At 40.8% G+C, this 57,671-nt stretch carries 56 protein-coding genes (1 of these 56 running past the window's edge); 30 read left to right on the top strand and 26 right to left on the bottom strand.

The window, feature by feature from the left end; all coding sequences use genetic code 11:
* Nucleotides 1–398 precede the first annotated feature (398 nt).
* Nucleotides 399–935, top strand: coding sequence for a gamma carbonic anhydrase family protein (locus tag AN393_RS15055; RefSeq protein ID WP_055018531.1), 537 nt, complete (start codon nt 399–401; stop codon nt 933–935).
* Here the strand turns inward: AN393_RS15055 and AN393_RS15060 are convergent.
* On the bottom strand, nt 918–1,178 hold the full coding sequence (locus AN393_RS15060) for a DUF1488 domain-containing protein (RefSeq protein ID WP_055018532.1): 261 nt from the start codon (nt 1,176–1,178) through the stop codon (nt 918–920). The genes AN393_RS15055 and AN393_RS15060 overlap by 18 nt on opposite strands.
* Nucleotides 1,175–1,999, bottom strand: coding sequence for a shikimate dehydrogenase (aroE, locus tag AN393_RS15065; protein WP_055018533.1), 825 nt, complete (start codon nt 1,997–1,999; stop codon nt 1,175–1,177). The genes AN393_RS15060 and aroE overlap by 4 nt, the downstream gene beginning before the upstream one ends.
* Before the next feature lie 53 nt (nt 2,000–2,052).
* Here aroE and AN393_RS15070 point away from each other — a divergent pair, with 53 nt between their 5' ends.
* On the top strand, nt 2,053–2,490 hold the full coding sequence (locus AN393_RS15070) for a group II truncated hemoglobin (RefSeq protein WP_055016181.1): 438 nt from the start codon (nt 2,053–2,055) through the stop codon (nt 2,488–2,490).
* Nucleotides 2,491–2,548: 58 nt separating this feature from the next.
* On the opposite strand, the gene hemF is transcribed toward AN393_RS15070, so the two are convergent.
* The 6 genes from hemF to AN393_RS15100 form a co-directional block, all read right to left on the bottom strand.
* Nucleotides 2,549–3,499, bottom strand: coding sequence for an oxygen-dependent coproporphyrinogen oxidase (gene hemF / locus AN393_RS15075; protein WP_055016182.1), 951 nt, complete (start codon nt 3,497–3,499; stop codon nt 2,549–2,551).
* A gap of 1 nt (nt 3,500) precedes the next feature.
* Nucleotides 3,501–4,064: an L-threonylcarbamoyladenylate synthase gene (locus tag AN393_RS15080; RefSeq protein WP_055016183.1), complete on the bottom strand. Its 564-nt coding sequence runs from the start codon at nt 4,062–4,064 to the stop codon at nt 3,501–3,503.
* A gap of 21 nt (nt 4,065–4,085) precedes the next feature.
* Complete coding sequence (locus AN393_RS15085; RefSeq protein ID WP_055016184.1) at nt 4,086–4,661, bottom strand: type I DNA topoisomerase; 576 nt, start codon at nt 4,659–4,661, stop codon at nt 4,086–4,088.
* A gap of 97 nt (nt 4,662–4,758) precedes the next feature.
* Entirely contained in the window at nt 4,759–5,232 is a 474-nt protein-coding gene (locus tag AN393_RS15090) for a DUF494 family protein (RefSeq protein WP_055016185.1), read from the bottom strand.
* Between the two features lies 1 nt (nt 5,233).
* Nucleotides 5,234–6,325 (bottom strand): DNA-processing protein DprA, encoded by a 1,092-nt coding sequence (gene dprA / locus AN393_RS15095; protein ID WP_055016186.1) that lies wholly within the window; start codon nt 6,323–6,325, stop codon nt 5,234–5,236.
* 31 nt (nt 6,326–6,356) lie between these two features.
* On the bottom strand, nt 6,357–7,478 hold the full coding sequence (locus tag AN393_RS15100) for a LysM peptidoglycan-binding domain-containing protein (protein WP_055018534.1): 1,122 nt from the start codon (nt 7,476–7,478) through the stop codon (nt 6,357–6,359).
* A gap of 119 nt (nt 7,479–7,597) precedes the next feature.
* Between AN393_RS15100 and def the strand changes: the two genes are divergently transcribed.
* The 4 genes from def (at nt 7,598) to trkA (ending at nt 11,818) form a co-directional block, all read left to right on the top strand.
* Nucleotides 7,598–8,104, top strand: coding sequence for a peptide deformylase (gene def, locus AN393_RS15105; protein WP_055016188.1), 507 nt, complete (start codon nt 7,598–7,600; stop codon nt 8,102–8,104).
* Nucleotides 8,105–8,125: 21 nt separating this feature from the next.
* Nucleotides 8,126–9,079, top strand: coding sequence for a methionyl-tRNA formyltransferase (gene fmt, locus AN393_RS15110; RefSeq protein ID WP_055018535.1), 954 nt, complete (start codon nt 8,126–8,128; stop codon nt 9,077–9,079).
* Nucleotides 9,072–10,367, top strand: coding sequence for a 16S rRNA (cytosine(967)-C(5))-methyltransferase RsmB (rsmB, locus tag AN393_RS15115; RefSeq protein WP_055016190.1), 1,296 nt, complete (start codon nt 9,072–9,074; stop codon nt 10,365–10,367). The genes fmt and rsmB overlap by 8 nt, the downstream gene beginning before the upstream one ends.
* A gap of 74 nt (nt 10,368–10,441) precedes the next feature.
* Entirely contained in the window at nt 10,442–11,818 is a 1,377-nt protein-coding gene (gene trkA, locus AN393_RS15120) for a Trk system potassium transporter TrkA (protein WP_055016191.1), read from the top strand.
* 86 nt (nt 11,819–11,904) lie between these two features.
* Here trkA and AN393_RS15125 read toward each other — a convergent pair whose 3' ends face one another.
* The 8 genes from AN393_RS15125 to AN393_RS15160 all read right to left on the bottom strand — a co-directional run bounded on the left by AN393_RS15125 (nt 11,905) and on the right by AN393_RS15160 (nt 19,712).
* Nucleotides 11,905–12,120 carry an EF-hand domain-containing protein gene (locus tag AN393_RS15125; RefSeq protein ID WP_055016192.1) on the bottom strand — a complete coding sequence of 72 codons (216 nt, stop codon included), beginning with the start codon at nt 12,118–12,120 and terminating at the stop codon, nt 11,905–11,907.
* 110 nt (nt 12,121–12,230) lie between these two features.
* Nucleotides 12,231–12,443, bottom strand: a complete 213-nt coding sequence (locus tag AN393_RS15130; RefSeq protein ID WP_055016193.1) for a calmodulin — start codon at nt 12,441–12,443, stop codon at nt 12,231–12,233.
* 143 nt (nt 12,444–12,586) lie between these two features.
* Nucleotides 12,587–12,799, bottom strand: coding sequence for an EF-hand domain-containing protein (locus AN393_RS15135; RefSeq protein ID WP_055016194.1), 213 nt, complete (start codon nt 12,797–12,799; stop codon nt 12,587–12,589).
* A gap of 461 nt (nt 12,800–13,260) precedes the next feature.
* Complete coding sequence (locus tag AN393_RS15140; RefSeq protein WP_055018536.1) at nt 13,261–13,923, bottom strand: flagellar brake protein; 663 nt, start codon at nt 13,921–13,923, stop codon at nt 13,261–13,263.
* A gap of 29 nt (nt 13,924–13,952) precedes the next feature.
* The gene (locus AN393_RS15145; protein WP_055018537.1) at nt 13,953–15,404 is read right to left on the bottom strand and encodes a TrkH family potassium uptake protein; all 1,452 of its coding nucleotides are present in this window, start codon (nt 15,402–15,404) and stop codon (nt 13,953–13,955) included.
* A 213-nt stretch (nt 15,405–15,617) separates the two neighbouring features.
* Nucleotides 15,618–16,232: a YigZ family protein gene (locus tag AN393_RS15150; protein WP_055016197.1), complete on the bottom strand. Its 615-nt coding sequence runs from the start codon at nt 16,230–16,232 to the stop codon at nt 15,618–15,620.
* A gap of 86 nt (nt 16,233–16,318) precedes the next feature.
* Entirely contained in the window at nt 16,319–17,641 is a 1,323-nt protein-coding gene (pepQ, locus tag AN393_RS15155; RefSeq protein ID WP_055016198.1) for a Xaa-Pro dipeptidase, read from the bottom strand.
* Nucleotides 17,642–17,825: 184 nt separating this feature from the next.
* Nucleotides 17,826–19,712, bottom strand: a complete 1,887-nt coding sequence (locus AN393_RS15160; protein WP_055018538.1) for a transglycosylase SLT domain-containing protein — start codon at nt 19,710–19,712, stop codon at nt 17,826–17,828.
* 295 nt (nt 19,713–20,007) lie between these two features.
* Here AN393_RS15160 and fadB point away from each other — a divergent pair, with 295 nt between their 5' ends.
* The 3 genes from fadB to tusA all read left to right on the top strand — a co-directional run bounded on the left by fadB (nt 20,008) and on the right by tusA (nt 23,825).
* A complete protein-coding gene (gene fadB, locus AN393_RS15165) occupies nt 20,008–22,167 on the top strand; it encodes a fatty acid oxidation complex subunit alpha FadB (protein WP_055016200.1) in 2,160 nt (719 codons plus the stop codon).
* A 4-nt stretch (nt 22,168–22,171) separates the two neighbouring features.
* Nucleotides 22,172–23,341, top strand: coding sequence for an acetyl-CoA C-acyltransferase FadA (fadA, locus tag AN393_RS15170; RefSeq protein ID WP_055016201.1), 1,170 nt, complete (start codon nt 22,172–22,174; stop codon nt 23,339–23,341).
* A 244-nt stretch (nt 23,342–23,585) separates the two neighbouring features.
* A complete protein-coding gene (gene tusA / locus AN393_RS15175) occupies nt 23,586–23,825 on the top strand; it encodes a sulfurtransferase TusA (RefSeq protein ID WP_055018539.1) in 240 nt (79 codons plus the stop codon).
* Between the two features lie 120 nt (nt 23,826–23,945).
* Here the strand turns inward: tusA and AN393_RS15180 are convergent, their stop codons facing one another.
* From AN393_RS15180 to dnaA, 8 genes are all read right to left on the bottom strand, one after another.
* Nucleotides 23,946–24,470: an REP-associated tyrosine transposase gene (locus AN393_RS15180; protein ID WP_055018540.1), complete on the bottom strand. Its 525-nt coding sequence runs from the start codon at nt 24,468–24,470 to the stop codon at nt 23,946–23,948.
* Nucleotides 24,471–25,101: 631 nt separating this feature from the next.
* The gene (locus tag AN393_RS15185; protein WP_055016204.1) at nt 25,102–25,551 is read right to left on the bottom strand and encodes a hypothetical protein; all 450 of its coding nucleotides are present in this window, start codon (nt 25,549–25,551) and stop codon (nt 25,102–25,104) included.
* Nucleotides 25,552–25,623: 72 nt separating this feature from the next.
* Entirely contained in the window at nt 25,624–27,693 is a 2,070-nt protein-coding gene (gene glyS, locus AN393_RS15190) for a glycine--tRNA ligase subunit beta (protein WP_055016205.1), read from the bottom strand.
* A 2-nt stretch (nt 27,694–27,695) separates the two neighbouring features.
* Nucleotides 27,696–28,598 (bottom strand): glycine--tRNA ligase subunit alpha, encoded by a 903-nt coding sequence (gene glyQ, locus AN393_RS15195; RefSeq protein ID WP_055018541.1) that lies wholly within the window; start codon nt 28,596–28,598, stop codon nt 27,696–27,698.
* A gap of 140 nt (nt 28,599–28,738) precedes the next feature.
* A complete protein-coding gene (gene gyrB / locus AN393_RS15200; RefSeq protein ID WP_055018542.1) occupies nt 28,739–31,165 on the bottom strand; it encodes a DNA topoisomerase (ATP-hydrolyzing) subunit B in 2,427 nt (808 codons plus the stop codon).
* A gap of 12 nt (nt 31,166–31,177) precedes the next feature.
* Nucleotides 31,178–32,272 (bottom strand): DNA replication/repair protein RecF, encoded by a 1,095-nt coding sequence (gene recF / locus AN393_RS15205; protein WP_024032132.1) that lies wholly within the window; start codon nt 32,270–32,272, stop codon nt 31,178–31,180.
* A 14-nt stretch (nt 32,273–32,286) separates the two neighbouring features.
* Entirely contained in the window at nt 32,287–33,390 is a 1,104-nt protein-coding gene (gene dnaN, locus AN393_RS15210; protein ID WP_004588058.1) for a DNA polymerase III subunit beta, read from the bottom strand.
* Between the two features lie 13 nt (nt 33,391–33,403).
* A complete protein-coding gene (gene dnaA / locus AN393_RS15215; protein ID WP_055016225.1) occupies nt 33,404–34,795 on the bottom strand; it encodes a chromosomal replication initiator protein DnaA in 1,392 nt (463 codons plus the stop codon).
* A 616-nt stretch (nt 34,796–35,411) separates the two neighbouring features.
* Between dnaA and rpmH the strand changes: the two genes are divergently transcribed.
* The 5 genes from rpmH to mnmE all read left to right on the top strand — a co-directional run bounded on the left by rpmH (nt 35,412) and on the right by mnmE (nt 39,554).
* Entirely contained in the window at nt 35,412–35,546 is a 135-nt protein-coding gene (gene rpmH / locus AN393_RS15220) for a 50S ribosomal protein L34 (protein WP_004335215.1), read from the top strand.
* Between the two features lie 7 nt (nt 35,547–35,553).
* Entirely contained in the window at nt 35,554–35,979 is a 426-nt protein-coding gene (gene rnpA, locus AN393_RS15225) for a ribonuclease P protein component (RefSeq protein ID WP_082422755.1), read from the top strand.
* Between the two features lie 125 nt (nt 35,980–36,104).
* Nucleotides 36,105–36,380, top strand: a complete 276-nt coding sequence (yidD, locus tag AN393_RS15230) for a membrane protein insertion efficiency factor YidD (protein WP_004588061.1) — start codon at nt 36,105–36,107, stop codon at nt 36,378–36,380.
* An 8-nt stretch (nt 36,381–36,388) separates the two neighbouring features.
* Complete coding sequence (gene yidC, locus AN393_RS15235; protein ID WP_055016207.1) at nt 36,389–38,023, top strand: membrane protein insertase YidC; 1,635 nt, start codon at nt 36,389–36,391, stop codon at nt 38,021–38,023.
* 166 nt (nt 38,024–38,189) lie between these two features.
* On the top strand, nt 38,190–39,554 hold the full coding sequence (mnmE, locus tag AN393_RS15240) for a tRNA uridine-5-carboxymethylaminomethyl(34) synthesis GTPase MnmE (RefSeq protein ID WP_055018543.1): 1,365 nt from the start codon (nt 38,190–38,192) through the stop codon (nt 39,552–39,554).
* 31 nt (nt 39,555–39,585) lie between these two features.
* Here the strand turns inward: mnmE and AN393_RS15245 are convergent, their stop codons facing one another.
* Together AN393_RS15245 and AN393_RS15250 are read right to left on the bottom strand one after the other, a co-directional pair.
* Nucleotides 39,586–40,182, bottom strand: coding sequence for a DUF1240 domain-containing protein (locus AN393_RS15245; RefSeq protein ID WP_055016209.1), 597 nt, complete (start codon nt 40,180–40,182; stop codon nt 39,586–39,588).
* The gene (locus AN393_RS15250) at nt 40,179–40,994 is read right to left on the bottom strand and encodes a hypothetical protein (protein ID WP_055018544.1); all 816 of its coding nucleotides are present in this window, start codon (nt 40,992–40,994) and stop codon (nt 40,179–40,181) included. Before AN393_RS15250 ends, AN393_RS15245 begins: the two co-directional genes overlap by 4 nt.
* 1,385 nt (nt 40,995–42,379) lie before the next feature.
* Between AN393_RS15250 and mioC the strand changes: the two genes are divergently transcribed.
* The 16 genes from mioC to AN393_RS15330 form a co-directional block, all read left to right on the top strand.
* Nucleotides 42,380–42,829 (top strand): FMN-binding protein MioC, encoded by a 450-nt coding sequence (gene mioC / locus AN393_RS15255; RefSeq protein ID WP_055016211.1) that lies wholly within the window; start codon nt 42,380–42,382, stop codon nt 42,827–42,829.
* Between the two features lie 426 nt (nt 42,830–43,255).
* The gene (gene mnmG, locus AN393_RS15260; RefSeq protein ID WP_055016212.1) at nt 43,256–45,145 is read left to right on the top strand and encodes a tRNA uridine-5-carboxymethylaminomethyl(34) synthesis enzyme MnmG; all 1,890 of its coding nucleotides are present in this window, start codon (nt 43,256–43,258) and stop codon (nt 45,143–45,145) included.
* 15 nt (nt 45,146–45,160) lie between these two features.
* Nucleotides 45,161–45,781: a 16S rRNA (guanine(527)-N(7))-methyltransferase RsmG gene (gene rsmG, locus AN393_RS15265; protein WP_055018545.1), complete on the top strand. Its 621-nt coding sequence runs from the start codon at nt 45,161–45,163 to the stop codon at nt 45,779–45,781.
* A gap of 14 nt (nt 45,782–45,795) precedes the next feature.
* Entirely contained in the window at nt 45,796–46,581 is a 786-nt protein-coding gene (locus AN393_RS15270; protein ID WP_004588067.1) for a ParA family protein, read from the top strand.
* A 20-nt stretch (nt 46,582–46,601) separates the two neighbouring features.
* Nucleotides 46,602–47,528: a ParB/RepB/Spo0J family partition protein gene (locus AN393_RS15275; RefSeq protein WP_055016214.1), complete on the top strand. Its 927-nt coding sequence runs from the start codon at nt 46,602–46,604 to the stop codon at nt 47,526–47,528.
* A 142-nt stretch (nt 47,529–47,670) separates the two neighbouring features.
* Complete coding sequence (locus tag AN393_RS15280; RefSeq protein WP_055016215.1) at nt 47,671–48,051, top strand: ATP synthase subunit I; 381 nt, start codon at nt 47,671–47,673, stop codon at nt 48,049–48,051.
* 14 nt (nt 48,052–48,065) lie between these two features.
* A complete protein-coding gene (atpB, locus tag AN393_RS15285; protein WP_055016216.1) occupies nt 48,066–48,923 on the top strand; it encodes a F0F1 ATP synthase subunit A in 858 nt (285 codons plus the stop codon).
* 51 nt (nt 48,924–48,974) lie between these two features.
* Nucleotides 48,975–49,208, top strand: a complete 234-nt coding sequence (atpE, locus tag AN393_RS15290) for a F0F1 ATP synthase subunit C (RefSeq protein ID WP_004588071.1) — start codon at nt 48,975–48,977, stop codon at nt 49,206–49,208.
* A 42-nt stretch (nt 49,209–49,250) separates the two neighbouring features.
* Nucleotides 49,251–49,721, top strand: a complete 471-nt coding sequence (gene atpF, locus AN393_RS15295) for a F0F1 ATP synthase subunit B (protein ID WP_004588072.1) — start codon at nt 49,251–49,253, stop codon at nt 49,719–49,721.
* 16 nt (nt 49,722–49,737) lie between these two features.
* Nucleotides 49,738–50,271: a F0F1 ATP synthase subunit delta gene (gene atpH / locus AN393_RS15300; protein ID WP_055018546.1), complete on the top strand. Its 534-nt coding sequence runs from the start codon at nt 49,738–49,740 to the stop codon at nt 50,269–50,271.
* 14 nt (nt 50,272–50,285) lie between these two features.
* Nucleotides 50,286–51,827 carry a F0F1 ATP synthase subunit alpha gene (gene atpA / locus AN393_RS15305; RefSeq protein ID WP_055016218.1) on the top strand — a complete coding sequence of 514 codons (1,542 nt, stop codon included), beginning with the start codon at nt 50,286–50,288 and terminating at the stop codon, nt 51,825–51,827.
* Between the two features lie 60 nt (nt 51,828–51,887).
* Nucleotides 51,888–52,748, top strand: a complete 861-nt coding sequence (gene atpG / locus AN393_RS15310) for a F0F1 ATP synthase subunit gamma (RefSeq protein ID WP_055016219.1) — start codon at nt 51,888–51,890, stop codon at nt 52,746–52,748.
* 33 nt (nt 52,749–52,781) lie between these two features.
* Nucleotides 52,782–54,167 (top strand): F0F1 ATP synthase subunit beta, encoded by a 1,386-nt coding sequence (gene atpD, locus AN393_RS15315; protein WP_055016220.1) that lies wholly within the window; start codon nt 52,782–52,784, stop codon nt 54,165–54,167.
* A gap of 13 nt (nt 54,168–54,180) precedes the next feature.
* On the top strand, nt 54,181–54,603 hold the full coding sequence (locus tag AN393_RS15320) for a F0F1 ATP synthase subunit epsilon (RefSeq protein ID WP_055016221.1): 423 nt from the start codon (nt 54,181–54,183) through the stop codon (nt 54,601–54,603).
* 248 nt (nt 54,604–54,851) lie between these two features.
* Nucleotides 54,852–56,210, top strand: a complete 1,359-nt coding sequence (gene glmU / locus AN393_RS15325) for a bifunctional UDP-N-acetylglucosamine diphosphorylase/glucosamine-1-phosphate N-acetyltransferase GlmU (protein ID WP_055018547.1) — start codon at nt 54,852–54,854, stop codon at nt 56,208–56,210.
* 142 nt (nt 56,211–56,352) lie between these two features.
* Nucleotides 56,353–57,671, top strand: partial view of a choice-of-anchor I family protein gene (locus tag AN393_RS15330; protein ID WP_055018548.1) — the 5' portion only. 475 nt of this gene lie beyond the right edge of the window; 1,319 of the gene's 1,794 nt are visible here — the first part of the coding sequence; the start codon lies at nt 56,353–56,355; its stop codon lies off the right edge, out of view.

Consider the following 57,671-nt stretch of genomic DNA (forward strand, 5'->3'; position numbering starts at 1 on the left):
CAGATGATTGCTTTATATTGTTAAAGAACGTTGCGACGTTGTCGCTAGGGATGCGTATAATACATCCTTTATTTTTCGAGTCAACACTTTGTTTTAAATTTTCTTGCGATGATTTAAAACCTAAGTTTTACTTAACTCTCTGAGCCGTTGTGCCTCGCCATGCGTTGTCCGCTGCGCGTCGCCGTACCCCGTCTCAGTGGGGTCGCATTATAGGGAGAACAGATTTTTACGCAAGCACTTTTTTAAAGAAAAACTAAAAAAAAGCACTGTTCGGTCAATATATAAACTAAACCTTCTATAACAGGTAGTTTTATAACCAAAACAGGCCTTTTCTGGCCACTATTTAAGTGTTGCTGTTACACTCAAACAACTATAACTGGTATTTAAAAGGTATATATATGGCTATCCGTTCTTATAAAGGTATAACTCCCTCTTTCAATTCATCTGTTTATGTTGATGAATCGTCTGTTTTGGTAGGCGATATTACTATTGGTGACAACTCTAGTGTGTGGCCTCTAGTAGCAGCACGAGGTGATGTTAACTATATACGTATTGGTGAACGTACCAATATACAAGATGGTAGTGTTCTTCATTTATCGCGCGCCACTAAAAACAACCCAGATGGTTACCCACTTATTATTGGTGATGATGTGACAGTAGGGCACAAGGTTATGCTGCACGGATGTACACTTGGAAACCGTATACTTGTCGGTATGGGTGCTATTGTAATGGATAATGTAATAGTAGAGGACGACGTTATCATTGGTGGGGGTTCATTAGTACCGCCAAATAAACGATTGGAGTCTGGTTATTTATATGTTGGTAGTCCAGTTAAACAAGCTCGCCCATTAACAGAGCAAGAGCTTGCTTTTTTAAAAGTATCGGCAGATAACTATGTGCAATTAAAAGACGAGTATCTAGCTGAGATCGGCTAGATTCACTTCTATTTGCCCTGCCGAGTTATAACTTTCATCTTCTATAAGTTGCTCGGCACATTCTTCATAATCAAATCGGTACTTATCAAAATGCTGCGTTGCGTGGCTTTCATCTTTTAAATCTAAGTTACGTAGATCAATAACACACTCCACCAGCATCCCTGTTACTTGTGCATAAAAGACTAATTGGTGGTAAGGTTCTCTAAACTCGAGTCTATCTATAAACTGTATGGCTTGATTCATTTAAGCATGCCTTGTTTAAGTGCTTTAACAACAGGAAGTATGGCTGGCATTTTATTACGCCATACAAAAAATGCCTGTGCGGCTTGACCTACCAACATACCACTACCATCTAACAGCTTAGCGTGGTTATTATGCTCTGCAACCCAGTTCATAAACACGGTATTTTGCTGGGAGTAAAACATATCGTAAGCTACATCACAGCGAGTTAAGTGTTTTTTATCAAGCGCCGGAAGTTCGTTATTCATACTGCTTGATGTAGAGTTTACGATTAGTGAGTAATCGCTTACTGGCAAATCATCAAATCCATAGCCTGAAACTTTTCCATATTCAGCAAATAGCAAAGCTAAGTCTTGCGCTTTTTTTGCCGTACGATTAACAATAATGATTTCTGAAGGGTTGTGTTCAAGTAAAGGTAATATTACCCCTCTTGCTGCGCCACCCGCACCAATAATCAAAATACGCTTATTAGTAATTATCGCTTCATTGGCAAGTAAATCGTTTACAAAGCCTACGCCATCGGTGTTATCGCCTAATAACGTGCCATCTTTGCGTTTTTTAAGTGTATTAACGGCACCAACAATTTTAGCAAGCGGGGTGAGTTCATCAGCCATGGCATACGCTTGCTCTTTAAATGGCATAGTTACATTTGCGCCTACCCCGCCTTGCTCAAAAAAGGCAGTTACTGTTTTTTCAAAATCATCGATAGGTGCTAATATTGCGCGGTAGTCGATTTGCTCACCCAAAGATACAGCAAATTGTTTATGTATCGCGGGGGATTTTGAATGTTTGATTGGATTTCCAAAAACCGCATATTTGTCCATTTTAAAACAACCTCTTTGCAGCTATATACTGCCTATTAACGATGATAAGTAATATGATTAAACGACTTTTTTCAAAATCTAAACCAGCCCCTGAGCAACCAGCGCCCACTCCTGAGAAAACACCGTATGAAATAATTGGTGGAGAAGCAGGTACCCGTGCTATTGCTAATAGATTCTACGACATAATGGCCAGCGATGAATACGCCAAACCATTATATGATATGCATCCTCTGCCATTAGATAGAATTCGCCAAGTGTTTTTTGAATTTTTATCAGGCTGGTTAGGCGGGCCTAACCTATTTACTGAAAAGCATGGCCAACCTATGCTACGCAAGCGCCATATGCCGTTTAATATAAATAAAGACCTGCGCGATCAGTGGATGTATTGTATGAATAAAACCCTCGATATAGAAGTAGACAACCCCCTACTGCGTGAAGGGTTAAAGCAATCTTTTGGACAACTTGCCACGCATATGATTAATGAGCACTAATTATTAACTACTTAGCAAAAAGGCGCTGATATGCGCCTTTTTTAACTCATTTTATTATTTACAATTGCCACTCTCTGGCTATTAAATCAGCCTGTTTAGTACTTAGCCACTCTTGTGGACGTAAATAGTATTGATACAAATTAGCCTCTGCGCTGTCGGGCGCGGGCTTATAGTTGTATTCCCAGCGCGCCAGTGGCGGCATCGACATCAATATAGACTCTGTGCGCCCACCGCTTTGCAAGCCAAATAAAGTGCCTCTATCCCACACAAGGTTAAACTCTACGTAACGACCGCGGCGATACAATTGAAAGTCACGTTGTTGCTGTGTAAATTCATCATTTTTACGGCGCTCAATAATAGGTAAGTAAGCATCTAAAAAGCCATTACCAACCGACTGCATAAATGCAAAGCTCTGCTCAAATCCTAACTCGTTTAAGTCATCAAAAAATAAGCCACCCACACCGCGTGTTTCGTCGCGGTGTTTTAGATAAAAATATTCATCGCACCAGGTTTTGTACTTTGGATACACTTGTTCACCAAAAGGTGCACAAATGTCGTGTGCGACTTGGTGCCAGTGTTGTACATCTTCAAAAACGGGGTAAAACGGCGTTAAGTCAAACCCGCCGCCAAACCACCAAATAGGCTCTTCGCCTTCTTTTTCGGCTATAAAAAAGCGTACATTGGCATGACTTGTAGGAACATGTGGGTTTTTTGGATGAATAACTAATGAAACACCACATGCATGAAAGCTTCGCCCTGCAAGCTCTGGCCTATGAGCGGTCGCAGAGCCCGGCATAGATGCACCAAACACATGCGAGTAGTTTACGCCGCCTTGCTCTATTACATTGCCGTTAGTGGTCACTCGGGTACGACCACCGCCACCTTCAGCGCGCTGCCAACTGTCTTCTACAAACTTTGCACTGCCATCAGCCTTCTCTAAGCCTTGGCAAATAGTGTCTTGCAAAGCCATAAAGTAGGCTTTTACTTGTTCTAATAATTCGCTTTGCATATTAACCTCTAAACACTTTGCCGGTCATGGCATCTTTTATTGTACTGGGTTGCGTGTTCCCGCCTAACGGCTCGTCAACATAAAAGCCAACTTGCTCTGCAAATTGCTGCTTCGCCTGTTCAATACTAGTTACCGTGGGCTGACCAGTTAAATTAGCACTAGTAGAAACCAGCGGCTTACCTAATTTCTGGCATAAGCGCTTAACACTTGGATGATTTGTTACTCGTACAGCAATAGTATCAAACTGGCCTGTTAACCATTTAGGCGTATTTTTAGCAGCAGGCATGACCCAAGTAATAGCACCAGGCCAACTAGAAAAAATATCAGCACGCTTATCCATTGGTAGCTTTACATCGTCAACATACTTTAATAACTGACCGTAGTTATCAGCGATTAGAATAAGGCCCTTTTCAACGGGACGCTGTTTTATTTCTAGCAATTTCTCAACAGCTTGCTGATTATCTGGATCACACCCTAAGCCATAAACGGCTTCAGTAGGATATAAAATAACGTCGCCTTGCTCTAAGCAAGATATAGCCGTAGGCAATGTAGAAAGGTCTGACAAAATATGCTCCAGAAATTTGTATTAATCAGTAGTGGTAAGTTTTTGCAGGCAACTTTTTTGTGGGCACTGTAGCACAATACCATTGGCCATTTTTTTCTCAATAACAAGCGGCCAATCGCACTTAGGGCATGGCTTGGCTATGGGTTTGTTATTTAGAGTGTATTTACAACTCGGGTAACAGTCGCATGAGTAAAACGTTTTACCAAATTTATTGCTGCGTGCAACAAGCTGCCCTTTTTTGCATTTAGGGCAGCTAGGTAATACTTCATCGTTATTATTCGGCTCATCATCGTGGGCGATGTAATGACACTCAGGGTACCCTGTACAACCAATAAACATGCCATAACGGCCGTTTTTAACCACCAGCGGTTTTGTGCACTGTGGGCAGGCTGAATCTTCAAGAACTTTAATTTCGTTGCTGTCGTGATGCGCTAATGGACGAATAAAATCGCATTTAGGGTAACTAGCACAACCCAAAAACGGGCCTGTTTTAGAGTTACGGATAACTAATTCAGAACCACATTGTGGGCAGACTTCGTATTCTTTTTCTAAGGCGTGTTTATCCGCCGAGAAAAGCGAATGGTCGATTTTACTCATGAGGTTCCTAATGGGTTGATGAATTTTCGCCTAATATACCCAAACCACTTAAAGATACAAGCTGTGCATATATGTTTAAGTGGTTTGGCATACAATTTTAATGTAGGAGTTCGGTGGGTTCGTCAAATATGAGGTCTTCCATTTGCTCGTAGGCCTCTTCTGAGCCTGGTACGTTAAATAACACCATAAGCACCACCCACTTTAAGTCGTCGAGCGAAATATAAAGTTTATCTAATGCGGCAAGCCGGTCCATGACCATTTCACGGGTTACACTGTTAACCACCCTTATTTGTTCTAAAAACATTAAAAAACCACGGCATTCAACGTTTAACATTTTGCATTCGCTATCGGTAAATATGCGCATTGCTTGGTGTGGCTTTGTAATTAGGTAAGGCGACTCATCGCTGCGTTGCAAATCAGCCAATTGCTCAAGCCAATTTAACGCTTTATAAATTTCGGTCTTATTAAAACCCGCGCGAAGTAATTCATCGGTAAGCTCGTTTTCTTCAATATAAATATCAGCTTCACTGTGAATGTAGTTTTCAAAAAGATACATGAGAATATCAAACATATTACCTTCCTGTGCTTAGCTTTATATACCCGTCTAATACTCGCTCTATTTCATCGTCTAATTCTAAATCGAGTAACCTTGCCAACACTTTATCGATTGGCCACTTAGTGCGATTTACAATTTCATCAACACTCGTCACCTCATACCCTATACTATTTAACACCTCACATTGCGGCTGTTTACTTACAGGTTCCTCTTTATTATATAGACCGCTTTGGTAAGAAAAGCTCACCTCATCTAAAATATCTGTTACATTTTCGACTAACTTAGCGCCCTGCTTTATTAAAAAATGACTCGCTTGCGATAAAGGGTTTTTAATAGAGCCCGGCACAGCAAAGACCTCTTTATTTTGCTCAATAGCGTAACGCACCGTAATTAATGAACCGCTTTTGATTTCAGCCTCTACAATAACCACGCCTAAAGACAACCCCGATATAATACGGTTTCTGCGCGGAAAGTTATGCGCATTAGCAGCGGTCCCCGGTAAAAACTCACTGATTAATAAGCCATGCTCTAATACTTGGTCTGTTAATAATTTATGGCGTTTGGGGTAGTAAATATCAACCCCAGTCCCTAATACACCAATTGTATTGCCATTATTGGCTAATGCCCCTTTGTGCGCGGCACCATCAATTCCCCGCGCCATGCCCGAGGTAACAGTAATACCGGCTAAAGTAAGCTGATATGCAAGCTCCGAAGCTATTTCAAGCCCCGTAGGTGTTGCGTTTCTACTACCAACTATGGCCACTTGAGGACTAGATAATAGCGCTATATCGCCTTTGCAAAATAGTAATAAAGGGGCACTGGCTATGTGTTTTAATTCAGCGGGGTAAAGCGCATCAAAAATACATACTACCGTAATGTTCAGCTGCTGAATTTGTTGCTCGTAATGGTTTACTTGCTGCCAGTTTGTATTGAGTAAGTTGCAGGCTTGGTTTTGGGTTAGGCCAAGCTGTTGTAATTCACTTTGGTTTAAATCAAATAATGATTCGAGGGGGTGAGTATGTGATAAGGCTAGCAGTGTTTTAATACCTAAGCCTTTACACATATAAAAGGCAAGCCAATGGGCTAGCTTGCCAGATGACTGATCCATGCTCTCTCCTAGAGCACCGACTCGCTACAACTTAATGAATTACTACACTATCTCCAACGCGAATTGGGTGCTGATTTTTTGTTATTAATGCATAACTTACTTTGTCATACACTTTAAATACTATTAACTCACCCACTTTTTCGTATGGCATTGTCCATGTTGTGGTGTCTTCATTTGGCTCGCTACCAAAAAATTCACCCGCATCAGATAAAAGCTTTTCAAACTTGCTCGAATCCTCTGGATAACGCGGTCCTCGCGGGCCATCAATAACAGTGGGTGATTGGCGTTCTAAATCGAGGATATGACCAACTTCTATTTGTTGCTCAGCACCTAAGTTTAGCACCACTACATCCATTGTGCTGAATTCTCTTACTTGGCGTGGAGATGCAATAACACGCCCTGATACACTTTGCTGTGGACGATGCATATTAAAGTACGCTGGTAACATTTGTCCTTGCATTGCGGGAAGTAAAAAATCACCTTGTTGAATCTCTTGCTTTACTGACTCAACACGTAAAGAGGACGGAACCCCATTGCTTTCATCACCCGTTCTAAATGCACGAGCCATGCCTACATACGTAGCACGAATAGCTAGCTCTTCACCAGTTTGGGTATCGATGTAAGGTTCGCCTTTGTGATAAATAGCATACGCTTTATGCACTTTTAAATCGCCCTTGGCGTATAAAATATGACCTAACGTTTGCGTTTTAGTATTTTCGTTTGCCCCTAAAATATACGGCTTATCATCTATGTCATCGCTGTTAATCGCTTGCTCATAACTTAAATAAGGTTTAATTATTTCAAGTGGCAAAGTGGTAATGGCGTTGTTACCTTTTGGTGTAATACGCCCCTGTGGCGATAATTTTCTGTACGCTTTATTAATGACTAAACGCGGGTTACCGTCGGCGTCATACACTAACGCGAGTGCATCGCCTGGATAAATCAGGTGCGGGTTATCTATTTGCGGGTTCATTTGCCAAAGCTCTGGCCACAGCCATGGCTCTTCTAGATAAATGCCGGAAATATCCCAAAGGGTATCGCCTTTTTTTACAACATATTGTTTTGGAGCATCTTTTTTTATTTGTAAAACATCAGCAACTGCTGGAAAGGCAGTGCTTAGTGCAAACATAATTGCAGCCAATTGGGATTTCATTGGGCTTCCTTGTATTGTTTTTTCATTATTATTGACCAAAACCTGTTAAAGGGGAACGCGAATGGCTAAAATAAGAGCATACAATACCCTAAATTAAGCACAAGTGTAAAAAGGTAACTATGGCTAGGTTAGAAGTTTTAAGATTTCCAGATGAGCGTTTACGTACGGTAGCAAAAGAAGTTGCACAGGTTGATGACAACGTTCGCCAAATAGTAAAAGACATGCTAGAGACAATGTACGATGAAAACGGCATTGGGCTAGCTGCTACACAGGTTGATATTCATCAACGTATTGTGGTGATCGACGTATCAGAAGAACGCGACGAACCACTGGTTTTAATTAACCCACAAATTATTAAAAAAGATGGTTCAACAATTAGCGAAGAAGGCTGTTTATCAGTGCCTAACTCTTACGCAAAAGTAGACCGTGCTGAAACCGTAACCGTTGCTGCTCTTAACGAAAACGGTGAAGAATTTGTACTAGATGCAGATGAGTTATTAGCTATTTGTATTCAACACGAACTCGATCACTTACAAGGTAAACTATTTATTGATTACCTATCGCCATTAAAGCGTCAACGTATTCGCAAAAAGCTTGAAAAAGAAGCTAAATTTGCCGCGAAGTAATAAGCACCTTAGGAAAACTCAGTGACAAAACCACTACGCATTATATTTGCCGGTACGCCGGACTTTGCCGCTCGTCACCTACAAGCGTTAATTCAAAGCGAACACCAAATTGTTGGTGTTTACAGCCAACCAGACCGTCCTGCTGGGCGGGGTAGAAAGCTAAAAGCCAGTGAAGTAAAAGCGCTTGCGCTTGAACATGAACTACCTGTTTTTCAGCCACAATCATTAAAAAATGAAGAGGCCCTAACAGAGCTTAAAAGCTTAAATGCCGATATCATGATTGTGGTGGCTTATGGCTTAATTTTACCCAAAGCCATTTTGGAGGCGCCACGCTTAGGGTGTTTAAATGTGCATGGCTCTATTTTACCGCGCTGGCGCGGTGCTGCGCCAATACAGCGGGCAATTTGGGCTGGCGATGAAGAAACCGGTGTAACCATAATGCAAATGGATGAAGGGCTTGATACCGGCGACATGTTACATATTAGCCGCTGCCCTATTGCTGCAGATGAAACCAGTGCCAGCTTATACACTAAACTAGCTGAACTTGGTCCCGGAGCGCTTATTCAAACCGTTAATAAGTTAGCCAATGGCGAACTTACTGCTGAGCCACAAAACGACGAGCAGGCAAATTACGCTAAAAAGCTTTCAAAAGAGGAAGCAAATATTGATTGGACAATGGATGCCGTTCAAATTGAGCGTAATATTCGTGCGTTCAATCCATGGCCTGTGTGCTTTACTCAAATGGGTGAGCAAAGCGTAAAAATTTACCAAGCTTCAGTCGTTGAACAAACAGGCAGTGCCGGCGAAGTTTTATCAAGCGATAAAAACGGCATTATAGTGGCATGTGGTAAGCAGGCATTGTGTATTACACAGCTGCAACCACAAGGAAAAAAACCAATGGCAATTAGCGACTTTTTAAATGGTCGTAGTGACTGGGTAACACCAGGCACCGTATTAGGCGAAAACAATGAGTAATGTTCAAAACGTACGTGCGCTTGCCGCAGAAACTTTATATAACGTGGTTGATAAAGGCGCATCGCTAAATCAAGAACTGCCATTTGCCAGTCAAGGGCTGCCCCCGAAAGACAAAGCACTATTACAGCAAATTTGTTATGGCGTATTACGCTACCTACCTAGCCTTGAAAACTACTGCCAACATTTAGTAGAGCAGCCACTTAAGGGTAAACGCCGTATTTTTCAGTTTTTGTTGTATGTAGGTATTTATCAGCTGCAGCATATGCGCGTGCCACCGCATGCCGCTATTTCAGAAACCGTTAATGCACTAGGCCAAATGCGTGCATTAGGTTTAAAAGGCTTAATCAACGCTATTTTGCGAAGTTTTCAGCGCCAACAAAGCGAGCTGGAAGAAAAAGCCAAGCAAATACCAGTGTGTTTATATAACCATCCAAACTGGTTTATTAAGCAAGTGCAAGCTGCCTACCCAGACAACTGGGAAGCGCTTCTTGAAGAAAACCAACAACAAGCTCCTATGTGGTTACGTGTTAATCAAGCCCAATACAGCACGCAACAATACAGCGAAATGTTAACGGCTAACGATATTGAACACACATTAAATCCAGAGTTTGTTGATGGTATTAAACTAGCTAAGCCACGTGATGTATTCTCACTGCCAGAATTTGATGTGGGCGCCTGCTCGGTGCAAGATGCTGCAGCGCAATTAGCCGCACGTTTTTTGGCTCCTCAAGCTGATGAATACATTTTAGATGCCTGTGCAGCACCTGGCGGTAAAACATGTCATATATTAGAGCTTGCCGATGCAGAAGTATTAGCACTTGATAGTGACGCCACTCGTCTAGAGCGTGTTAAACAAAATTTGACCCGTATCGGCTTAGGCGCAGACCTACAATGTGCAGACGCCTCGCAGCCGCACACATGGTGGGACGATCAACAGTTTGACCGTATTTTATTGGATGTGCCGTGTTCGGCAACCGGTGTTATACGCCGCCACCCAGATATAAAATGGCTTCGCCGCGCATCAGACATTGAAGATTTAGCTAAACTACAAAGCGATATACTCAATAGCATTTGGCCGCTACTCAAGCCAGGTGGCACTATGATATACGCAACCTGTTCGGTACTGCCGCAAGAGAACCAACAGCAAGTCGCTAAATTTTTAGCTAATAATAGTGACGTTGAGCATATACCACTGCACGACAACGACACGGTTATCAACCCTGGTTTACAATTACTACCAGGTGAAAGCGACGGATTTTATTACGCTAAGCTAGTTAAAAAAGCCTAATAGCCGTACACTCAATAGCCATTTATTAAACAGTAAATGGCTATTTTTTAATTAAACAGTAATTCGGGTAAATAATGAAAATAATCATACTCGGTGCCGGACAAGTCGGTGGTACGCTTGCTGAAAACTTAGTTGGCGAACAAAACGAAATAACCGTTGTTGATATAGATGGCAACCGCTTACGAGAGCTGCAAGATAAGTACGACTTACAAGGGGTTGCTGGTCACAGTGCCCATCCAGACGTACTCAGACGTGCGGGTGCTGAAGACGCCGACATGATTATTGCAGTAACCAGCTCAGATGAAGTCAATATGGTGGCGTGCCAAGTTGCGTATAGTATTTTTAATACGCCAACTAAAATAGCCCGTATCCGATCAGAGCAATATTTAAAATACCGCGAAAAACTATTTCATAACGACGACCTTCCGGTTGATCATTATATTGCCCCCGAAGCGCTTGTTACCAAATATATTCGCCGTTTAATAGATTACCCAGGCGCACTGCAAGTACTGCAATTTGCCGATGGTATGCTCTCACTTGTAGCAGTAAAAGCCTACTATGGCGGCTTATTAGTCGGTTATGCGCTTTCTGCTTTAAAAGAACATATTCCGAATGTAGAAACTCGCGTAGCAGCGATTTACCGCCAAGGTAAAGCCATAAAACCACAAGGGACCACAGTAATCGAAGCGGACGATGAGGTATTTTTCATTGCTGCCACTAAACATATTCGCGCCGTTATGAATGAGCTGCAAAAGCTTGAACGTTCCTACAAAAAAATTATGATAGCTGGTGGCGGTAACATTGGTGCAGGCCTTGCTCGTTCACTCGAAAAAAACCACAGCGTTAAGTTACTAGAGCGTAGTAAAGAGCGTGCAGAACAACTTTCTGAAATGCTCGATAACACCGTTGTGTTTTGTGGTGACGCCTCAGACCAAGAGTTACTTTCAGAAGAGCACATAGAGCAAGTTGATGTATTTATTGCCGTAACCAACGACGATGAAGCAAATATAATGTCGGCCATGCTTGCAAAACGCATGGGCGCACAAAAAACCATGGTGCTTATACAGCGTGGGGCATATGTTGATTTAGTGCAAGGAGGTGAAATAGATATTGCTATATCACCACAACAAGCAACTATTTCAGCGCTGCTAACGCACGTGCGCCGTGGCGATATTGTTAACGTGTACTCGTTACGTAAAGGGGCAGCAGAGGCTATTGAAGCCGTGGCCCATGGCGATGAAAACACATCAAAAGTAGTTGGTCGTGCTATCGCCGATATCAAGCTACCTGCAGGTACAACAATTGGCGCTATTGTACGCAATGACGACGTACTAATAGCCCACGACGACACTGTTATTATGTCTGGCGATCACGTTATTATGTTTTTAATTGATAAAAAGCACATCAATGTAGTCGAAAAGCTATTCCAAGTGAGTGCTATATTTTTATAGTTAAACACAAAAAAGCCGCTGACTAAGGCGGCTTTAGTGGAGTATGTTTTTTTGCTTACTAAGCTTCCTTGCTCAGCAACTAAGACTTACTGTACTTTTGAAAATTCTTGCTCAGAAATTTCACCATTACCGTCAGTGTCTAACTGGTCAAAAATTTTCACTAGCTGTGAATTTACCTGCGCTTCTTGCTTTGAAATTGCACCATCACCGTCGGCATCAAACGAGGCAAAATCGACTGCAGCATACGCCACTGATGAAGAAGCTAATGCGATAACGGCAAGGGCTGTATTGAATGTTTTCATAATTGTGTCCTAATTAAGAGGAAATCCTTTTCTGAGATCCATGAGTTTAAAAAATTAACTAAAAGTGCTTTTGACAATTTACATTATCAAGTATTTATACAAATTAAAGATTAGTACTTAGAGAACTCTTGTTTTGAAAGCTCACCATTTCCATCGGTATCTAGTTCAACAAATTCAGCCATTAAATCCGCATCAACCGATGCTTCAGCTTGGCTGATTGCACCATTGCCATCTACGTCTAACGTATCAAAATCTGTTGCTGCAATTGCAGCTGAAGAAGAGGCAATTGCTATTAGTGCCAGCGCTTTATTTAAATGCTTCATAATTTAATCCTTCAATATACAAGTTACTTAAGTTTAATAAGTCATATTTTTAAATTAATGATTTTCACATCCTTGTTATCCTTTTTCGTAAGCTCCCTTGCCTACTTAGGTTGTCATTGGCAACTCAGGATTGTTATCACATATTAAGCTTTTGAAAATTCTTCTTTTGATAACTCACCATTTTGGTCAGTATCTAATTCTGAGAACATACTCATCAGTTTTGCATCAATAGATGCTTCTGATTTGCTGATTGTGCCGCTGCCATCTACATCTAACGTATCAAAATCGGTTGCTGCAAATGCTGCTGATGATGAAGCTAGGGCGATAAGTGCTAAAGTTTTATTAATGCTTTTCATAATATAATTCCTTCAAGTATATGTGTGCGATTAAGTGGTTTACTTTAAATCACGTTTGTTCAGTACAACCAGACTATTACAACTTAAATGCCAGTTTTTAAAACATTATATTTTTCATATAGTTAAAATAGGTTTTAGCGATTTTTAATAAATTGAGGCGATTTTTTTGTTGCAAACTAGCAACAAGAAGAATTACTTATTTTATAAGTGCAATTAATTCAATAACTTACACATAATAAAAAAGCTACAATTTTTAGCTTAAATTGCAACAGTGATAAGTTTTCAAGAAAGGAGGCTAAAATTTAGGTGTAAGGGGAGCTAAAATATAAAATTAGCTTACTAGTAAAAGACAGCTATATGATTGATTTTATAGTAATAAAAAATTAATTTTTGTGTTTTTTAAAAAATTTTATGGTCATTAAAGTAAAAAACGACCATTTGTTGCTATTAAGCGAAACCGCTTAATCTAATGGCAGCTCGAGTATAGCGGGATCAATAAAATGCTCTTTCATAAACGCCTTCATTTCCTCTTCACTGGCTAAAAGCTTAATACCGCAATTAACCCCCGCGGCGTGCGGTTTTACACTGCATATTTCGCCAGTAAATGCTTTATTGTTGGTATCAACCGTCACCGTACATTGCATATCTTTTATATTTTCGTCGCTTTGATCGCCGCGTACATCAAACATCACCCCGGTAAGCGAAATATCTTTAATCACCCCTTCAAGTACTCTATCGTCACTGAGCGTTAATTTTGCAGGTAATAAGGTCGGTATGCGTGTTTGCGCGCGCAAAGCAAATAACTGAACTTGTGTAGGGTAATTAATAAAAATGAGCCTAGTAGGATGTGAAGCTATCGACATCACCTGCTGCCTAAATGCTATTACTTGCCCGCCACTGCCTTCAATAACCGCTCTTACTACGACCATTACACCGTCACGCAAATAATCATTAGCAGCAGGTAATCGTTTTGAACTTGGGTAATTTAAAATAATAAACTTGTTTTCTAGCAAACCAATAAACTCTGTTTTTACACGTTTACTACTAGTAGGCGTAACAATTTCCAAGTCGACTACTTGCCCTGTTGTTAACTGGTGTAATTTATCTAAATTAGAATGTGGCATGCCTGTTCCTAAGCATCATTTATATATTATTACCCACGCCAAAAGGTCGGCGTAAATAGCACGAGTAAGGTAAATATTTCTAAGCGACCAAATACCATGGCAATCGTTAATAGCCATTTAGCACCATCGCTCACTGCCCCATAGTGCGATGCAACATCACCTAAGCCCGGGCCTAAATTATTTAAACACGCCGCTGTAGCCGAGAACGCGGTAATGTTGTCCATACCGGTTCCCATTAGCGCCAGCATTATAATAATAAACACCAATGCATACGCTGAGAAAAACCCCCATACGGCTTCGACTACTTTATCGGGTAAGGCTTTACGACCCAGCTTAATAGAGTATATAGCGCGTGGGTGCACTAAGCGGTTAAGCTCACGTATGCCTTGTAGGTATAGTAAAAACACGCGTACGACTTTCATACCACCACCGGTTGAACCTGCACAGCCACCTATAAAGCTCGAAAAAATAAGTAATATAGGCAAAAACAACGGCCATGTGGAAAAGTTGTCGGTAGCAAAGCCGGCTGTGGTACTCATAGAAACAGCCTGAAACAAGGCTTGGTCGAGTGTTTCATCGCCATCGGCAAATATTTCGTGAGATGAAAGCACGGTAAAACAAATAACCACCAGCGCTAACTGTATCAGTAAAAACACTTTAAATTCGGGGTCGCGTATATACACCTGAATATTACGACTTGCTACTGCCGCGTAGTGCAACGAAAAGTTAACCGCAGCAATAATTAAAAAGAATACACAAATAAAATTAATCACAGGGCTGTCGAAGTGCCCTATTGAGGCATCGTAAGTAGAAAACCCGCCAATCGCCACGGTAGAAAACGCATGGCATATGGCATCAAACCACTCCATTCCTGCCGCCCAATAGGCCAACATGCACGAAATAGTTAGTGACACATAAATGTACCAAAGGTGCTTTGCGGTATCGGCAATGCGGGGGGTCATTTTTGAATCTTTTACAGGACCTGGGATCTCAGCTCGGTATAACTGCATACCACCGACCCCAAGCATAGGCAGTATAGCAACAGCAAGTACAATGATACCCATACCGCCAAACCACTGTAATTGCTGGCGATAAAACAAAACAGACTTAGGCAGGTATTCAATACCGGTAAGTACAGTGGCACCAGTTGTTGTAAGGCCAGAAAAGGCCTCAAACACCGCATCGGCCATAGATAAGTTAGGCTCTTGTAAAAAAATCAGCGGTAACGATGCAAACGCCCCTAGTACCAGCCAAAACAGGACAACGATTAAAAAGCCTTCGCGCGCTTTTAAGTCGCCGTTTTCATGCCTGTTTGGGTAATAGGCTGTTAAACCAATTACCACACTAAATATAAACGCTAATACAAAAGGAACACCACCACCATCTTTATAAAATAAAGACACCACCGCAGGTGGCACCATGGTAATACTAAACAGCGCAACTAGTTGGCCAAGGATTTTTATGATGGTACGAAATTGCATGTAGCTTATCGCTTTTATTATTAGTAAATATAAGTGTGTAATACCAATCCGCAATAATATTTAATCATTTTCAGGGGCTAAACGTGTCGCTATCTGCGTTAAAAAATTCTCATTTAGAATAACTAAATAGCGAATTTTTTGCCTTGCTATCAACACGTTTATCCATCCTCAAAATAGATCACTTAATTATGCGGATTGCTATAAGTTATTGTCTTACTCTTTGATAGTTAACTCAACTGCGCCATGGCTTAAATCAAAAATATCTTTAATGGCCTGATTAGCTTGGCGACTATCAATAGTAATAACCCATTCAATATTAGCAGTAAATTGTTTTTCTATATTAAGTACTTGATAGTTGGTTTTTAACAACTGCTCTATAGCGCCCTGCATGCTGTATTCACTTTGGCCAACAATCTCGATACTTGGTACTTTTGTTACCGTTTTTAGCTGCGAAAGTGCGTTATTTAGCGATCCGCCATAGGCACGCACTAACCCTCCAGTACCAAGCTTTATACCACCAAAATAACGGGTAACTACTGCAGTAATTTCGCCAAGCCCAGAGCCCACCAGCACATTAAGCATGGGTTTTCCTGCAGTGCCATTTGGCTCGCCATCATCAGAAAAACCATAAACATGGCTGCCACCTGGGTTACCCGCTACGTGGGCCCAACAATTATGACGTGCATCGGGGTACTTTTCTTCAATACTTTTAATAAAGGCTTTAGCTGCATTAAGGTCTGGTGTGTGGGCAATATGCACAATAAAGGTGCTCTTTTTAATTTCTTCTTGATGAAACACATCAGCAGCCGGGTATTTATATTCAGACATAATTAAAGCTCAATTAAAAATGGGGCCAAAAGGCCCCTTTGTATTCGCGTATTTTAGCGCGTATTAGCGAACTCGTCTTTATTAGCTTAGTCGAGCGCTAAATCTCGAGTCATATTTTCTAGGCTGTCTTCGTGAACAATAATATTGTCTTCAATACGAATACCGCCATATGGTTTTAACGTCTCGATTTTATCCCAGTTAATAAACTGTTTACTGTCGGTTTGCGCTAAATCACCTAATAACGAGTCTATAAAGTAAAGCCCTGGTTCAATAGTAAACACTTGGTTTTTCTCTATTAAGCGCGTGCAGCGTAAAAATGGGTGCCCTTCAGGCGATGGCTGGTGCGTGCCTTTATCATCACGCATAAAACCGCCCATATCATGCACCTGTAAACCCAGGTGATGGCCCAAACCATGAGGAAAAAACGTTGAAGTAATTTTACGCTCAACAATTTCTGTGGCAGGTAAGTTTACAATATTGAAGTCACTCAGTACTTGGGCAATACGGTTATGACAATCAACGTGTAAATCGCCATACAACATGCCTGGCTTTAAGGCGTTGCCTAGCTCAATTTGTATTTGCGTCATTGTTTGTACTAGCTCAGCAAATTCACCCTGCTTTTTAAAATCGTACGTACGGGTTATATCTGCGGCATAACCATTAAAGTTTGCGCCAGCATCGATTAAAAACGAATTATGAGTAAGTGGTGCTGTTGGCTCAAAATGCGTGTAATGCAAAATAGCGCAATTTTCGTTAAGCGCAACTATATTGCCATACGGCATTTCGTTTTCGCTTTGGCGTGTAGCCATAAGGTACGCTTGTTGAATATCAAATTCGCTACCACCATTGTAAAAGGCATCGCGTGCAGCTTTGTGCCCATCTACCGCAATACGGTTAGCTTGGCGTAAACATTCAAGCTCGTACTGTGTTTTATAGGCGCGGTTATAGTGAAAATAATTAAGTACTGGCTCTGGATTCATAATACTAAAACCTAGCGCTTGTGCTACCTCTAGGTATTCGCCCATGTAAGCATACTTAGCCTTATCGTAAGGTAATAGTTTTTCAACTTGATCAGGCTGTAGCAATAATTCTATATCAAAGTACTCAGCCCAAAAATCGCGTGGCTCATCGGGCACTTTGTGCCAAAAATCAACGGGGCGGTAAAAAATAAGCTTAGGTTTATCGCTCCCATTTACCACAATCCAACAATGTGGATTATCAATAACAGGAAGCCATGCTTTAAAGTGTGGATTAACTTTAAATGGGTAATACATGTCGTCTAAAAACTGGCGCTTAGCTTGGCCTGAGTGAATAACTAAACCCTCGAGCCCTTCACGGTCACAAATTGTACGCGTACGTTGTTGTAATGTGGCAATATGCTCTGCATATAAAACGGCTAATTTATCCATTGTTAATCCATCTGTTAAATTTAACTTGCTTTGAGTCTACCACTTAAACGTAAAGCGCTCAAAAAAGGGGGATATTTAACATGTAAATATCCCCCTAATACTTATACCCATCGTGTTAAGTTATTAGCCCTTTATTTAGCACGCTCGAATTGCTAAATATTTAAGGCTATTAGTATTACATAATTTACCCACCCATTTTCATATTGAGTAACGGCGCGAGCACGTTTCCTTCTCGGCCCATTCGGGTGTGGTAAACTTGGCGATAAGCAAACACGTTTTTTACGTAATCTCGTGTTTCTCTATAGGGGATCAGCTCAACCCATAGCTCTGCGGGTATAGCTTCGTCAGGTAACCAACGTTTAATACGATGATACCCTGCGTTATAAGATGCCGTAGCGAGTATTTCATTACCTTTGTTTTTCTTTTTCAAGTACTGCAAGTAACTAGTACCTAAGCGTATATTGGTTTTAGGTTGATACAAACGCGTACTCGATACCGTCGCTTTGTTAACGTATTCTGCCGTGCTAGGTAGCAGCTGCATTAAACCGCGTGCATTAGCGTGGGATCGTGCATCGGGTGCAAACGAGCTTTCACGCCGCGCAATGGCAATACTCCACGCGGGATCTATTTTGTTACGCTTGCTATAACGTTCAAAAATATCTTGAAATGCAAACGGAAAACGCAGTTCGACATAATCCCACGCTTTTATTTTAGCTAACGTAAATATAACGTTATCGTGCCAATTGTTTTGCGCTGCTACTTTTGAGGCCGCCAGTTTTTCTTCGTCGGTAGAGGTATTGGTTAAGTAATTCCACTCTCGGCGTGCTGAGGTGAAACGCTCTAGTTCGTAAAGTGCTTTTGCGCGTTTAAAGCCCGGCGCATTCATCACTTTATCCACCAGTTTTTGGTCAACCTCTAAAGGGTGATTGTTTAAATCGACCGGCAGCCCTAAACGTGCCGCCGCTAAAAAACCATAGTAATCGCGATTTGTGGCTACTTTAGCCCAAATTTCTTCTGCTCTTTGTTGCTCCCCTCGCTTAGCATAGCTATAAGCCAGCCAATACTGCTGGCCTAAACTTAAATTATCTTTACCCGTAAAAAAAGCTGCTATGCCTTCCCAGTCTTGGGTTTTGAGCATATTACCAAGTTGCCACTGAATTAACTTTTTGTCTTGCCGCGCTTTTGGCACTTTATTAAGCCAAAAGCTGGCTTGCTTGTGCCCACTTGAAGCAAGCGATAAAGCAAACGTGTAATATAAATCTGCTTTTTCTTCGTCGCTGTAGTTAAACATTTTTTCTAGCTTTTGCCAGGCCCTTAAAGCCAGCGCTTTATCGCGCCAAATTAGACGCTTAACTCCGTAAATGGCTATTTCGCCTTCTTTTGCCGACTTATTTTTATACCGATATAACCCCGCTGCAGCACTTGGGTCACGGCGTACTTTTAAATATAAATCGGCTAAGTAACGCTCGTTTTTAGGTAACAACGTTTTTAAATAAGGCAGTAAACTTTGGGTACCGCCCTGCGCTGCAAGCGTTATGCGCTTCCATACACGCTCATTATTTAAATAGCCTTTTTTGCGCCATTGTGAAAATAGCGAGTCGCATTCATTTGGTTGCGACTTACCCACCGTCCATAAATCGGTAACTTGATTAAAAATGGCTTTTTCTGGCGCCCCTAAATCAAGTTGAAAATCTAAAAACGTGCATGTTAGCGCTACGTTAGACGTTTCTCGGTAGTTTTTTATATAAGCGGCTTTTTTATTATTTTTTTCAAGATACTCCAACCATGCTTTGCGTACCGGCCACTCAAGCGGGGTATGTTCATAAATGGTTAGGTAATTTTCTATTTCGCTTTGATACTTAATATTAGGATGGCGTTGCCAATATGTTTTTTCGACATACGGCTTTAGCGGATGATCTAACCCGTTTATTGCTTCTTTAAAGTCTTGGTAACTTCCATAGCGCACTTTCTTTTCTGCATCTAAAAACGCGTCATTATCGATACTCGCTTGGGCAGAACTAAAAGGAAGAATAAAGGCAGCTGCCACAGCGCTTAATAAAATTTTTTTCATAATATCCTTTAGGTTTAATGACCTGTCAGGGTTAATAATTTCCAGATTGGGACACTAAAACAATAATGAGAGTGCCTTTAATAAAATATGAACATCATTTAATTTACGCACTCATGATAATTAATGAGTACCTTTCGCACATTCCAGTACACCTTAGCACCAAACCAGCTATATTTTAACCAGCCGTTTGTAACCGAGTTAAATTTTTCGTTGCATTTTAATTTTAAAGCAAGCACACTGGTCGAAATGCAAACTCATCGTACCAGTCTTAGTTCGTCAACTAGGGAGAATAATAATGTTATATAAAAGCGATTCCTTTGAAGTTAGCTTCCTAAAGGAAAACATCGCCGAGTTTAAGTTTTGTGTTGCAGGCTCTGTAAACACACTATCTCAGCAAACTCTTTCAGATTGTGCAGCAGCATTAAAAGAATTAGCGTCTAATTCTGATATCAAAGGCATGATTTTTACCAGTGATAAAGACCACTTTATAATTGGCGCAGATATCTTCGAATTTTTACCAACATTTACTAAACCAGAAGAAGAATTAGTAACGTGGATTAAAAACGCAACCGACGTTTTTGACGCAATCGAAGACTTACCATACCCAACTCTTAGCGCTATAAACGGCTTGGCACTTGGTGGCGGGTGTGAGTGGGCACTTGCTACCGATTATCGTGTTGCAAGTGAAACTGCAAAAATGGGCTTACCAGAAGTTAAACTTGGCATAATGCCTGGTTTTGGTGGCACAGTGCGCTTACCACGCATTATTGGCGCTGATAACGCCATGCTTTGGATTACCTCAGGTAAAGAAAATCGCGCCGCTGATGCACTAAAAGTAGGTGCGTTTGACGCGGTAGTTAGTGCTGACAAACTACTAGAGTCAAGCCTAGCAACACTTGAATTAGCAATTGCAGGCAAGTTAGATTGGCAAGCAAAACGTAACGTAAAACTTCAGCCACTTAAATTAAACCGTGTTGAGCAAGGCATGAGCTTTGCGATGGCAGAAGGTATGGTAATGGGTAAAACCAAAGGCCACTATCCTGCACCGGTTATGGCAGTTCGCACTATTAAAGCAGCGGCCAACTGTGATCGCACCGAAGCAATGGCAATCGAAAATGCTAACTTTGCAAAACTTGCACGTACTAACGAAGCTGCTGCACAAACGGGCATTTTCTTAAATGACCAGTTTATTAAAGGTAAAGCACGCAAGCTTGCTAAACACAGCGATGTAGAAATTAAACAAGCGGCTGTATTAGGCGCGGGTATTATGGGCGGCGGTATTGCATACCAGTCTGCTTATAAAGGTACACCAATTGTAATGAAAGACATCCAACAGGATGCGCTTGATTTAGGTATGGGTGAAGCATCTAAACTACTTGGTGCAAAAGTTAAACGCGGCCACATGCCAATGGAAAAAATGCTGGCAACGCTTAGCAAAATTAAGCCAACGCTTAATGATGCAGACCTTCAAAACGCCAACATTATTGTTGAAGCCGTTGTAGAAAACCCTAAAGTTAAGCAAGCAGTACTAGCCGACCTTGAAAAGAACCTGCCAGAAGGTACGGTACTTACGTCAAACACATCGACTATCTGTATTGATTTACTCGCAGAAGCACTCGATAAGCCAGAAAACTTCTGTGGTATGCACTTTTTCAACCCAGTGCCAAAAATGCCATTAGTAGAAATTATCCGTGGTACAAAAACCTCTGATAAAACAATTAACGCTGTTGTTGATTACGCCCTTAAACTTGGCAAGTCACCAATTGTTGTAAACGATTGCCCAGGCTTTTTTGTAAACCGTGTTTTATTCCCTTACTTTGCAGGCTTTAGCAAACTCGTTGTTGAAGGCGCTAACTTTGCAAAAGTAGATAAAGTAATGGAAAACGTATTTGGCTGGCCAATGGGCCCAGCTTACCTACTTGATGTTGTAGGTATTGATACAGCTTACCACTGTACTGGTGTAATGGCAGACGGTTTCCCTGAGCGTATGGCACGTGCAGAAAAAGATCCGGTGACTGTTTTTGCTAACGAAAAACGTTTTGGTCAAAAGAACAAAGCAGGTTTTTACAAGTACGAAACAGACCGTCGTGGTCGTCTTAAAAAATCAAGCGATGCAACAGCAGTTGAGCTACTAGCACCAATTACTGATGCACCGAAAGAATTTGATAAACAAGAAATCATTGACCGTTGTATGATTCCAATGATCAACGAAGTGCTTCTTTGTTTACAAGAAGGCATTGTTGCTTCTCCTCAAGAAGCTGATATGGCCCTTGTATACGGCGTTGGTTTCCCTCCATTTAGAGGCGGCGCGTTCCGTTACTTAGATCAAACAGGTTTAGCTAACTTTGTTGCAGCAGCAGACAAATATGCTCACCTAGGTGCGATTTACCAAGTATCAGAGCAAACTCGCAAATGGGCCGAAGAAGGTCGTGTTTTCTATAAGGTGGAAGGTTAATATCATGAATAATCCAGTAATTGTAGATTGTATCCGCACACCAATGGGTCGCTCAAAAGGCGGCGTATTTAAAAACAAGCGTGCGGAAGATTTAAGTGCTCACCTTATGAAAGGGTTATTAGAGCGCAACCCAGCAGTTGACCCTGCATCAATTGACGATATTTATTGGGGCTGTGTACAGCAAACACTAGAGCAAGGCTTTAACGTTGCACGTAACGCCTCGTTACTTGCGGGTATTCCACACTCTGTACCTGCTACAACCGTTAACCGTTTATGTGGCTCGTCAATGCAAGCATTGCATGACGCAGCACGCGCTATTATGACAGGCGCTGGCGACACTTACCTAATTGGTGGTGTTGAGCACATGGGTCATGTTCCTATGACTCACGGTAACGACTTTCACCCTGGCTTAGCAACTTCAATTGCACAAGCATCTGGCTCTATGGGTTTAACTGCAGAATACCTTGCGACTATCCACGGTATTAGCCGCCAGCAGCAAGACGAATTTGCATACCGCTCACATCAACGTGCACATGCTGCAACAGTTGAAGGCCGTTTCCGCCGCGAAATTTTAGCAATGGAAGGTCACGCAGCTGATGGTTCTTTAATTTTAGTTGAAGATGATGAAGTAATTCGTCCTGAAACAACGGTAGAAGGTTTATCTCAGCTTCGCCCAGTATTTAACCCGGCTTCTGGCTCGGTTACTGCGGGTACGTCTTCTGCACTTTCTGATGGCGCATCAGCGATGTTAGTAATGAGCGAAGAAAAAGCTAAAGAGCTTGGTTTACCAATTCGTGCACGCGTTAAAGCAATGGCTGTTGCAGGTTGCGATCCATCAATTATGGGTTACGGCCCAGTACCAGCAAGTAAAAAAGCACTTGCACAAGCAGGTCTTACTATTGATGACATTGACGTAGCAGAGCTTAACGAAGCCTTTGCGGCACAATCACTGCCTGTACTTAAAGACTTAGGTTTAGCAGACGTGGTTGATGAAAAAGTGAATTTAAACGGCGGCGCAATCGCACTTGGTCATCCACTAGGTTGTTCGGGTTCGCGTATTAGCACCTCGCTTATCCACTTAATGGAAGATAAAAATGCAAAATACGGTTTAGCCACTATGTGTATTGGTTTAGGCCAAGGCATCGCGACTGTATTTGAACGTGTTCAAGACTAACTATTAGCTTAAACATGTAAAACCATCTTGGTGATTAAAAAGGCGAGCTAGCGCAAGTTAGTTCGCCTTTTTTTATGCCACCAGCTTATTGCTGATATGAATAATGTGATCGGGTGTATTAAACCAGATTATTTTTTACTGTTTTACCCTTACCCGTTATATGCAAAACAGTTAACCAAACAGATTAATTGCGCTAAACTACCCGACCTAACCAAGCCGCGACTATTTTTACAGGTAACTTTTTATGAGCTTTGATAACCCCGATCACCAATTAGACGCCATAGGCCTACGCTGCCCAGAACCTGTAATGATGATTCGCGCTGCTATTCGCAAAATTAATGAGGGTGAAACACTACTTATTATTGCCGACGACCCTTCAACCACTCGCGATATTCCAAGCTTTTGTACGTTCATGGATCACACGCTGGTTGCTAAAGATGTTGAAGAAGCACCGTATAGGTATGTGGTGAAGAAAGGGCTTTAAGGTTTGAAAGTTAGTTTAGTAAGTTGGTTTTTTAATATTTAACGCATCGTCAAGAGCATAAGCCAAATGTAGGTTGGGTTGAGTTTTACGAAACCCAACTTGTTTTATCCCACCGAAATATTATTCATCATACAAAGTGCACGAATCACTATTGCAATCCCAATATTGGCTTAGTTTAGAATTTTTGACGTATTGATGAAAACTTGAAAATGGCCAATCATTCACTTTAATAACATGGTTATGTTTCACCGGGTTGTAGTGAATATAATTAATATGGTTGTTTAAGTCTTCTTCATCCCTAATTTTATGTTCCCAATAGCGACGCTGCCAAATCCCGCGCTCACCTTTGGCTATTCGACTTTTATTACAAAACTCTGTTGATGGCAGCTCTCGAGAAAAGCCTGATTTAATAAGTCGCCAACGCATTGCGTAATTACTATCACCTTTAGGTAATTGCCAAATAGCATGAAGGTGATCGGGCATGATAACAATTGCAATCGTCTTTATTGGATGCTTTTTTGCCACCTTTGAATATACACGGCGTAATAACTCTATATTTTCCACAAGCAAAGACTGAGATCTATCTTCTAAATTTACCGTAAAAAAATAACATGCGCCCGCCTCTAACATACGCTTATAACGCATATTTTTATCCATAAAATAAACAGATAAATAAGAGTATAGATTAGTTTTGTTAATTGTAATCAAGACAAGTTTACGTAACTCAACGAATTTGATAACCACCAGCACAGTTCTATTCGCCGCATATGTTGGGTTTCGTTTCACTCTACCCAACCTACTTAAAATCTACTTATCTTTTATCACGCTTTTGATTTACGACTGTAGTTAGACTAACTAAGCTCATAAACATACAATCAATAAAAATTATTATTGATGTAGGTTGGGTTGAGTTTTACGAAACCCAACGAATTTGATAACCACCAGCATAGTTCTATTCACCGCATATGTTGGATTTCGTTTCACTCTACCCAACCTACTTAAAATCTACTTATCTTTTATAACGCTTTTGATTTACGACTGTAATTAGACTAACTAAGCTCATAAATTGATTGTATGTTTATAGCAATCAATAAAAATTATTATTGATGTAGGTTGGTTTGAGTTTTACGAAACCCAACGTATTTGATAACCAGTAGCCCAGTTTTACTCGACGCACATTTTGGGTTTCGTTTCACTCTAACCAACCTACGACATCCTTGTCACAAATCTATATGCCCACTCGGGCAGCTAAAAGCTGACAGCTCCCAACTATTAGCTATTTCTTCGTTATCGTCACTTTTGGCTCATCATAATCACTGTAATCAATGCTTACTATATACGTGCCTTTTATTGCGGGCGAGTAGCTAAAGTAATTATAAATAGTATTACAGTCTGCAAGTACAGATTGGCCGAGCGTTAGTTTTTGCCCTGCCGGTTGGGCATCGCTGTAGCCGCAGTTGTAGCCTTCACTAAAATCGGCGTCGGCTATTTTAAATTCGTACACTTTACCCGGGGTACTAAATTTAACTTCTGCTTGGTAAAGCGCGCCGCCCACAGGCATAAATTGGTACTGAGGTTCTGCGTCCCAAAGTGTAAAGTCGCCTCTAAGGTAAATTGTTTTATCCAACTCTTGTTGTGGCAGCACATCGTTAATAGACACCTGGCTAGTACATGCGGTTAGTAAGCTGGCAATAGCAAGCGTTAAAATTCGTTTCATTGGCATCATTAATTGAAGTCCTTTGTTCTGTTAAAACTAAAAAGCCAGCAAAACGCTGGCTTTCTATTGGCTTAAGCGAGGTTATTTTTGTAGTACAGATATATCTGCAATATCTAAAAATAAGCGGCTTAACTGGCTTAATAGCGCAAGGCGATTTTGCTTTACAGCTTCATCGTCGGCCATAACCATGACGTTGTCAAAAAAGTTATCAACACTTTGACGGATACCGGCTAATTGGCTCAATGCCTCTTGGTAGTTTCCATCAGCGTAAAGTGGTGCAAGTTCAGTGGCAAATTTAGCAACTTGTGAAGCAAGTGCTATTTCTGCGTCATCACTTAACAAACTCTCATTCACATCGCCTGCCGCAGTAATATTATTTTTAGCTAGGATATTACCTACACGCTTATTAGCTGCTGCAAGCGCTTCTGCGGCGTCTAATGTACGGAAGTGGCTTACTGCTTTAACTCGGCGATCAAAATCAACAGGCTTAGTTGGACGGCGTGCAAGCACAGCTTGAATTACGTCGACTTCAATACCCTCATCTTGATACCATGCACGAAAGCGCCCTAGCATAAAATCAAATACGTCGGTTGATACATTTAGATTAGTTAGCTTATCACCAAACAGTGTTTGTGCTTTTGCTACTAAGTCTAAAATATCCAGTGGTAGTTCTTTTTCTACCATGATACGCAGTGCACCAATGGCAGCACGACGAAGCGCAAATGGGTCTTTGTCGCCTTTTGGTGCTTGGCCTATACCAAAAATACCCACCAGCGTATCAAACTTATCAGCAATAGCGACTGCACAGCTAATTAGGTTTGTAGGTAGGTTATCACCTGCAAAGCGAGGCATGTATTGCTCGTTTTGTGCAATAGCTACATCTTCTGCTTCACCATCAAAGCGTGCATAGTGCATACCCATCACACCTTGCACGTCGGTAAATTCCATCACCATTTCGGTCATTAAGTCAGTTTTACTTAATAGGCCGGCACGTTTTGCAAGGTCTTTGTCGGCACCTAGTTGCTCTGCAATGTAGCCAGCAAGTTCGCTAATACGTACAGATTTATCTTTAAGCGTACCTAACTGCTTTTGGAATAAAACAGTATCAAGTGACTCTAGTCGGCTTTCTAAGGTTTTCTTTTTATCAGTCTCAAAGAAGAACTGCGCATCAGCTAAACGTGGGCGCACTACTTTTTCGTTACCTGAAATTACCACGCTTGGATCTTTACTTTCGATGTTAGATACAAACAAAAACTTATTTAAAAGTTTGCCGTCTTGATCTAATAGCGGGAAGTATTTTTGATCATCCTTCATGGTGTAAATTAGTGCTTCGGCAGGTACATCTAAAAATGCCTCTTCAAATGTTGCCGTTAACGTTACTGGCCACTCTACCAGTGATGTTACTTCTTCTAATAAGTCTTCATCCATTGCAACAACCGCATTCACTGCGCTTGCAGCGTCTTCTATTTGTGTACGAATTAGCGCTTTACGTTGTTCGTAATCAGCAATAACGTAGGCAGATTTTAATACGTCGAACACGTCATCTGCGTGGTTAATGGTGATTTTTTCTGGGTGGTGAAAACGGTGGCCTTGTAACTGGTTAGTTACTTGCTTACCTAAAATTTCGCCTTCAATAAGTTCATCACCAAACAAAATAGTGACGGTATGAACTGGACGAATAAATTGTGTTTTATTCGCGCCCCAACGCATCGGCTTAGGAATTGGTAGCTTTGCTAATGACTTTGCAATGGCATCGCTCATTAGGGTTTTGGTTTCTTGTCCTGCTACTTTAGCAATATGTAAAAGCCAAGCGCCTTTATCGGTCTCGAGAGTTTGTGCTTCACTTACCTCAATACCACAACCACGTGCCCAACCCATTGCTGCTTTCGTTGGGTTACCTTCGCTATCGAACGCTGCTTTCGTTGCAGGGCCGCGCTTTTCAACTTCTTTATCTTGCTGCTTAGCTTCAAGCGCTTTTACTTGTAAACCTAAACGACGAGGCGATGCATACCAGCTTACACCTTCATGCCCAAGCTCTAGTGTTTCAAGCTCAGCTGTTAGGTTTGCGGCAAAGGCTTCTGCTAATTTACGCAGTGCTTTTGGTGGCAGCTCTTCGGTGCCAATTTCTACTAATAAATTTTGTGCTGACATGCTTACTTATCCTTACACAGCGGGAAACCAAGCGCTTCACGTGCATCGTAATAACTTTGTGCACATGCTTTTGATAACGCTCTTACACGTAAAATATAACGTTGACGCTCAGTAACCGAAATTGCATGGCGCGCATCTAATAAGTTAAATGCATGCGATGCTTTCATTACTTGCTCGTATGCAGGTAGTGGTAAATTTGCTTCAATTAGCTTTTGGCTTTCTGCTTCACATTTATCAAACTGTGCAAATAAGTCATCTACGTTGGCGTGTTCAAAGTTGTAAGTAGATTGTTCTACTTCATTTTGATGGAATACATCGCCGTAAGTTACACGCCCTAATGGACCATCTGCCCATACTAGGTCGTAAATACTGTCTACACCTTGAATGTACATTGCTAAACGCTCTAGGCCGTAAGTAATTTCACCGGTTACAGGAGAACACTCTAATCCCCCTACCTGCTGAAAGTAAGTAAACTGCGTTACTTCCATACCATTTAGCCAAATCTCCCAACCTAAGCCCCATGCGCCTAGCGTTGGTGATTCCCAGTTATCTTCTACGAAGCGCACTTCGTGCTTTAGGGTATCAATACCCATTGCTTCTAGTGAGCCTAGGTAAAGCTCTTGAATGTTATCTGGTGATGGCTTTAAAACTACCTGAAATTGGTAGTAATGTTGTAAGCGGTTTGGGTTTTCACCGTAGCGGCCATCGGTAGGACGACGACACGGTTGCACGTATGCGCTCGACATTGGCTCAGGGCCAATAGATTTTAAGAATGTTTGCGGGTGAAATGTCCCTGCGCCCACTTCCATATCAAGTGGTTGAATAATGACACAGCCTTGCTGTGCCCAATAATCCTGTAAAGCCAGGATCAAACCTTGAAAGGTTTTAACGTCATATTTTTGCATATTTGGCTTTTTACTATCTGAAAGTAGCGTGAAAATTACCCTCAGTATACCTTGTGCACACGCAGGTTTTAAGCAGTTTGTGCGGTTGTTAAAATAAAAAAGGAGCCATTAGGCTCCTTTTAAGATATGAGTATAATTTTTTATACGTCTAGGTTAACTACGCGAAGAGCGTTCGTTTCAATAAAGTCACGGCGTGGCTCTACTTGATCGCCCATTAAGGTTGCAAACAATTGATCCGCCGCTACAGCATCTTCAATTGTAACCTGTAGCATGCGTCGCGCTGAAGGATCCATGGTTGTTTCCCAAAGCTGATCAGGGTTCATTTCACCTAACCCTTTATAGCGCTGAATGTAGATCCCGCGCTTAGATTCTGCGATCAACCACTCTAAAGCATCCACAAAGTTATCAACAGGTTTTGTTTTCTCACCACGTTGAATATATGCGCCTTCACCAAGGATGTTAGCAATGTTAGTACCAGTCACAGCAATGCGTTGGTAGTCGCGCGAGGCAATAAAGTCGTAGTGTAATACATGGGCTTTATCAACACCGTGCTGACGAATATTCACAACCGGGAAGTACAAGTTACGCTCTGCATCGTGCTCTGTGCCAGCATGGAAAATTGTTGCATCTTCATCACGTGCTATTAAGTCATCAACAAGCTCTTTAGTCCACTCAATTACTTTAGCTTCGTTAGATAAGTCTTCTACTTTTAACTCGCTTTGGTAAATCAAACGTTCCATTACCGTGTTAGGGTATTTACGTTTTAAGCGTTCAATGACTTTAACTGTGTTTTGGTAATCTTGTACTATTTTCTCAAGCGCTTCGCCTTCAATCGCACTTGCATTTTCGCTTGTGTAAAGCGCTGCATTATTTAGTGCAAGTGATGTTAGGTAGTCTACAAGCGCAGGATCGTCTTTAATATAACGCTCTTGCTTACCTTTTTTCACTTTATAAAGTGGCGGTTGTGCAATGTAAATGTATCCACGCTCAACAATTTCTGGCATCTGGCGATAGAAGAACGTTAATAGCAATGTACGAATGTGAGAGCCATCCACGTCTGCATCGGTCATGATTATGATACTGTGATAACGCAGCTTTTCTGGGTCATATTCATCACGGCCAATACCACAACCTAGTGCTGTAATTAGCGTTGCTACTTCTTGTGAAGAAAGCATTTTGTCAAAGCGTGCTTTCTCTACGTTCAAGATTTTACCTTTAAGTGGCAAAATTGCTTGGTTTTTACGATTACGACCCTGCTTAGCTGAACCGCCAGCTGAGTCACCCTCCACTATATATAGTTCAGATAATGAAGGGTCTTTTTCTTGGCAGTCTGCTAATTTACCAGGTAAGCCTGCTAAATCCATAGCGCCTTTACGACGAGTCATTTCACGGGCTTTACGCGCGGCTTCACGTGCTCGTGCTGCATCAATAATTTTACCAACAACAATTTTGGCATCCATTGGGTTTTCTAATAAGAAATCAGAAAACTTTTCAGCCATTGCTTGCTCAACCGCAGATTTAACTTCGCTTGATACTAGTTTGTCTTTAGTTTGTGATGAGAACTTAGGATCAGGTACTTTAACACTTACAACCGCTGTTAAGCCTTCACGCGCATCATCGCCCGTTGCGTTACTGGTTGTTTTAGCTTTTTTGTTAAAGCCTTCTTTTTCCATGTAGTTATTAAGTGTACGTGTAAGCGCAGATCTAAAGCCGGCTAAGTGAGTACCACCATCACGTTGTGGAATATTATTAGTAAAACAGTAAATGTTTTCCTGGAAGCCATCGTTCCACTGCATTGAAACTTCTACGCTAATACCATCTTCTTCACGCTCGTGAGTAAAGTGGAATACACCTTTATGTACTGGTGTTTTATTGCGGTTTAAGTATTCAACAAACGCTTGGATACCGCCATCATATTTAAAGTGGTCGGTTTTATTTTCTTCGCGTTCATCAGTTAAAATGATACTTACACCTGAATTCAAAAACGATAGCTCGCGTAAACGCTTAGCTAAAATATCGTAATGAAAATCTAGGTTTGTAAATGTCTCAGCACTCGGCCAAAAACGTAGTTCTGTACCTGTTGTGTCAGCGTCGCCAATAATAGCTAATGGTGCGTTTGGTACGCCCATGCTGTAAGTTTGCTCGTGTAGTTTGCCTTCACGACGAATAGTAAGTGTTAGTTTTTCTGATAATGCATTTACTACTGATACACCAACACCGTGTAAGCCACCTGATACTTTATAAGAGTTATCATCAAACTTACCACCAGCATGAAGTACCGTCATGATAACTTCGGCAGCAGACACACCTTCTTCTTCATGGATAGAAGTTGGGATACCACGGCCATTATCTCTTACCGAGACTGAACCGTCTAAGTGAATCGTTACATAAATATCATCACAATGACCTGCTAAGGCTTCATCGATAGAGTTATCAACGACCTCAAACACCATGTGGTGTAAGCCTGTGCCATCATCGGTGTCCCCTATATACATTCCAGGACGCTTTCTAACTGCGTCTAATCCTTTAAGTACTTTAATACTCGACGAATCGTAATTCTCAGACATGGTTAATCCCACTTATCTTGTTATTAGGTTGCCATGTTTCACGTGGAACATTTGTAGTTCTCGTTGCATGGGTTCCACCACAGCAGAAATACTTTCAGACAAAATTGAAGAGATAAAAATTTGAGAACTGCAATGAGCCAATAATTGCCCCACTTTCTCTTTTGTATCTTCGCCTAACTCTGAAGGTAGATCATCTATTAGCAATATAGATTGCTTATCTGTCTCTGACTCAATTAAACTATTTTGCGTTACTTTTAACGCATAAAGCAATAACTTCAATTGACCGCGCGAAAACGTATTTTCTACACTGTTGCCAGCGACACTAAAACTAAAATCGGCCTTATGAGGGCCTTTACTAGTAAAACCTTGGCGAGCGTCTCGCTCAAAGTTTTGCTCTAATGCATCACTTAAAGACTCGCTGTCTTTCCAGCCTGCATTAAAGTTGATTTCTAAATCGCGTATAAGCGTTAATTCTGCACACATTTTATCAAAAAACTGCTGCTTAAACCTACTTATATACGCCATTCTTAATTTATTTATTTGTTCTGCCAGTCTAACAAATTCTTTGTCCCAAAACCTAATTTGGTCAAAATAATTCTTTGGCTTACTTTTTAAAAGTGCATTGCGTTGTTTAAGTACTTTATTAAACGATTGCCATAAATAAAAAAACTCATGTTCCACGTGGAACAAACCCAAATCTAAAAATTTACGTCGCTCTTTTGGGCCACCAAAAAACAATGAATAGCTTTCGGGTGTAATAATTTGCACAGGCATTAACTGTGCAAGCTCAGAGATTTTTCTACTGGCTTTGCCTTGTATTTTTAAATTAGTTTCACCGCTTTGGGTTTTACTAATCCCAATAGGAATAGACAAGTCGTGTAGCGCTTTGCGGCCATGTATTACAAACTGATCTTGTTGATGTTGAATAATACTTTTATGTTTAGGTGTTCGAAAAGATTTGCCATGAGAAAGGTAATAAATAGCCTCTAAAAGGCTGGTTTTTCCGCTGCCGTTTTCACCATAAATTATATTAACGCCGTTGACTGGTTCTAGCGTCAGTGCCTCAATATTACGAAAATACTTGAGGCTCAAGTGACTTAAACTCATTTATAATGGGTATCTTATAATCGCATAGGCATAACCACGTACATTGCCTCTTCATCGCCCGCACCTTCAATAAGTGCACTGCTGTTTGAATCAGCTAATGTAAATAGTACATCTTCTGTTTTTAATGTATTTAGTACATCTAATACATACGACACATTAAAACCAATTTCTAGCTCATCACCCTCGTACATTACTTCTACTATTTCCTCAGCCTCTTCTTGCTCAGGATTATTAGCCGTAATTTTAAGTAAGCCGTTAGCTAAGTTTAGGCGTACACCTCTAAACTTTTCGTTTGATAAAATAGACACACGTTGAAACGCATTACGTAACCACTCGCGGTTAGCAGTAATCACTTTATCTCCACCACGTGGTAATACACGGCGGTAATCCGGGAAACGGCCATCCACTAACTTACTTGTAAAAGTAAATTCCACATCGATAATACGAATATGGTTAGCGCCAAATTGAATAGTAACTAATTCTTCATCAGCCACCATAAGGCGCATAATTTCTTGCACACCTTTGCGTGGTATGATTAATTGGCGCTGCGTATTTAACGATTGACCTAATTCTTTTTGCGCTATTGCCAAACGGTGGCCATCGGTCGCCACTGTTTTAATGTCAGTATTATCAACTTCAAACGACATGCCATTTAAATAGTAACGCACATCTTGATTTGCCATCGAAAAATGCGTGCTTTCAAGCAACTTGCGTAGCTCTAAACGCGTTAGTTGAAACTCTACCTCGCCATCCCACTGCTCTAAATTAGGAAAGTCTTCCGCGGCAAGTGTAGTCAATGAAAAGCGGCTTTTACCACTGGTTAATAGCAGTTGGTGCTCTTGTAAGCTCAATGTGAGCTCAGAGCCATCTGGTAGGCTTTTACAAATATCGAGTAATTTTTTAGCAGGTAGTGTTAATTTTGTATCAGCAATATCATCGCCAACAAAAACACCTGCAACGAGTTCAATTTCAAGGTCTGTACCTGTCATTGAAAGTTGCCCGTTTTCTACCACTAACAATACATTAGATAATATAGGTAACGTATGTTTACGTTCAATCGCACCCGATACTTGCACTAATGGCTTTAAAAATTGTTCTCTTGAAATGGTTATTTGCATAATAAAGTCAGCCCTAAGATGACAACGTTCTTATTAAATTTTGATAATCTTCTTTTATTTCGTGGCTTTCATCACGTAGTGATTTAACCTTACGACACGCATGTAATACGGTGGTGTGGTCACGCCCACCAAATGCGTCACCAATCTCAGGTAAGCTGTGATTAGTTAATTCTTTAGATAATGCCATAGCTACCTGACGCGGCCTTGCGATAGAGCGGCTGCGGCGCTTAGATAACAAGTCAGACACACGTATTCTGTAATACTCAGCCACGGTGCGTTGTATGTTGTCTATAGTGACAAGTTTGTCTTGTAGTGCCAACAAATCGCGCAATGCTTCTTTTACAAAGTCGATAGAAATTGGGCGTCCGGTAAAATTAGCATTAGCTATTACACGATTAAGTGCGCCCTCTAGTTCGCGTACGTTTGAACGTAATTTTTTAGCGATAAAAAAGGCAACTTCGTGCGGTAAGTTAATTTTACTCTGCTGCGCTTTTTTCATTAAAATAGCAACGCGCGTTTCAAGTTCTGGCGGCTCTATCGCAATCGTTAAACCCCAACCAAAACGTGATTTAAGCCTGTCTTCTACGCCCTCAATTTCTTTTGGGTAGCGATCAGAGGTTAAAATAATTTGCTGATTACCCTCTAATAATGCGTTAAAGGTATGAAAAAACTCTTCTTGCGAGCGCTCTTTGTTAGCAAAAAATTGAATATCATCAATCATTAGCGCATCTACACTACGGTAATAACGTTTAAATTCTTCGATGGCGTTATTTTGTAGTGCTTTTACCATGTCTTGCACAAAACGCTCAGAATGCATGTAAACAATTTTAGCATCGGGCTTGTTTGCCATAATGCCATTACCTACTGCATGTAATAAGTGAGTTTTACCTAAGCCTGTACCACCGTAAATAAATACTGGGTTAAAGGCAGAGCCAGGGTTATCTGCAACTTGTGTTGCAGCCGCTTTTGCTAGCTGGTTAGATTTACCCTCAACAAAACTGTCAAAGGTATAGTTTTCTTTTATATTAGATTTATAGCCCGATTTAGGCGCAGGCTCTACTGGTGCTTTTTGCTCTACAGGTTGCTGTTTAGCAGGTGTCTGTGCACTAGGTGATGCAGGGGCTTCAACACTTGGCGCCGCCGCTTGAGTATTGAGTAGTGGTTTACTACCTACATCAAAACGTAATTCGGGCGCTTCATCACCACAAATTTCTACCAGTAACTCATTAATACGGTTTAAATACTTTTCTCTTACCCAATCAAGAACAAAGCGATTAGGTGCGTAAATCGTTAAGGTATCTTCGGTACTTTCTGCTTGTAGCGGTCTTACCCACATACTGAATTGTTGCGAAGGCAACTCATCTTGCAATACATATAAACAACTTTGCCAAACCGACAGATACACAGTTAAACTCCCAGAGGTATAATTTTTATTCCCGCACATCAATAATGATTAAAAATCATGCATTTATTGCGTTTAATTGGCCAGCTACGCGACCCAAGACCGCGTATTATGAAGGCACTTTATCCACAAGTAAAAGATTGATTTTTATAAAATTGTTGATATCAGTGTATAAATATCTTAATAGACTGATTTATATCGACTTTTATTTTAAAGCCAGATAACAGATCATAACAAAAACACAGGCAGATCGCGAACCAATTTTACGATCTAAATGAGTTTTCCCATGCTTTTATTCACTTTTTAAACATCAGCTGTGGAAAACTTCTTTATTATGATGATCCTAGTTGATCACCCTACTTTATTACGATCCACATTCTTTTAGTCGCTCCAGGCTATTAATTCGCCTTTTTGCATAAAAGCAGACCATTTTGCTTTAAATTTAATCCATAAATATCAAGCCAGCGCACAAAAAATGTAATAAACACGGTGTTTACAGCGCAATTATGATTGACTTTAAAGTGCTTAATCTATAATATCTCGCGCTCGCAATGGCACCTGTGCCAGGATCGCGACCTGCATAGGATGTTTTAACTTTAACCGATCGGATGAGATTGTTATGAAAAGAACTTTTCAACCTAGCGTTTTAAAACGCAAACGTGCTCACGGCTTCCGTGCTCGCATGGCAACTGTAAATGGCCGTAAAGTATTAGCACGTCGCCGCGCTAAAGGCCGCAAAGTACTTTCTGCTTAATATATAAGTGGAAGACTTTAGCTTTGGCAGGGAGTTACGTCTGTTAACTCCCTCGCATTACTCTCGCATATTTAATGAACCCGCTCGGGCTGCAACTCCTTTATTTACTCTTTTAGCTAAACCTAATGACCAAGATAAACCTAGGTTAGGACTTACTGTTGCTAAAAAACGTGTAAAAAAGGCATGCCAACGTAACCGTATTAAACGACTCGCTCGCGAAAGTTTTCGTTTAAATCAACACACCATCGATAATATTGATATTGTGCTTATGGTAAAAAATGGTATTGATGAGCAGTCTAACGAAGAAATAACCAAACAACTTACAAAATTGTGGCGCAAAATTAATGAACGCTGCAAACCGGGTGCACCTAAGCCACCACCCTTTAAAAAACGCCCAAACAAATCAGCTAAATCTAATAAACAAACCCGATAGCAATAGAATTGCAGGGTTAATTAGGGTATCTTTAGCTCACCTTTTAATCATGCGTTTAAAATCTTTAATTGAGCTTTTAAATACATGGTATCTATTCACTAAATATTCGCAGGGGCATAAACACCATGAGGTTACTTAAACCACTTGTTGCTATACCAAAGCGTTGTTTAGTGTTATTTATCCGCGGTTATCAAATGTGGATAAGCCCACTACTAGGCCCGCATTGTCGTTTTAATCCAAGCTGCTCCCATTATGCTATTCAAGCAATTAATTTGCATGGATTTGTAAAAGGGAGTTGGTTAGCACTTAAACGCATATTAAAATGCCATCCTTTACATTCAGGCGGAGAAGACCCCGTTCCTGAAAAATTAACCCGTATTAACCACCAACACGAGAAATAAGAGCTGTTATGGAATCGCAACGCACGTTTTTATTAATCGGTTTAATGTTAGTGTCGTTTTTATTATTTCAAGAATGGAATAACGATTACAACACGCCTAAAGCCGATCCAAGTGCCACTACACAAACACTAAACACAACGTCACCAGAGTCTGATGATTATATACCGTCATCGTCAGATTCAGGTTTACCTGCTTCGGCTACTGCTGCTAAGCGCTCAGTTATAGAAATAACAACTGACGTTTTCACAGTAAAAATCGACACCAAAGGCGGTGACATTGTTGAAACAGACTTACTCCAGTACGAAGATACTAAAGGCAGCGATATACCTTATATGCTACTTGGTGAGTTTGAGGGCAAACAATACTTTTCACAAAGCGGTCTAATTGGTTTAAATGGCCCAGATGCATCAGCAAATGGTCGTCCTACTTACCAAGCCACGCAACAAGCTTACACGCTAAATGGTGATGAGTTACGTGTACCGCTTACCTATGTTGATAGTAACGGCGTAAGTTTTACTAAAACATATGTATTCAAAAAAGGTCAGTACGATGTAGACCTAGAGTACACAGTAAACAACACGACAAGTGCGCCAGTACAAGTACAGCTATACACGCAAATTAAGCGTACCGTACAAGAAAAAGGCAGTTTAGTAGATCAAAACTACTTAGGTGCTGCTTACGGTACTGATGAAGAGTCGTACGAAAAATACAGCTTTTCAGATATGGCTGACAAAAACCTAAATAAAAATACCCAAGGCGGTTACGTAGCATTTATTCAGCATTACTTTGTAAGTGCATGGGTACCTAAGCAAGACGAAACACACACGCTTTACAGTTTAATTACTAAAAGTAATGCTGCGATTATTGGTACAAAAGCAGCGCCTGTAAATGTACAAGCCGGCAGTGAGCAAACACTCAGTGCGACCTACTACATGGGCCCTAAAGAGTCTGACTTATTAGAAGCGCTTCATCCAGATTTAGACCTTACTGTAGATTACGGTTGGTTATGGTTTATTTCGCAGCCTTTATTTGTACTTCTTAAATGGTTACACAGCATTTTAGGTAACTGGGGTGTTGCTATTATTGCCATCACAATTATCGTCAAAACGTTAATGTACCCGCTTACTAAAGCGCAATATACATCAATGGCTAAAATGCGTGCCCTTCAGCCTAAAATGGCTGCCCTTAAAGAAAAATATGGTGATGACCGTCAAAAGTTCGGCCAAGCTACTATGGAAATGTACCGCAAAGAAAAAGTTAACCCTATGGGTGGCTGTTTCCCTATTTTGCTACAAATGCCTATTTTCTTAGCGCTATTTTACGTATTCTTAGAATCGACAGAACTACGTCATGCTGAATTTGTACTTTGGCTAACTGACCTTTCAACAAAAGACCCATACTACGTGTTACCAATATTGTTTGGTGCAAGTATGTTTGTAACGCAAAAGCTACAACCAATGACGGTTACCGATCCAATGCAGCAAAAAATGATGACCTTTATGCCGGTTATCTTCTCTGTATTCTTCTTATGGTTCCCATCTGGTTTAGTACTTTACTGGTTAGTGTCTAACTTAATTTCTATTGTCCAGATGCTTATCATCTACCGTGGCATGGAAAAGAAAGGAATAAAAGTAAGAGGCTAATTGCCTATACCCAAGCCACATCAAGATGGTTTGGGTATATTACTTATATAAAGGCGACTTAGGTCGCCTTTTTTATTGCCTGTTTTTTATAACTGCGATTCGCTACAAATAAATGCATAGGTTACAATAGCGCCATTAAAGTTACTCTCGTTGGCAAATTAATAGCATGATCAATCAAGACACAATTGCAGCACAAGCTACCGCTCCTGGGCGTGGTGGCGTAGGTATAATTCGAGTTTCTGGCAGCCTTGCTAAAAGCGTAGCCGAAAAAATAATAGGTAAAGTACCTAAGCTTCGCTATGCCGACTACGTTCCTTTTAAAAGTTTAAGTGGTGAGCAACTTGACCAAGGTATTGCTATTTATTTTGCAGGGCCAAATTCGTTTACCGGCGAAGACGTACTTGAACTGCAAGGTCACGGCGGCCCCGTTGTACTGGACATGCTATTAAAAGAAATTAGCCAAATAGAGGGCGTTCGTTTAGCAAAGCCTGGTGAGTTTTCTGAGCGCGCTTTTATGAACGACAAGCTTGATTTAACTCAAGCAGAGGCTATAAGCGATTTAATTAATGCAACCTCTGAGCAAGCTGCTAAAAGTGCCCTACAATCGCTACAAGGTGAGTTTTCTAAACATATAGAAACCCTAGTAGAGAAAGTTATTCATTTACGTATGTATGTAGAGGCTGCCATTGACTTCCCTGACGAGGAAATTGACTTTTTATCCGATGGCAAAGTATCGGGTGATTTAGATGCCATCATCAGTCAATTAAACACAGTAACAAGCCAGGCTAAGCAAGGCAGTATTATGCGCGAAGGTATGCGTGTTGTTATTGCTGGGCGCCCTAATGCAGGTAAATCAAGCCTACTTAATGCCCTAGCAGGACGCGAAGCCGCCATAGTAACCGAAATAGCTGGTACTACTCGCGACGTACTACGGGAGCACATCCATATTGATGGCATGCCACTGCATATTATCGATACCGCAGGCCTACGTGAAAGCCCAGACCGTGTTGAACAAATAGGTATAGAGCGCGCGTGGGATGAAATAAACCAAGCTGACCGCGTGTTGTTTATGCTTGATGGCACCGACACCACCGACACCGATCCACACGCTATATGGCCTGAATTTATGGCAAAATTACCGCAAGGTATGGGTGTTACTGTTATCAGAAATAAAGCCGATTTATCGGGCGATGCAGTAGGTATGGATGAAAACCAACAATACCCTGTAATTAGTTTAAGCGCTAAAAATGCACAAGGTATTGAACTTGTTCGCGACCACTTAAAAGCCTGTATTGGCTTTCAGGGCGCAACAGAGGGTGGATTTATGGCACGCCGTCGCCACTTAGATGCACTCGAACATGCGGCCTATCACTTAGATACTGGTAAAACACAGTTAGAAATGCACGTAGCCGGCGAAATATTAGCTGAAGAGCTACGCCTAACGCAGCAGTACTTAAATGAAATAACCGGCGAATTTACCTCAGACGACCTACTAGGCAAAATATTTAGCTCGTTCTGTATTGGTAAATAAGCTCTTAAAGGGGTATGTATAATTTACCCCTTTAGTTAAATAGCTCATAATATTCAGATAAATAGAGAGTCATTATTTCTTTAAATTCATCTAAGCTTGGCTCACCTTGCCCATTTTTTTTCAATAACCACTTCTTTATCTTGTAGCTTATTACAACACCTTCTTCATCACAAAACTGCTCATCATAAACATAAAAGTCTGATGATATCCCCGGTGAGTAAGAAGTACATTCAACAAACCCTTTTTCATGTAAATAATCTGTCATATATATACTGGAAAATATACTGGTAGGTATAGCTATAAAAATACAAAATACAGCCACTTTCACTACTAAGCCTATTATTATTTTCGTTGGCCGTCTATTACACACACCATGCGCAAACATATATGCAAGTATAAGTAAAAGTGGAATAAAGCAAATAAACCCAAAAACTCTTCCTTTTTGTTTCAGAAAATAAACTTTGCCTTCACTTATATCATTTATAGTTTGCTTCATCTTTAAAGCTTCACTAAAAAATAAGTATGCGAGAAAAAGAAATAGTAATGTGAGACTTATAAAAAGAGTAATATAAGTTACTTTTTTTATTAAACTATCTTCTGGTTTAAAAACAGTTTCATACGCTCTCAAAACATGTCTCCAATACTAGGAATTCCAAGTAACCGCTTTATATTGTTAACTTTTTCAATTGGTTGCTTTTCAGGAGAAATAAATGTTCTTCTGCTAATTTTTTTCAATAACTCGCTTTCATGCTTAACTAAATACTGTGCAATTTCCTCAACTAAATAATTAAGCTCTTCTTCTAAGAAAAATGTAGCAGTGATACCTATGACTCCCCCGACAAATACTACAATCAGCAGAGGAACGGCAGCTATAGTAGTACCAACTAAAACTGCACCAGCCGCCAATGTTAAAACAGAAGCTAAAGCTATAGTCAAGTCGACAGCAACTCCACCTACAAAGTGATGCCATGTTAAACGGTCTTCTAACATTTGGTCTATAGAACGAAATAACGGAGAAGCCAATAGGGTAAACACAACCCCCCCTTTCAAAGCACTTTTAGCCGCTTGGTAACCCAAACCGATCGTAAATATCTTTGGATTCTTGGCTAAGTATAAAGTACCTGTTAAATGACTTTTAAGTGATGGCGTAACTTCCATTATTACAGTCGGGGTGCCGGAATAAACTTTAACTTTGTACTTTGATAAAATCCCACTTTTAGCACTTAAATCTCTAGCTAAAATCGATAAGTTTTTAATGTCACCTATAAGTGGAGTTTGAAAAGTTATTTTTTTTACCCAATCGTATATTTCTGTCCAGTTTATAGGCAAATTATTGTTCGCTTCAAATAAATGGCGCATATAATCGGCAATTTCTTGTCTCGTTTTCCCTTTTTTAAGCTTAGAATGTACGTAAAGATCCAAAAAGTCATCACTATTCATCTGTAAATAAGTATAATGCCCTGCATTTTTACCTCACGCTTGGTACTTTCTAAGCGTGCTTTTTGATTTAAAGCTCTATTCGCATAAGCTGACATAATTTCATCTCCATATATATTATTTAAATCCGTTTATAGGAAAAAGTTAAGATCGTTTGTAATCTATAAACCGTATAATAAAACACAAATAAGTTAAAGTAATATAACAATAATAGGCATAACTTATATAATAGCCATACCTAATTACCCTAGAACTCAATTTTGTAATACCCCACCATCAAATTATGCTTCAACGTAGTTTTTACCTAGACAATCTCTGTGTGTAATAATACTCACCGACCCACACGCAGTTTGGCCTGAATTTATGGAAAAATTACCGCAGGTATGGGTGAGACCGTTATCAGAAATAAAGCCAATTTATCGGGCGATGCGGTAGGTATGGATGAAAACCAGCCATCTGCTACGCTAGCATTTGAAGGCCTGTATCGGTAAATAAGTCGCTAAACCAGCATAAAATAACACATGATTTAGGGCACATTGGTGCCCTTTTTTATGCCCGATATAAAAAATTTGAAAGGCTAAAATTAAATAAAAACGCGCCTAATTTTAGCGTTTACAACTCACCTATTTAATCTCTCATAATATAAAAAACACCAGGTAAAGCGTATAATTGGCGCTCTATATAACTAAAAAAAAGTGCTGATATGGCGCTAAACGCTAAGCTTAAGTAGATCATTTTAGCTAAAGTTAGTGAGTTTATTAGTAAAAGTAACCGCTACTATTAACGCCCACGATCCCATTTTTAATTGATTCACCAGCCAAACTCCCTGCCTAACATAAAAAATTAACGGAACTAATTAAAAATATTATCCACAATCGCCTACTTTATGGCTTATAAAACAAAAATAGCGGCGCATTTATACGCTTAAACAGTCACGATCTATATTAAAGTGTGGTTTATTACACTCAATTTCACTTTTTTTAAGGCTGATCAGCTTAAAGAGATCGTTTTTAAAAATAATTTTTTGATCGCTTTTTGAGTTATCAACAAGATTACTATCCACATTATGATCAATCATAGGCTAGCTATATAAATTCATGCGCTGGTGGACTCACGTATAATAAAAAATCAATAACTTAGCTATATTTAGATCGTCTAAAAGCAGTAGTTAAGCAGAACTTTCCCCAACCTTATCAACAACTTGATCAGAAGATTACATTTAAATAGTTTTTGTTAACTCATTTAAATTCAATAGCTTATATATTGAATTTCAACAAAGAGTAAAAACAACTCAAAAATAGTTATACAAAATTACAAAGGTTTTCTTTACTGCAAGCCTAACTCAGTTATCATAGCGGGCAAATAAGTAATGTGTGATCAGTTTAAATATGAGTTCTGTAAATATAATCGTGGGTAGTCAAATGGGATCTGCAGAATATGTAGCAGAACAACTATGTGATGAGTTAAATAACCAAGGTATAAGTGCTGAACTACATGATCAACCTAATTTATCTGATATTGATCAACACAATACAATATGGCTCATATGCACATCGACCTATGGCGCGGGCGATTACCCCGACAACCTTTTACCCTTTATTGAGCAGCTAAATCAGCAAAGTGACTTATCTGCAATTAAATACTCAGTCATTGGCTTAGGTGATACTAGCTACGACACCTATAACCTTGCTGGGCGCAATATAAATAGTTTAATGGCCAGCAAAGGCGCAAAATGCATAGCGCCAAGGCTTGAATTAAATATTCTTGATGAGGCATTACCCGAAGATACCGCGCTTGAGTGGTTAGACTCATGGATAGAGAAAACACAATTAAAGTAATGTGATCGGTTAAAATGAATAAACAAAGTTACCCACAATTTACTAATAATTTAATAGATTTTGTGGATAACCGCTGATCAAACTGCATTTTTAAGCATGCTTATCCATGGGATAAGATCCAATCGATATTGGGCTGTGTATAAATCCCCTTTTTGATCAGAGCTTATTTGCCTGATGATCCGATCATATTAACACCTTTAGATCTGATCTAATTTTATGTTTTAAATGAATAAATAGAGCTTATCAACAGAAAACCCGATCACTAGTAGTAATAGTATTAAAAGATCTCTTTAAAAGATCCTTTATATTATAAGTGATCAGTGACTTAGATCTTGGCCACTGTTTAATCATTTATCTTCTGCTAATTTCTAGGTAGAATACGCTCCCTTTTGAAGTTTACTGGTTTGATTAAGTAGGATCCCATTAATGATTTTTCACGAAAAGTTTGACGTTATCGTAGTAGGTGGTGGACATGCAGGCACTGAAGCCTCATTGGCTGCTGCACGTATGGGGATGAATACCCTGCTGCTAACTCATAATATGGATACACTTGGTCAAATGTCTTGCAACCCTGCAATTGGTGGCATAGGCAAAGGCCATTTGGTTAAAGAAATTGATGCCCTTGGCGGTGCTATGGCACAAGCTATTGATAAAGGCGGTATTCAATTTCGTACCTTAAATTCTTCAAAAGGACCTGCTGTTCGCGCAACTCGAGCACAAGCTGATCGTGCTTTATACAAAGCAGCAATTCAAAACACCTTACAAAACCAAGAAAACCTAAAAATATTTCAGCAATCGTGTGATGATCTTATTGTTGAAAATAACAAAGTTATTGGTGTAGTAACCCAAATGGGATTACGTTTTAGCGCACCAAGCGTTGTATTAACTGTAGGTACTTTCCTTGGTGGACAAATACATATTGGTTTGGAGAATTTTAAAGGTGGACGTGCAGGCGATCCTCCTTCAATTGCACTTGCTGATCGTTTACGTGAATTACCGTTTAGAGTAGACCGTTTAAAAACCGGTACTCCACCACGTATTGATGCCCGTACAGTTGATTTTAGCAAGATGCAAGAACAACCTGGTGATGCACCTACACCGGTATTTTCGTTTATTGGTAAACAAAGCGATCACCCACAGCAAATACCGTGTTATATCACCTACACTAATGAAAAGACCCATGAGGTTATTCGTAACAATTTACATCGCTCGCCTATGTACTCTGGCGTAATTGAAGGCATTGGACCACGTTACTGCCCTTCAATAGAAGATAAAATTGTGCGCTTTGCTGATAAAGACAAACATCAAATATTTGTAGAGCCAGAAGGATTAACTTCTTATGAGCTTTACCCTAACGGTATTTCAACCAGCTTACCGTTTGATGTGCAGTTACAAATTGTGCAGTCGATAGATGGTTTTGAAAACGCACATATTTGTCGTCCTGGTTATGCTATTGAATACGACTTCTTTGACCCACGTGATTTAAAGCAGTCACTAGAAACTAAATTTATAGACGGATTATTCTTTGCAGGCCAAATAAATGGCACTACTGGTTATGAAGAAGCCGGTGCACAAGGTTTAATTGCCGGCATGAACGCCGCTTTACAAGTGCAAGGCAAAGACGCGTGGACTCCACGTCGTGATGAAGCCTATGTAGGCGTACTTATTGACGACTTAGCAACGCTTGGTACAAAAGAACCGTACCGCATGTTTACTAGCCGTGCAGAATACCGTTTATTACTGCGTGAAGATAACGCTGATATTCGCTTAACAGAAAAAGGCCGTGAACTTGGTTTAGTTAACGATGAACGCTGGCAGGCATTTAATGAAAAAATGGAAGTGATCGAAAAAGAGAAACAGCGTATTAAAGAAACCTGGATCCATAAAGATCATGCTGTAGTTGATCAAGTAAACGCCTTATTAAAAACACCGCTTACTCGTGAAGCAAGTTTAGAGGATCTACTTCGCCGTCCAGAAATTCGTTACGACGATTTAATGGCTATTGATGGATTAGGATCTGAGTTTACAAACCAAGCTGCACTTGAACAAGTTGAGATCCACACTAAATACGCAGGTTACATTGCGCGCCAGCAAGATGAGATCAATAAACAACTTCGTCATGAAGAAACCATTTTGCCTAAAGAGTTCGATTACTCAACGGTATCGGGTTTATCAAACGAGGTTGTTGCTAAGTTAACAGATGCGCGTCCAGACACTATTGGCCAAGCTTCTCGTATTTCTGGTATCACCCCAGCGGCGATTTCGCTATTATTAGTGTATCTGAAGAAGCAAGGCTTATTACGCAAAACTGCGTAATGGTAAAGGTAAACTGTGTTACAGCAACAATTAACAACATTGTTAGCGCAAACTGATATTGCGCTAACCGAAAAACAACAACAGCAATTAGTTAAATACGTTGAGTTACTAAACAAATGGAACAAAGCGTATAATTTAACGTCTGTGCGCTTACCAGAAGAAATGATGATTAAGCACATTATGGACAGCTTAGTTGTTGCACCTCATTTACCCGGTCATCATTATATTGATGTAGGCACAGGTCCTGGCTTACCGGGTATTGTGTTAGCTATTGCACTACCTGATACGCAATTTGTGTTGCTTGATAGTTTAGGCAAGCGTGTTCGCTTTTTAATGCAAGTTCAACATGAGCTTGGGCTAAATAATGTCACCCCAGTGCAGTCAAGAGTTGAAGAATATCAACCAAGTGTTAAATTAGATGGCGTACTCAGTCGTGCGTTTGCTTCACTGCAAGATATGGTTGATTGGTGTTCACACTTAATTGATCACTCAGGCAAATTTATTGCACTAAAAGGTGTGTTCCCTAGTGAAGAGCTAGAGTCGCTACCTGAGGGTGTAAAATTTGAAGAGAAAATCTCACTAGTAGTGCCTGAGCTTGATGCACAACGACATTTAATTATTCTTTCTAAAGACTAGGGATCAGAGACATAGTGGCAAAAGTCATCGCATTAGCAAATCAAAAAGGCGGCGTTGGTAAAACAACAACGGCTGTTAATCTCGCTGCATCTATGGCTGCAACGAAGCGTAAAGTGCTGTTAATAGATCTCGACCCCCAAGGTAACGCTACAATGGGTAGCGGTGTAGACAAGTATGGCGATGTAGCCACCATTTACGATTTACTCATTGAAGAAAAGCCAATGGATGAAGTGATAATCACTGAAACCTCGGGTGAGTATCATATGATAGCGGCCAACGGCGATGTGACCGCAGCCGAAGTAAAATTAATGGAATTGTTTGCACGCGAAGTTCGCCTTCGTAATGCGCTTGAAAAAATACAAGATAAATACGAATTTATTTTTATCGACTGCCCGCCTTCACTAAATATGTTAACAGTAAACGCCATGGCTGCTGCTGATTCTATTTTAGTACCAATGCAATGTGAATATTACGCGCTTGAAGGGTTAACCGCATTAATGGACACTATTACGCAACTTGCTAAGTTAGTTAACCCTAACTTACAAATCGAAGGCATTCTTCGTACTATGTACGATCCGCGTAATCGATTAGCAAATGACGTATCAGAACAATTAAAACAACATTTTGGCGATAAAGTATACCGCACCGTAATCCCACGTAATGTGCGTCTTGCCGAGGCACCGAGTTTTGGTGCACCAGCAATGTACTACGACCGCGCATCAAGTGGTGCAAAAGCCTACTTAGCACTTGCGGGCGAAATGCTACGCAGAAAAGAAAAAACAGCGCCGGTAGTCGCCTAACTTTAAGGTAAAAAAATAACATGTCTGCTAAAAAACGAGGTTTAGGCCGAGGACTCGATGCCCTTTTAAGTTCATCAAAACCAGCGCCAAGCTCAAGCAAGGAACAAGACACAGTCAATGTGACTGAAACTGTACAAGCTGTTGCTCAGCCTATTACGAATGAATTGCAAAATTTGCCTATCGAGTTTTTGCATTCAGGAAAATACCAGCCTCGTAAAGATATGTCTGAAGAAGCGCTAGAGGAGCTCGCAAGCTCTATTCGCTCACAAGGCATTATTCAACCAATTGTTGTACGCCCTGTTGCAGAAAATAGCTTTGAAATCATTGCTGGTGAGCGTCGTTGGCGTGCTGCGCAAATAGCAAAACTTGAAAGCGTACCTTGTATTGTAAAAGAAGTGCCAGATGAAGCTGCCGTTGCCATTGCGCTAATAGAAAACATTCAGCGTGAAGATTTAAACGCAATGGAAGAAGCGATTGCGTTAAACCGATTATTAAATGAATTTGAATTAACGCATCAGCAAGTTGCCGATGCAGTGGGTAAATCGCGCACTACCGTGACTAATTTACTACGATTAAACAATTTAAATAGCGATGTTAAAATTTTGTTAGAGCATGGCGACATAGAAATGGGTCACGCACGTTGTTTATTAGCACTTGAAGGTGAAGCGCAATCTGACGCTGCACGATTAGCTGTTGCTAAAGCGCTGACTGTTCGCGAAACAGAAAAATTAGTACGCTCAATTTTAGAGCCGGTAGTCGCGAAAGAGGCACCTGAAAAAGACCCAGATGTTAAGCGTTTAGAGCAAAAATTAGCCGACAACTTAGGGGCTAAAGTAGAAATAAATTACAATGCGAAAGGTAAAGGTAAATTGGTTATTTCTTACACCAACTTAGATGAGCTTGATGGCATTTTAAATCGTATAAATCACAGCAATACCGACCATTAAAATTTTACATGTCCAATAAGAGACATTTGTAGCTATTTTGTGTTACAAAGCGTCTACTCAAGTTGCAAAACTGGTAGGATTAAGTATAATTTCGCCAGTTTTCACACCCTAACAATTAGAACGCCATAAAGGTTAACTAAACGTGACTAATAAGTTAGCAAGACCTTATAGGCTTGCCGCATTTAAATTAATTTGTCTTCAGGGTATCGTAGCACTTGTAGCTGCAGTAATTATTTTTGTTGGTTGGGGAGTTAACGCCAGTACATCAGCACTTGCTGGTAGCAGCGTTGCAATACTTCCTCACCTAGTATTTGCGCTTTATGCATTCAGATATATGGGTGCAAGCAAAGCAAATCAAGCGTATACCTCGTTAAAACGCGGTAACGGATTAAAATTTATGCTAACAATCGTATTGTTTGCACTGATACTCAAGTCAACCACGGTCGTTTTAGTGCCGTTTTTTTGTGTTTATGTATTGGTGCTCTTTAGTGGATTGTTCGCGCCCGTTTTTTTTAAACATTAACTTTGGGATATAACATGGCTGCAGAAGAAGTTACTATATCAAGCCATATCCAGCATCACTTAACAAACGCTAAGATGTGTATGACCGACTCAGGTCTTGCCTTCAACAAAGCGTGTGCAGACAGTGGTTTCTGGACATGGAATATAGATACCCTCGCATGGTCAATCGGACTAGGTCTAATATTTTTATGGATCTTCCGTAGCGCCGCAAAAAAAGCACACACAGGAGTACCTGGTAAATTTCAATGTTTTATTGAAATGATTGTTGAGTTCGTTGGTGACAACGTACGTGACACTTACCATGGTAAAAGCAAATTAATTGCTCCATTAGCCTTAACAATTTTTGTTTGGGTGTTCTTAATGAACTTAATGGATTTAATCCCAGTTGATTTCTTACCTGCATTTGCCGGTTTTGTTGGTGAGCAAGCCTTTGGCATGGACTCACACGACGTTTACATGAAAATTGTACCAACCACAGACATAAACTTAACCGCTGCATTAGCATTGGGTGTGTTTATTCTGATGATTGGTTACTCTATTAAAATTAAAGGGGTTGGTGGCTTCATTAAAGAGCTTACACTTCACCCGTTTAGCTCTAATAGCAAAGTAGCTATGATTTTCTTAATTCCTTGTAATCTATTACTAGAAACAATCGCTTTAGTGTCTAAGCCTTTCTCGTTAGCACTGCGTTTATTTGGTAACTTATACGCTGGTGAATTGATATTCATACTTATCGGCGCAGTTGGTTTAATGCAACTTCCGTTGCACTTTGTTTGGGCTGTATTCCATATCTTAGTAATCGTGTTACAAGCATTCGTATTTATGATGCTAACAATTGTTTACCTAAGCATGGCAAGCTCTGACAATCACTAATTTATACACTTTTTATATTTAACTTTAACAATTGAAACTTTGGAGAAAAAAATGGAACTAGTATTAGGTCTTAAGTACATCGCAGTTGCTTTACTTATCGGCTTCGGTGCAATCGGTACTGCTATCGGCTTCGGTAACATGGGTGGTAAATTCCTAGAAGCATGTGCGCGTCAGCCTGAACTTGCACCTTCATTACAAGTTAAGATGTTCATCCTAGCTGGTCTAATCGATGCGGTAGCAATGATCGGTGTTGGTATCGCAATGGTAATCCTGTTCGTACTTTAATTTTATTTTTTGAACAGCTTACTATTTTAAGGAGGAGCGGTCGTGAACATAACAGCCACTCTTATCGGTGAATTAATTGCGTTTACGGTGTTTGTACTATTTTGTATGAAATATGTATGGCCACCACTTAATGATGCAATTGAGTCTCGCCAGAAGAAAATTGAAGATGGTTTAGCTGCCTCTGATAGAGCCGAAAAAGACTTAGAACTTGCGCAACAAAAAGCTGCTGAGCAGCTTAAAGATGCAAAAGCTCAAGCGGCTGATATCATTGAACAAGCTAAAAAGCGTGCCGTGCTTATTGTTGACGAAGAAACTGTTCGTGGACAAGAAGAGCGTGAAAAAATTATTGCTCAAGGGCACTCTGAAATCGAATCAGAGCGTAACCGTGTAACAGAAGAGCTACGTAAGCAAGTAGCAACTCTGGCAGTGGTTGGCGCAGAAAGAATTTTAGAGCGTGAAATCAATCAAGCCGCACATAGTGACATCGTTGAAAAACTTGTCGCTGAGCTGTAATTAGGAGGGTATGAGCATGTCTGAATTGACTACTATCGCTCGCCCATACGCTAAAGCGGCTTTTGAACTTGCCGTTGAAAAAGGCACGATTGAAAGCTGGAATGACATGTTGTTTTTTGCAGGCGAAGTTGCCAGCAATGAACAAGCATCAGCCATTCTAGCTGGATTGCCTACTGCTACTGCACAAGCTGAGTTATTTATTAACTTATGTGCTGAGCAGCTCAACGAACAAGGTCAGAACCTAGTTAAGGTGATGGCTGAAAATGGACGTTTGATTGCACTGCCTGAGGTTGCTCAGTTATTCGCTGCGTTTAAAGCAGAGTATGACAAAGAAATCGATGTAGATGTGATTTCGGCAACCCCTCTTACTGCAGAGCAGCAAGAGTCATTGGTAGCGACACTTGAAAAACGTTTCGCACGCAAAGTTAAGCTGAATTGTAGTGAAGACGCTACAGTAGTTGGTGGCCTTATTATTAAGGCGGGTGACACTGTAATCGACGGCTCAGTACGCGGTAAATTAAACCGCTTAGCCACAACACTACAATCGTAATTGGGAAAAAGAGCATGCAACTTAATTCCACTGAAATTTCAGATCTGATCAAACAACGTATTGAGCAGTTCGAAGTTGTAAGTGAAGCTCGTAACGAAGGTACTATCGTATCTGTTACTGACGGTATCATCCGCATCCACGGTCTAGCTGACTGTATGCAAGGTGAGATGATTGAGCTTCCAGGCAACCGTTATGCTATCGCACTAAACCTTGAGCGTGACTCAATTGGTGCAGTAGTTATGGGTCCATACGCTGACCTTACTGAAGGCGTAAAAGTATACACAACTGGTCGTATCCTAGAAGTTCCTGTTGGTGCTGGCTTACTTGGCCGTGTTGTAAACACACTAGGTGCTCCTATCGACGGTAAAGGCGCTTTAGATAACGACGGTTTTGAACCTGTAGAAAAAATTGCACCAGGTGTAATCGAGCGTCAATCTGTAGATGAGCCAGTTCAAACTGGTTACAAATCTATCGATGCGATGATTCCAGTTGGTCGTGGTCAGCGTGAGCTTGTAATCGGTGACCGCCAAACAGGTAAAACTGCACTAGCAATCGATGCAATCATCAACCAAAAGAACACAGGCGTTAAGTGTGTGTACGTAGCGGTTGGCCAAAAAGCATCTACTATTGCTAACGTAGTACGTAAATTAGAAGAGCACGGTGCACTTGCAAATACTATCGTAGTTGTAGCATCTGCTTCTGAGTCTGCGGCACTTCAGTACTTAGCACCGTTCTCGGGCTGTACTATGGGTGAATACTTCCGTGACCGTGGTGAAAACGCATTAATCGTATATGATGATTTATCTAAGCAAGCTGTTGCTTACCGTCAAATCTCATTACTACTTAAGCGTCCACCAGGTCGTGAAGCATACCCAGGTGACGTATTCTACCTTCACTCGCGTCTTTTAGAGCGTGCATCGCGTGTAAACGCTGATTACGTTGAAAAGTTCACTAATGGTGAAGTGAAAGGACAAACTGGTTCATTGACGGCATTGCCAATCATTGAAACTCAAGGCGGCGACGTTTCTGCGTTCGTACCGACAAACGTTATCTCTATCACCGATGGTCAGATCTTCTTAGAAACTGACTTATTCAACTCAGGTATCCGTCCGGCAGTAAATGCTGGTATCTCGGTATCGCGTGTTGGTGGTGCTGCACAAACTAAAATCGTTAAGAAACTAGGTGGCGGTATCCGTCTAGCCCTAGCTCAGTACCGTGAATTAGCTGCGTTTTCGCAGTTCGCGTCTGACCTTGATGATGCTACTCGTGCTCAACTTGAGCATGGTGAGCGTGTAACAGAGCTAATGAAGCAGAAACAGTACGCACCAATGTCTGTTGCTGAAATGTCTTTGTCGTTATTTGCAGCTGAGAAAGGTTACTTACAAGACATCGAAATCTCTAAGATTATGGATTTCGAAGCGGCTTTACTTTCTTATGCAAGTAGCACATACGCAGAGCTTGTGGCTCAAATCAATGAAACTGGTAACTACAACGCCGAGATCGAAGCGCAACTTAAAGAACTTCTTGAGAAGTTCAAGTCTACGCAAACTTGGTAATTTAGTTATTAATGGTGCGCTTTAGTTTACTAAAGCACACCTTGATTCGGAGAGAGAGTCATGGCCAGCGGAAAAGAGATTAAAAGCAAGATCGGGAGTATTAAAAATACTCAAAAGATCACTAGCGCAATGGAAATGGTTGCTGCGTCTAAAATGAAAAAGGCGCAAGAACGAGTGGCTTCAAGCCGTCCATACGCTGACAAATTACGCAAAGTAATTGGTCGTGTTGCTCAAGCAAATCTTGATTTTACTCACCCGTTCTTAGAAGAGCGTGAAGTAAAACGAGTTGGTTATATTGTTATCTCTACTGACCGTGGTCTATGTGGCGGCTTAAACTCAAACGAGTTTAAAAAAGTTGCATTAGACATTAAAGCGTGGAAAGAAAAAGGCGTAGACGCTGATTTTGCAACTTTAGGTAGCAAAGCGGCTAGCTTCTTTCAACGTTTTGGCGGTCAAGTGCTTGCTAAAAAAGCAGGCCTTGGAGATAAGCCTTCAGTACAAGACGTAATTGGTCCTGTAAAAATTATGCTAGATGCATTTTCTGAAGGTAAAATTGACCGTTTATTCCTGGTATATAACAACTTTGTTAATACCATGAAGCAAGAGCCAACAGTAGATCAGTTACTCCCTTTGCCAAAAGCTGAAGAAGAAGTATCTGCCCACACATGGGATTACTTATACGAGCCAGGCCCAGACGCTATATTAGAGTCTTTGCTTGTACGCTTTGTTGAGTCTCAAGTGTACCAAGGTGTGGTTGAGAACGCTGCCTCTGAACAGGCTGCCCGTATGGTTGCAATGAAAGCTGCAACAGATAATGCCGGCGACCTTATGGATGAGTTACAGCTTGTTTATAACAAGGCCCGCCAAGCAGCAATCACACAAGAAATTAGTGAGATTGTTTCTGGTTCAGCCGCAGTTTAATGCTTCAGGCAAAGATTAACGAGAGGAATAGACATGAGTTTAGGTAAGGTCGTCCAAATTATCGGTGCCGTTGTAGATATTGAGTTTTCTCAAGACAACGTGCCAGCCGTATATGACGCACTAAAAGTAACAGATGGCGATTTAGCTGGTTTGACTTTAGAAGTTCAACAACAGCTAGGTGGCGGTGTTGTTCGTACTATCGCACTAGGTACTACTGACGGTTTACGTCGTGGCGCAGCGGTAGAAAATACAGGTGAAGCGATTCAAGTTCCAGTTGGTAAAGCAACGCTTGGTCGTATCATGAACGTACTTGGTGAGCCAATTGATGAAGCTGGCCCAATCGGCGAAGAAGACCGTATGTCTATTCACCGGGCAGCGCCTTCATACGAAGAGCAATCAAGTTCAGTAGAACTTTTAGAAACTGGTATCAAGGTAATCGACCTTGTATGTCCATTCGCTAAAGGTGGTAAAGTTGGTTTATTCGGTGGTGCCGGTGTAGGTAAAACCGTAAACATGATGGAACTTATCCGTAACATCGCAATCGAGCACAGCGGCTACTCAGTATTCGCAGGTGTTGGTGAGCGTACTCGTGAGGGTAACGATTTCTACCATGAGATGAACGATTCAAACGTACTTGATAAAGTATCGCTTGTATACGGTCAGATGAACGAGCCTCCAGGTAACCGTTTACGCGTAGCGTTAACAGGTCTTACTATGGCTGAAAAGTTCCGTGACGAAGGTCGCGACGTACTTTTCTTCGTAGATAACATCTACCGTTACACGCTTGCTGGTACAGAAGTATCTGCACTACTTGGTCGTATGCCATCAGCGGTAGGTTACCAGCCTACACTAGCTGAAGAGATGGGTGTGCTTCAAGAGCGTATCGCTTCAACGAAGACAGGTTCAATTACATCAATCCAAGCGGTATACGTACCTGCGGATGATTTAACGGATCCATCTCCAGCAACTACCTTTGCTCACTTAGATGCAACAGTAGTACTTTCACGTGATATCGCATCACTTGGTATTTACCCAGCGGTAGACCCACTTGATTCATCTTCACGTCAACTTGACCCATTAGTAATTGGTCAAGATCACTACGATACAGCACGTGGCGTTCAAACAGTTCTTCAGCGTTACAAAGAACTTAAAGACATCATTGCAATCTTAGGTATGGACGAGCTTTCTGACGAAGATAAGCAACTTGTATCTCGTGCACGTAAAATCCAGCGTTTCCTATCTCAGCCGTTCTTCGTGGCAGAGGTATTTACAGGTGCGCCAGGTAAATACGTATCACTAAAAGACACAATTGCTGGCTTTAAAGGTATTCTAAGCGGTGAATTTGATGACCTTCCAGAACAAGCGTTCTACATGGTTGGTTCTATCGAAGAAGCTCAAGAAAAAGCTAAAAGCATGTAATTAGGAGGGTAGTATGGCAGCTATGACTGTACACCTTGACGTAGTAAGCGCAGAGCAGAGCTTGTTCTCTGGTCTAGTTGAATCGATTCAAGTATCTGGTAGTGAAGGTGAGCTAGGTGTTAATGCCGGTCACGCCCCACTACTAACTGCCCTTAAACCTGGTATGGTACGTTTAGTTAAGCAACATGGTGAAGAAGAACTGATCTATATTGCTGGCGGTACACTAGAAGTTCAACCGAACATAGTAACCGTACTTGCAGATACAGCTGTTCGTGGTGAAGACCTTGACGAACAAGCGGCAGAGCAAGCTAAACGTGACGCAGAAAGCCAAATGGCTAATGCGTCAGCTGCTGAGTTTGATTATCAACAAGCAGCGATGCAATTAGCAGAAGCTATTGCACAACTTCGCGTAATTCAGCAATTACGTAAAAAGTAAGCCTATCCGGTTTTAAAAAGCCCACATTATGTGGGCTTTTTTGTGCCTGTAATTTGGCTTTACACTTATATCGGTTGGCAAAGCTGGTTACAATAAGTGTAATTATTATGAACAGTTTGTTTATCATAGATTCAGTCATTATTTTTTATTATATGACTGAGTATGTATACATGGAGTGACATGCGTAATCTGACAAACTCACTTTCATTAACTCATCAATAAAACAACGGAAAAAGGAAATTGTTTTAATGGCTCTAACAACAGTAATTCTTGCTGCGGGTAAAGGTACTCGTATGCGCTCTGCTTTACCAAAAGTACTGCACAAAGTGGCAGGTAAACCTATGGTGCAGCATGTAATAGATAATACAAAAGCACTGGGTGCAACCACCACTAATTTAGTTTACGGACACGGCGGCGAACTATTACAACAACAACTTGCCGATAACGATGTAAATTGGGTACTGCAAGCAGAACAACTTGGTACCGGCCATGCCGTTGCACAAGCAAACCCTCATATTAACGATGACGATACCGTATTAGTTTTATACGGTGATGTTCCGCTAACAAAGCAATCAACGCTTGAGCGCTTATTAGCTGCAACACCTAATAATGGTTTAGCGGTATTAACCGTTAATTTGGTTAACCCAAATGGCTATGGCCGTATGCTGCGCGAAAATGGCAAGCTTGTTGGTATTGTTGAGCAAAAAGACGCAAGTGCAGAACAGTTACTTATTAGCGAAGTAAATACCGGCATTATGGCAGTTAACGGCAAGCTTTTAAAAACATGGTTAGGCAATCTATCTAATAACAATGCACAAGGCGAGTACTACCTTACCGATATCGTTGCGATGGCACACAGTGAAGGTGTAGAAATTACTTCGGCGCAGCCAGATCATGCAATGGAAGTTGAAGGCGCAAACAACCGCGTACAACTTGCAGGCCTTGAGCGAGCTTATCAAGCGTGGCAAGCAGAAGAGCTAATGTTAAATGGTGCCACCCTCGCCGACCCAGCCCGTATAGATGTTCGTGGCAACGTTAAAACAGGCGAAGACGTATTAATTGATATAAACGTTATTTTTGAAGGCAATGTTATTCTTGGTAATAATGTACAAATTGGCCCTAACTGCGTACTTAAAAACTGTACCATAGGCGACAACGTTGTAATAAAAGCAAATACCCTAATTGAAAATGCAAGCGTAGCTGCTCAATGTACGCTAGGCCCATACGCCCGCTTACGCCCAGGTGCGGTAATGGAAGAAGACTCGCACATTGGTAACTTTGTAGAGATGAAAAAAACCCGCTTAGGTAAGGGTTCTAAAGCAAACCACTTAAGTTACTTAGGCGATGCTGAAATTGGCGAAAAAGTGAATATAGGCGCAGGTACAATTACCTGTAACTACGATGGAGTTAATAAAGCAAAAACCATTATTGGTGATAACGCCTTTATTGGTTCAAATTCATCACTTGTTGCTCCTGTAAATATTGGTGCAACAGCAACAATAGGTGCAGGCTCTGTGATCACCAGTACCGTTGAAGATGAACAGCTTGCAATAGCACGCTCTAAACAGCGTAATTTAACCGGCTGGAAACGACCAGTTAAAAAATAGTAACGATCATTACTTATTAAATATTTAAAGCGAGTTTAACACTCGCTTTTTTATCGCCGAAATCTAATGAAAATAAAAGTGCCATAACTTTGTCATACCGGTGTGTTGATATTTACCAAATACCACACTAAGGAAAATAACAATGTTAAAAAGGTCACTTATAGCACTTTCACTCATATCAATATTAACAGGTTGCTCACTAGATGGAGATGACGGCCAAGACGGCACGCAAGGTATCCAAGGGGAGCAAGGTACTGCGGGTCAAAATGGGACTAACGGCACCAATGCAAACTCTGCGTTAAATATAAGTTTAATAGGCCGCGCTGTACTTAATGCCCAAAGCCCTGAAGGCGCGGCTGAAATAGTTGCATATCAAGCATCTAAAAAGTGGATTTACGCTATTAATAGCTCTGGTGATGAAGCTGTAGTGAACATTATACCCGCCGACACCTTTGATACTGCTGCACTCGTTCAAGATAACGAAGGAACAGTGAATGCAACTAACCTTACATCAACCATTACCCTTACTTTAAATGACAACACCCCAGGCGATGCCAACAGCATAGCAATAGATGAAAATAACCAATTATTGGCTGTTGCAATGGCTGCTAAAACCGTGGGCGAAGCAGGTCAAATAGCGTTTTATAATATTAGCGGCGATACACCGGTGTTTATTAAAAATGTAACGGCCGGTTTTTTACCTGACATGGTGACCTTTAGTCATAATGGGGGAAAAGTCGTTGTTGCTAATGAAGGCGAACCTAATGGCGATTACAGTATCGACCCTGAGGGCTCTATCAGTGTTATTAATATTGAAAATGGCGTAATTGCCGATACGGCCACCAATATTGATTTTACTGCATATAACAATCAACAAACCGAGCTTGAAGACAAAGGGCTAGTTTTTGCCAACCCCACAGGGCGAACAATTAATGGAAATGAAATAAATACAACAGTTGCTATGGACCTAGAGCCTGAGTACGTCAGCATTTCTAAAGATAACAAATATGCCTATATATCAATTCAAGAAAATAACGCACTAGCTATCGTTAATTTAGAAGATAACTCTCTTGAACTAAAAGGGTTAGGATTTAAAGATTGGTCAGATTTACAAATAGACGCATCAGATAAAGACGGCGGTGTTAATTTTAAATCGTACCCAGGGCTTTATGGTATGTATCAGCCAGATACAATCTCAAGCTTTAGCTGGAAAGGCGCAAACTTTATAGTGTCGGCAAATGAAGGTGATGCACGTGAATATTTCTTTGATACAGCAGGCGAGGCAGACTGCATAGCAAAAGGTGGTCTAGATTACGATGAAGATGATGGCTGTCTTGCCTATATAGATGAAAGCCGTGTTGAAGGTTTAACGCTTGCAGCTAATTTTGATTACTTAAATAACGACGATGACGATATAGGCCGCTTGAAGGTAAGCACTGTAAAAGGTGATACGAATGACGA

The organism is Pseudoalteromonas sp. P1-25, from assembly GCF_001401805.1.
Taxonomy (GTDB): Bacteria; Pseudomonadota; Gammaproteobacteria; order Enterobacterales; family Alteromonadaceae; genus Pseudoalteromonas.

What these genes read in the sequence shown, in the direction of transcription:
- AN393_RS15055 (WP_055018531.1), top strand. Translation starts at nt 399, where the DNA reads ATGGCTATCCGTTCTTATAAAGGTATAACTCCCTCTTTCAATTCATCT.
- AN393_RS15060 (WP_055018532.1), bottom strand. Translation starts at nt 1,178, where the DNA reads ATGAATCAAGCCATACAGTTTATAGATAGACTCGAGTTTAGAGAACCT.
- aroE (WP_055018533.1), bottom strand. Translation starts at nt 1,999, where the DNA reads ATGGACAAATATGCGGTTTTTGGAAATCCAATCAAACATTCAAAATCC.
- AN393_RS15070 (WP_055016181.1), top strand. Translation starts at nt 2,053, where the DNA reads ATGATTAAACGACTTTTTTCAAAATCTAAACCAGCCCCTGAGCAACCA.
- hemF (WP_055016182.1), bottom strand. Translation starts at nt 3,499, where the DNA reads ATGCAAAGCGAATTATTAGAACAAGTAAAAGCCTACTTTATGGCTTTG.
- AN393_RS15085 (WP_055016184.1), bottom strand. Translation starts at nt 4,661, where the DNA reads ATGAGTAAAATCGACCATTCGCTTTTCTCGGCGGATAAACACGCCTTA.
- AN393_RS15090 (WP_055016185.1), bottom strand. Translation starts at nt 5,232, where the DNA reads ATGTTTGATATTCTCATGTATCTTTTTGAAAACTACATTCACAGTGAA.
- dprA (WP_055016186.1), bottom strand. Translation starts at nt 6,325, where the DNA reads ATGGATCAGTCATCTGGCAAGCTAGCCCATTGGCTTGCCTTTTATATG.
- AN393_RS15100 (WP_055018534.1), bottom strand. Translation starts at nt 7,478, where the DNA reads ATGAAATCCCAATTGGCTGCAATTATGTTTGCACTAAGCACTGCCTTT.
- def (WP_055016188.1), top strand. Translation starts at nt 7,598, where the DNA reads ATGGCTAGGTTAGAAGTTTTAAGATTTCCAGATGAGCGTTTACGTACG.
- rsmB (WP_055016190.1), top strand. Translation starts at nt 9,072, where the DNA reads ATGAGTAATGTTCAAAACGTACGTGCGCTTGCCGCAGAAACTTTATAT.
- trkA (WP_055016191.1), top strand. Translation starts at nt 10,442, where the DNA reads ATGAAAATAATCATACTCGGTGCCGGACAAGTCGGTGGTACGCTTGCT.
- AN393_RS15125 (WP_055016192.1), bottom strand. Translation starts at nt 12,120, where the DNA reads ATGAAAACATTCAATACAGCCCTTGCCGTTATCGCATTAGCTTCTTCA.
- AN393_RS15130 (WP_055016193.1), bottom strand. Translation starts at nt 12,443, where the DNA reads ATGAAGCATTTAAATAAAGCGCTGGCACTAATAGCAATTGCCTCTTCT.
- AN393_RS15135 (WP_055016194.1), bottom strand. Translation starts at nt 12,799, where the DNA reads ATGAAAAGCATTAATAAAACTTTAGCACTTATCGCCCTAGCTTCATCA.
- AN393_RS15140 (WP_055018536.1), bottom strand. Translation starts at nt 13,923, where the DNA reads ATGCCACATTCTAATTTAGATAAATTACACCAGTTAACAACAGGGCAA.
- AN393_RS15145 (WP_055018537.1), bottom strand. Translation starts at nt 15,404, where the DNA reads ATGCAATTTCGTACCATCATAAAAATCCTTGGCCAACTAGTTGCGCTG.
- AN393_RS15150 (WP_055016197.1), bottom strand. Translation starts at nt 16,232, where the DNA reads ATGTCTGAATATAAATACCCGGCTGCTGATGTGTTTCATCAAGAAGAA.
- pepQ (WP_055016198.1), bottom strand. Translation starts at nt 17,641, where the DNA reads ATGGATAAATTAGCCGTTTTATATGCAGAGCATATTGCCACATTACAA.
- AN393_RS15160 (WP_055018538.1), bottom strand. Translation starts at nt 19,712, where the DNA reads ATGAAAAAAATTTTATTAAGCGCTGTGGCAGCTGCCTTTATTCTTCCT.
- fadB (WP_055016200.1), top strand. Translation starts at nt 20,008, where the DNA reads ATGTTATATAAAAGCGATTCCTTTGAAGTTAGCTTCCTAAAGGAAAAC.
- fadA (WP_055016201.1), top strand. Translation starts at nt 22,172, where the DNA reads ATGAATAATCCAGTAATTGTAGATTGTATCCGCACACCAATGGGTCGC.
- tusA (WP_055018539.1), top strand. Translation starts at nt 23,586, where the DNA reads ATGAGCTTTGATAACCCCGATCACCAATTAGACGCCATAGGCCTACGC.
- AN393_RS15180 (WP_055018540.1), bottom strand. Translation starts at nt 24,470, where the DNA reads ATGCGTTATAAGCGTATGTTAGAGGCGGGCGCATGTTATTTTTTTACG.
- AN393_RS15185 (WP_055016204.1), bottom strand. Translation starts at nt 25,551, where the DNA reads ATGATGCCAATGAAACGAATTTTAACGCTTGCTATTGCCAGCTTACTA.
- glyS (WP_055016205.1), bottom strand. Translation starts at nt 27,693, where the DNA reads ATGTCAGCACAAAATTTATTAGTAGAAATTGGCACCGAAGAGCTGCCA.
- glyQ (WP_055018541.1), bottom strand. Translation starts at nt 28,598, where the DNA reads ATGCAAAAATATGACGTTAAAACCTTTCAAGGTTTGATCCTGGCTTTA.
- gyrB (WP_055018542.1), bottom strand. Translation starts at nt 31,165, where the DNA reads ATGTCTGAGAATTACGATTCGTCGAGTATTAAAGTACTTAAAGGATTA.
- recF (WP_024032132.1), bottom strand. Translation starts at nt 32,272, where the DNA reads ATGAGTTTAAGTCACTTGAGCCTCAAGTATTTTCGTAATATTGAGGCA.
- dnaN (WP_004588058.1), bottom strand. Translation starts at nt 33,390, where the DNA reads ATGCAAATAACCATTTCAAGAGAACAATTTTTAAAGCCATTAGTGCAA.
- rpmH (WP_004335215.1), top strand. Translation starts at nt 35,412, where the DNA reads ATGAAAAGAACTTTTCAACCTAGCGTTTTAAAACGCAAACGTGCTCAC.
- yidD (WP_004588061.1), top strand. Translation starts at nt 36,105, where the DNA reads ATGAGGTTACTTAAACCACTTGTTGCTATACCAAAGCGTTGTTTAGTG.
- yidC (WP_055016207.1), top strand. Translation starts at nt 36,389, where the DNA reads ATGGAATCGCAACGCACGTTTTTATTAATCGGTTTAATGTTAGTGTCG.
- mnmE (WP_055018543.1), top strand. Translation starts at nt 38,190, where the DNA reads ATGATCAATCAAGACACAATTGCAGCACAAGCTACCGCTCCTGGGCGT.
- AN393_RS15250 (WP_055018544.1), bottom strand. Translation starts at nt 40,994, where the DNA reads ATGAATAGTGATGACTTTTTGGATCTTTACGTACATTCTAAGCTTAAA.
- mioC (WP_055016211.1), top strand. Translation starts at nt 42,380, where the DNA reads ATGAGTTCTGTAAATATAATCGTGGGTAGTCAAATGGGATCTGCAGAA.
- mnmG (WP_055016212.1), top strand. Translation starts at nt 43,256, where the DNA reads ATGATTTTTCACGAAAAGTTTGACGTTATCGTAGTAGGTGGTGGACAT.
- AN393_RS15275 (WP_055016214.1), top strand. Translation starts at nt 46,602, where the DNA reads ATGTCTGCTAAAAAACGAGGTTTAGGCCGAGGACTCGATGCCCTTTTA.
- atpB (WP_055016216.1), top strand. Translation starts at nt 48,066, where the DNA reads ATGGCTGCAGAAGAAGTTACTATATCAAGCCATATCCAGCATCACTTA.
- atpE (WP_004588071.1), top strand. Translation starts at nt 48,975, where the DNA reads ATGGAACTAGTATTAGGTCTTAAGTACATCGCAGTTGCTTTACTTATC.
- atpH (WP_055018546.1), top strand. Translation starts at nt 49,738, where the DNA reads ATGTCTGAATTGACTACTATCGCTCGCCCATACGCTAAAGCGGCTTTT.
- atpA (WP_055016218.1), top strand. Translation starts at nt 50,286, where the DNA reads ATGCAACTTAATTCCACTGAAATTTCAGATCTGATCAAACAACGTATT.
- atpG (WP_055016219.1), top strand. Translation starts at nt 51,888, where the DNA reads ATGGCCAGCGGAAAAGAGATTAAAAGCAAGATCGGGAGTATTAAAAAT.
- atpD (WP_055016220.1), top strand. Translation starts at nt 52,782, where the DNA reads ATGAGTTTAGGTAAGGTCGTCCAAATTATCGGTGCCGTTGTAGATATT.
- AN393_RS15320 (WP_055016221.1), top strand. Translation starts at nt 54,181, where the DNA reads ATGGCAGCTATGACTGTACACCTTGACGTAGTAAGCGCAGAGCAGAGC.
- glmU (WP_055018547.1), top strand. Translation starts at nt 54,852, where the DNA reads ATGGCTCTAACAACAGTAATTCTTGCTGCGGGTAAAGGTACTCGTATG.